Raw genomic sequence first — 55099 nt, 5'->3', positions numbered from 1 at the left:
AGCCTGCGTGGCAAACCGGTCGTGGTGGGTGGCCTGGGGCCGCGCGGGGTCGTCGCGACCGCGTCGTACGAGGCCCGGCGCTTCGGGGTGCACTCGGCGATGCCCATGGCGCAGGCGCGGCGCCTGGCGCCCAACGCGGCCTATCTGGTGCCCCGCTTCCATCTGTACCGAGCGGTCAGTGACCAGGTGATGGAGCTCCTGAGACGGCTCTCCCCGCTGGTGGAACCGCTCAGCCTGGACGAGGCGTTCGTCGACCTGGAAGCCGGCGGGGTGGCCGACGACACGGCCTGCGCGCTGGCGATCGGGAAGGAGCTGCGCGCGGTCATCGAGGCCGTCACCGGGCTCACCGGCTCGGTCGGACTCGCGGGGTCCAAGATGCTGGCCAAGATCGCGTCGGAGGAGGCGAAACCGAACGGTCTGCGGCTCATCGAACCGGGGACGGAGCGGGCCCTGCTCGCGCCCAAGCCCGTGCGGATCCTCCCCGGCGTCGGTCCCGCGACGGCCGACCATCTGCGCCGGGCCGGGATGACGACGGTCGACGACCTGGCCGAGGCGGGCGAGGCGGAGCTCGTACGGCTGCTCGGCAAGGCGCATGGCGAGTCGTTGTACCGCATGGCCCTCGGGCACGACGACCGGCCCGTGGTCGCCGAACGCGACGCGAAGTCGGTGTCGGTCGAGGACACCTTCGACACGGACCTGCACGATCGGGTACGGGTCAGGACGGAGGTGGAGCGGCTGGCCGACCGGTGCGTCCGGCGGCTGCGGGGAGCGGGACGGTCCGGGCGCACGGTGGTGCTGAAGGTGCGGCGCTACGACTTCTCCACGCTCACGAGGTCCGAGACGCTGCGCGGGCCCACGGACGACCCCGCGGTGGTCCGGGAGGCCGCCGCGAGGCTCCTGGAGGCCGTCGACACCACCGGGGGCGTGCGACTCCTGGGGGTGGGGGTCACGGGCCTCGCCGACTACACCCAGGAGGACCTGTTCGCCCAAGCCGCCGGTGAGCGGGCCGCCGCCGAGGACACGGCCGGTACGGACGCGGAAGAGGGGTACGAGCCGGACGGTGCGGTGGCCGGTGCGCCCGAGGAGACGCCGGAGACCGCCGAACGGCTCGCGGCCAGGGGCTGGCCCGCCGGCCACGACGTCCACCACGACACCTACGGCCATGGCTGGGTGCAGGGCAGCGGGCTCGGCCGGGTGACGGTCCGGTTCGAGGAACCGGGGTCGGCGCCCGGGCGGGTGCGGACGTTCCGGACCGACGACCCGGAGCTGCGGCCGGCCGAGCCGATGCCACTCGTGCGCGATCCGGCGGACTACTCCTCCTGGCCCGCCAGCTTCCCGAAGTCACTGTCCGCGGAGGTCTCCCCGGCCGAGGAGTCGAGGCCGTAGTGCCGGTAGAGCTGAAGCTCCTGGTCCGGTGAGAGGTGGCGGCCGACACCGAAGTCGGGCGCTTCCTTGATCAGTGCGCGGTCGAAGGGGACGCGGAGTGTGTCCTCCACGAATTCGCTGGGTTCCAGCGGGACGAACGCGTCCCGGCTGAAGAGTCCGGTGCGTACGGCCGCCCACTCGGGCACGCCGGTCGCGTCGTCGAGGTACACCTCGTCCACGGTTCCGATCTTGGTGCCCTTGCGGTCGAACGCCTTGCGGCCGATCAGGCTGCGCGGATCGATGTCGGTCTGCACGATCCCTCCCACTGGTCGCGGCTACTCCACAAGCACTGGCTACTCCACAAGCACTACGGAAAGGCACAATCGAGGGGTTGGCCACTCGAGAACTCCGTCACGAACCCCGCTGGTAGGCTGGTGACGGCCGCTGACCCCGTGCGGGAGAGCCTCCGGAACCGATCCGGAGGCGCCGAAGGAGCAAATCCTCCCCGGAATCTCTCAGGCCCCCGTACCGCACGGACGAGGTCACTCTGGAAAGCAGGGCGGGTCCCGTGCGGCCGAGTGCCGGTTCGGTTCCCTTCCTCACCGACGGTGAAAGCCGGTGTGCCCCAGGCACGCCGGTGAAGCTCTCAGGTCGCGATGACAGAGGGGGAGGCCGTTCGGGCACCCGCGCCGCGGTGCCCCTCGCAGGTCGTGACAGACCAGGAGGCCTCCACCATGACCCCCCGTCGCAGTCCGCTCTCCCAGCTGGAGCAGGGCATTCCGTTCGAACAGCGCCACATCGGTCCCGATGCCGAGGCACAGTCGAAGATGCTCGCCCAGGTCGGTTACGGATCGCTGGACGAGCTGACCGCGGCCGCGGTGCCCGACGTCATCAAGAGCGCCGAGGCGCTCGGCCTGCCGGACGCTCGCACCGAGGCCGAGGTCCTTGCCGAGCTGCGCGCCCTGGCCGACCGCAACCAGGTGCTGGCCCCGATGATCGGGCTCGGCTACTACGGCACCTTCACGCCGCCGGTGATCCTCCGCAACGTCATGGAGAACCCCGCCTGGTACACGGCCTACACGCCGTACCAGCCGGAGATCTCGCAGGGTCGGCTGGAGGCGCTGCTCAACTTCCAGACCATGGTCGCCGACCTCACCGGGCTGCCCACCTCCGGCGCATCCCTGCTCGACGAGGGCACCGCGGCCGCCGAGGCGATGGCGCTCTCGCGGCGGGTCGGCAAGGTCAAGGACGGCGTCTTCCTGGTCGACGCCGACGCCCTGCCGCAGACGATCGCCGTCATCGAAACCCGCGCCGAACCGACCGGTGTGGAGGTCGTCGTCGCCGACCTCACCGACGGCATCCCCGCCGAAGTCGCCGAGCGGGGCGTCTTCGGCGTCCTCCTGCAGTACCCGGGCGCGTCCGGCACGGTACGCGACCCCCGGCGCGTCATCGAGCAGGCCCACGGACTCGGCGCGGTCGTCACCGTCGCCGCCGACCTGCTGGCCCTCACGCTGCTCACCTCGCCGGGCGAGCTGGGCGCCGACATCGCCGTCGGCACCACGCAGCGCTTCGGCGTCCCCATGGGCTTCGGGGGACCGCACGCCGGCTACATGGCCGTACGCGAGAAGTTCGCCCGCAGCCTGCCGGGACGCCTCGTCGGCGTCTCCGTCGACGCGGACGGCAACAAGGCGTACCGGCTGGCCCTCCAGACCCGCGAGCAGCACATCCGCCGCGAGAAGGCCACCAGCAACATCTGCACCGCACAGGTGCTGCTCGCCGTGATGGCCGGGATGTACGCCGTCTACCACGGCCCCGACGGCCTGCGGCTGATCGCCCGGCGCACCCACCGCTACGCGACGGTCCTCGCCGCAGGGCTGCGCGCCTCCGGTGCCGACGTCGTGACCGACAGCTACTTCGACACCCTCACCGTGCGCGTCCCGGGCAGGGCCGCCGACGTCGTGGCCGGTGCCCGCGAGCGCGGGGTCAACCTGCGGCTCGTCGACGCGGACCTGGTGTCCGTCGCCTGCGACGAGACCACCACGCGTGCGCAGATCGCCGCCGTCTGGGCCGCCTTCGGCGCCGAGGGCGACATCGACGCGCTGGACGCCGAGGCCGCCGACGCGCTGCCCGAGGACCTGCTGCGAACCGGCGAGTTCCTCACGCACCCGGTCTTCCACCAGCACCGTTCCGAGACAGCCATGCTGCGCTACCTGCGCGGGCTCGCCGACCGGGACTACGCCCTGGACCGCGGCATGATCCCGCTCGGCTCCTGCACCATGAAGCTGAACGCGACGACCGAGATGGAGCCGATCACCTGGCCCGAGTTCGGTGCGCTGCACCCCTTCGCCCCGGTCGACCAGGCGCAGGGCTTCCTCACCCTCATCCGTGAGCTGGAGGAGCGCCTCGCCGAGGTCACCGGCTACGACACGGTGTCGATCCAGCCGAACGCCGGCTCGCAGGGAGAGTTCGCGGGCCTGCTGGCCGTGCGCGCCTACCACCGGGCCAACGGTGACGACCAGCGGACCGTCTGTCTCATTCCGTCCTCCGCGCACGGCACCAACGCCGCCAGCGCGGTGATGGCCGGCATGAAGGTCGTCGTGGTGAAGACCGCCGACGACGGCGAGGTCGACGTCGAGGACCTGCGCGCCAAGATCGAGAAGCACCGCGACGAGCTCGCCGTGCTCATGATCACCTACCCGTCGACGCACGGTGTGTTCGAGGAGCACGTCGCGGACATCTGCGCAGAGGTGCACGACGCCGGTGGTCAGGTCTACGTGGACGGCGCCAACCTCAACGCCCTGGTCGGCCTCGCGAAGCCGGGCCGGTTCGGCGGCGACGTCTCGCACCTGAACCTGCACAAGACCTTCTGCATCCCGCACGGCGGCGGCGGCCCCGGCGTGGGCCCGGTCGGTGTGCGCGCACACCTCGCGCCGTACCTGCCCAACCACCCGCTGCAGCCCGCCGCGGGCCCCGCGACCGGGGTCGGACCGATCTCGGCCGCTCCGTGGGGTTCGGCCGGCATCCTGCCCATCTCCTGGACGTACGTCCGCCTGATGGGCGGGGAGGGCCTCAAGCGCGCGACACAGGTCGCCGTGCTCGCCGCCAACTACATCGCCAAGCGGCTCGAACCGCACTTCCCGATCCTCTACAGCGGCCCGGCGGGCCTGGTCGCCCACGAGTGCATCGTGGACCTCCGGCCCCTCTCCAAGGCCACCGGCGTCAGCGTCGACGACGTCGCCAAGCGGCTGATCGACTACGGCTTCCACGCGCCGACCATGTCGTTCCCGGTCGCCGGGACGCTGATGATCGAGCCGACCGAGAGCGAGAACCTCGCGGAACTCGACCGCTTCTGCGACACGATGATCGCCATTCGCGGCGAGATCGAGAAGGTGGCCTCGGGGGAGTGGAGCGCGGACGACAACCCGCTGCGCAACGCACCGCACACCGCCGCGATGCTGGGCGGGGAGTGGGAGCACGGCTACAGCCGTGAGCAGGCCGTCTTCCCGGCCGGTGTCTCCGCCGCCGGCAAGTACTGGCCGCCGGTGCGCAGGATCGACGGCGCCTTCGGCGACCGCAACCTCGTCTGCTCCTGCCCGCCACTGGACGAGTACGACAACTGACACACGTGCGTCCGGGCATGACGCGGACGCGGGTCGGGGCCGGTGCGGAGAGATCTCCGGGCCGGCCCCCGTCGTATCGGCCGCGGTCAGGCGGCCCGCAGCACCCGGTCGGTCGCCGACGGCCGATGGGGGGCGATGATCTGCCCGTCCGGGAGCAGCTCACCGGTGTCCTCGAAGAGCAGGACACCGTTGCACAGCAGGCTCCATCCCTGTTCCGGGTGGTGCGCCACGAGGCGGGCGGCTTCCCGGTCGGGTGAGTCGGCGGTGGGGCAGGGTGGCTGATGCTGGCACATGGGTGGGTTCTTTCGTTGCGTCGTGGTGAATGTCCCGCGGCTCGTCGAGGTGTTCATGGCCGCTCCCCCGTATCGACAGGTCTGGTCCCAGTGTTGCCCCACGGGCGCCATTCCGCAGGGATTTCGCGGCAGTACGTCCGTCTCCTCCGATGACGCGTCACCCGGCCGGACGGTTCAGCGCAATTGCACTGTCCTTTCGGGTGGTTCGGGGTGGTCGGACCGGGCTAGTGCCCCTCGCGGCAAGGTTTGCCCGGTCGCGCCGTCCGGCACTTCCCCGAGCTCTCAGCTTCCTCCGACCAGGGGAGCCCCCATTGCTCGCGGCGTCGGCCACGAGCCCACGTAGCCCTTCCCCGAGCTCTCGGCGCCGTTCGAGCAGGGGAGACGCCATCCGAGGGCTTCCGGCCGCCTTGCGATCGGGCGCACCGGACGACGCTCCTTCCGGGCAAATCTTGCCGGTCCGGTCCGGACGGGCGGGAGTGTGCCCCCACCCGACGCGCCCGCGCATCCGAGGGCCGGTGCTTCCCGCATTCCTCCGCGTGCGCGACCTGCCGTCCGTGCGAGGTCCCGGGGGCTCGGAGTCTGTGCCGACGAAGCCCTTGTGCCCCGTCGCGGGGGACGTGGCGACGGGGCACAAGGGCTTCGTGGTGACGGCGGGTTCGTCGTCAGGCGGGCGATCCGAGCAGCGGGCCGGGACCCGGGGTGATCCGCCTGGTCATCAGTCGCAGGAGGTCGGCGACCCGGTGGGCGCGGTGTGCCGCGATGCCCGGCGGTGCGGGTGCCAGCGGCACCAGGAGGTCCGCGGGGGCGAGCGAGCCGCCGGAGGCGTCGGCCTCGGCGTCGGCGTGCAGCCACAGCGCCAGCATGTAGAGCGCCGGGACGGACAGCAGCCGCGGCTGGTAGGGGGGTGTCACTGTCTCGGCCTGGCGCAGGGCGAGTTCGGTCGCGGGGATGTACGGGCCCTCGAAGAAGTGGGAGAAGGCCCAGCCGTCCGGCGTGAGCACGGTGTCCGCCGCGGCGACGGCCCGTTCCGCGTCCCGGATCAGGAACCGCCATCCGGCGAGCCGGGTGGCGGGGGCGCGCCCGCCCGGTCCGATCCGGTCCAGCACATGGACGGGCAGCGGGAGTTCGGGGCTCAGCGGTCCCTGGGCGGACCGGAGAGCGGGCGTGCGGGCCTCACGGACTGCGGTGGGTGAACCGAGTGCCGCAAGAACGCTGCGCAGAGCGGGCGCGGGGGCCGGGGGTACATGCAGCGGCATGGTGGGTCGCCTCTCACTTCGGAGACACGTTGATGCGTGGGCGGGTGCAGACGTCGCTGTCGGCGTACGGGGCCAGAGGGGCCGGTGACCGGACCGGTGCGTCAACTCTCTGCCTCGTCAGCAAAGTTTATACGACAGGTGTTCACACAGCGTTTCCCCTAGCGGTCCCGGGTATTGCAGACAAGGCGGCATCAAGACTTTATTATGCGGTATTTCTGTTGATTTGCCGTCAACGGCACAGTCGCAGCCAGCAGTTTTTCTTAGAGTGCGGACGGCTGAAACGCACCGTTCTGTCAACGTGATTTCAGAACGCAAACCGCACGCAGCGTCATGCCGAGGGAATGTGCCTCCGGCCATAGGTTTCAGGTTACTGGGTGGCGGTGCTCGCGAGGGCGTTATGGATCACTGGCCTGGGCATTATCGACCGTGACGTGAGTGGCCTGGGCCGCGGGCTGCCCAATTGAGGGAGGGACACTTCGATGGGGGAGAAGGTCGTGGCGGGCACCTTTGACCTGTCCGATCGGCAGAGGTACCGGAGGAAGCTCCACCAGTGCCTGGAGGGCTTGGAGAGACTTCTGGCGGAGCGGAGGTTCGACCGCCCCCGCAATCTCATGGGTATGGAGATCGAGCTGAACCTGGCCGGCGCCGACGGCATGCCGAGGATGATGAATGGAGAGGTGCTCCAGCGCATCGCGAGCCAGGATTTCCAGACCGAACTCGGGCTGTTCAATTTGGAAGTGAACATAGTCCCGCATCCCTTGGCGGGCCGCGTTTTCGATCAGCTGGCCGAGGAGCTCAGGACTGGTCTCGGATATGCTCACCGGAAGGCGGGCGAGGTCGATGCCGGGATCATGATGATCGGAATTCTGCCCACGCTCGGGCGTGCGGATCTCGTGGCGGCGAACCTCTCGGAAGCGGATCGCTACACACTCCTCAACGATCAAATCGTGGCCGCGCGCGGAGAGGATTTCTCCCTCGATATCCAGGGCGTGGAGCATCTGGTCTCCACATCGTCCTCGATCACCCCGGAGGCGGCCTGCACCTCGGTCCAGTTGCATCTGCAGGTGACGCCGGCGCGCTTCGCCGCCGTGTGGAACGCGGCCCAGGTCGTCGCCGGTGTGCAGATCGCCGTCGGCGCCAACTCCCCCTTCCTGTTCGGCAAGGAGTTGTGGCGCGAGTCCCGGCCGCCGCTCTTCCAGCAGGCCACGGACACCAGGTCGCCCGAACTCCGGAACCAGGGGGTGCGGCCCCGGACCTGGTTCGGCGAACGGTGGGTGGGGTCGGCGTACGAACTCTTCCGGGAGAACCTGCGCTACTACCCCCCGCTGCTGCCGATCTGCGACGAGGAGGACCCGCTGGCGGTGCTCGACGCGGGCGGGGTGCCGGAGCTCCAGGAGCTCGTGCTGCACAACGGCACGGTCTACCGCTGGAACCGGCCCGTGTACGGGGTGGCCGACGGTGTGCCCCATCTGCGGGTGGAGAACCGGGTCCTGCCCGCGGGCCCCACGGTCACCGACGTGATCGCCAACGCCGCGCTGTACTACGGGCTCGTACGGGCCCTGGCCGAGGAATCCCGCCCGATATGGACCCGGATGCCGTTCGCGGCGGCGGAGGAGAACTTCGACACCGCTTGCCGCCACGGCATCGACGCCGAGCTGATCTGGCCCCGTCCCGGCAGGCCGGGCGGGCTGACCCGGATTCCGGCCGTCAAGCTCGTCCGGGACGAACTGCTGCCGCTGGCCGCCGCGGGCCTCGACGCCTGGAACATCGCGCCCGCCGACCGGAACCACTATCTCGGCGTCATCGAGGGGCGCTGCAGACGACGGGTGAACGGGGCGTCCTGGCAGACGGACACGTACCACCGGGCTCGGGAGGCGGGGTTCGGACGGCATGCGGCTCTGGCCGCTACCACCCGCAGGTACGCCGAACTGATGCGCGGCGGCGAGCCCGTGCACAGCTGGCCCACAGGCGTTCCCACGACGTGACCGGGCCCCTTCCGGGCACCGGTGTCCGCGATCACCGTGCGGGCGCGGGCCCTACTCCTGGGCGGCGTCGTTGCTCTGCCCGGCCATCATGACGGTCCTGGGGGACCACCGCCCCGACGCCGGACGGGTCGCTGCCCTGGTGGCCACCGCCGCCGGTCACCTCCGCCACCTGTTCGAGTTCCTCGTGGTCGGCCTCGGGGCCGACCGCGAGGGCGAGGAGCGGCACCGGGCGCTCGGGGTCGGCGAGTCGTTTCGGTGCGGCGATCAGACCAGTGCGTGAGAGCCGGTGTGACCGGGACGCCGTCGCCCGAACCCCTGGCCCGGCCCAGTCAGAGACCGGAGGCGGGCAGCCGGATCTGGTGGTCCGCAGCGCCGGAACCGGAGGCGAGGCGGCTGGCGACCGCGTACGACTCGCGGGCCACCGCGCACGTGCAGGCAGCGGCCGTCGGACGTCACACCGTCCTCACGCGCCCGATCGGCCACGGCGCGCACGGCGGGGCGATGTCCGGTGACGCCATCAGGGAGAGACGTACGGCGCAATCCCCTGCAGGAGTCCGACGACAGCAGCCCGCGGCCCCGCCCGCACCACGACCGCCGTGCCCGCGTCCAGGACGGGCACCGTCGCGATCGCGACGGTGGGCCGTCGGCGACGCGGCGGGGCCTCCCCGCGTCCGCCGACCGCGGAGTCGTCGGGCAAGCTGTGACGTCCCATGTCGGTGGTGCCCCTCCTCGAGGATGAAAAAGGGAAGAGGAGGACCACACCAGCGCCGACGATGGCCGTCCCCCGACCGTCGCGCGTCACTCTCGTACGCGCATTCGAGACCCTGGCGGGACGGGGAGGGGCAGGGGGCATGAACGCACAACTCGAGGCAGGTGTACAGGTGGAGGCGGGGCACATGGCCAGTTCTATTCCGCGAGCGGCGCTGCCACGGCGGAACGCGCAGACCGAGACGGTGCTGGTGCTGGCTCTCTCACTGGGCGCCAGCGGGGTGTCCGCCCTGATCAGCTTTGTCGGATCACTGACGAAGCCGGGGGGCTTGAAGGAGCAGGCGGCGACGCTCAACGGCTCGTACGCGCCGGGACGCCCCTGGCTGGATCTGGCCTGGCAGCTCTTCGGTATCGCCACGGCCCTGGTGCCCGTCGCGCTCGTCGCCCACCTGCTGGTCAGGGAGGGCGCCGGGCTGCGTGCCATCGGCTTCGACCGTACGCGGCCCTGGCAGGACCTGGGACGCGGTACGGCGGTCGCGGCGGGCATCGGAAGCGCCGGGCTCGCCTTCTATCTGGTCGTGCGCGCCGCCGGATTCAATCTCACCGTCGTTCCGGAGTCGTTGCCCGACGTGTGGTGGAAGTTCCCGGTCCTCATCCTGTCGGCACTTCAGAACGCCGTGCTGGAGGAAGTGATCGTCGTCGGCTATCTGCTGCGCAGACTCGACCGGTTGGGGTGGTCGCCGACGGCGGCGCTGATGGCGAGTTCGGTGCTGCGCGGCTCCTACCACCTGTACCAGGGGATCGGCGGGTTCATCGGCAATGTGGTGATGGGCGTGGTCTTCGTCCTTCTGTACCGGCGCTGGGGGCGGGTCGGTCCGCTGGTGGCGGCGCACGCGCTGCTCGACATCGGGGCGTTCGTGGGGTATGCGCTGCTGGCGGGCAAGGTGGGGTGGCTGCCTACGGCGTGAGCAGCTCGCCGTCGACGACGGTCACGGCGTTGCCGGTCAGCAGGGTGCGGTCGCCGCGCAGCGCGGTGCGGACCAGGCCGGCGCGGGCGGAAGCCTGCAGTCCGGTCAGCTCGTCACGGCCGAACCGGGCCGACCAGAAGGGGGCCAGCGCCGTGTGGGCGCTGCCGGTGACCGGGTCCTCGGCGATTCCGACGTTGGGGAAGAAACCGCGGGAGACGAAGTCGTAGCCGCGTGAGGGGTCCTCGGCGGCGGCCGTGGCGATGACGCCACGCCGGGAGACCCGGGCCAGCGCCACGAGGTCCGGGGTCAGTGCCCGCACCGTCGCCTCGTCGGTGAGCTCGACGAGCAGGTCGCCGACGGACGCGCCGGTGTCGTGGACGCAGAGCGGTTCCACGCCGAGCGCGGCGGCCAGCCCTGAGGGGGGCGTCGTGGGGGCGAGCGGGGCGGTGGGGAAGTCGAGCGTGATGGAGCCGTCCGGGTGGGCGGTCGTGGTGAGCATGCCGCATCGGGCGGCGAAGCGCACGGTTCCGCTCGCCGTTCCGGTGGTGTGCAGGACGTGGGCGGTGGCGAGGGTGGCGTGCCCGCACATGTCGACCTCGGTGGCCGGGGTGAACCAGCGCAGTTCCCAGTCGGCCGGTCCGCCCGGTGTCGCGGGGCGGGCGAACGCGGTCTCGGAGAGGTTCATCTCCATGGCGATCCGCTGGAACCAGCCGGTGTCGGGCGCGGCGTCGGCGTCCAGCAGCACGACTGCGGCGGGATTGCCGGTGAAGGGGCGGTCGGTGAACGCGTCGACGATTCGGATCCTCATGCCGTGAACGTACGCGAGACGGTAAGCCGTCGGCCAAGGCCAATCCGCGCCTGATGGACCGAAAGGTCTGGCCGAAGCGAGGGATCGATCCGGCCGCCCGTGGGAACGGGCCGTGAGGGCCTCGGGGGTGTCGCGAGGCCCCCTTTCGAGCGGCGTCCATGTGCGGGGCGCCGCCGTCAGGCGGTGACGAGTCCGCCCAGCCTGCGCAGCGACTCGACGAGCGCGGCGGTCGCCGAGTCCTTGAGCTTGCCCGCCATCAGGGAGACCGCGGCCCCGGTGAACTCCCCGTCGATTCGTACGGTGGTCGCCTCGCCGTCAGGTGTCAGGCAATAGCGCATGGCCAGGCTGACACCCATCGGCCCCTTGCCGCGTGTGGCCAGCAGTCGCGCGGCCTCCAGTTCCGTCACGGTCCAGGTCACCTCGGCCGGGAAGCCCATGAGCTTCATGTTCTCCTCGTACGTGGCCGCGAGTTCGAGCGCGGCCGGGCCGCCCTTCGGGAAGCTCGTGTGGGTGGCGTTCCACTCGCCGAACGCGGTGAAGTCCGTCAGCCGGGCCCAGACCTTCTCGGCCGGTGCCTCGATACGTGCCTCTGCGCTGACCTCGGCCATGCGACCACCCCTTCTCGGCGGGTTACGGTGTTGCGGAACGTAGCCGCAGCGGCGTGAACATTCAATACTGATGAACTGTCAGTTTTGGGTGTCCGTCCCTTCCTCACCCACGCGCCAGATCGACGCGGCGTCGAACCGGTCACAGGCGCGTGGGTGCGGGCCGTCGTCGTGGCAGTGGAACGCGGTCCAGAACAGGTCGGCGTGCAGGGCGTCCGTCGGTGCGTGGATCCGGTACACGTACTCCCGTCCGTCGAGCGCCGGCAGGGCGACCAGCCAGGACACGTGCGCAGACCCCTTCCGGCTGCCGTACGGGTGTTGTTGCCTGTGGGACGTGCCGGAGCGGTTCGCGGCTGTCCGGGCCGTGAGGCAAGGCGGCGTACGTCGTTTCCCCGGTCCGGGTTCCGAAGTGGCGAGATCTCATCCGTAAGGAGGAGGGATCGGTCTGCCGTGCCCACCCTGCGTGGGACCCTCACATGGGCCGCTCCGCCGATGATTTCCCGCCACGGGACTGATGGGGTAAGAGGTGTGCAAAACCGGACGCCGCGGATCCCTCAGCAGCCCGCATCGAACCGTGCTGATCTCGACGCCAGACTCACCGTGGAGCTGGCCGCCGTGGTGACGGGTGCCCGCAGACGCGCACTGCGCGACGGCGACCGGCACATCGACACGGCGCATCTGCTGCATTCCCTCATCGAATCCGACCCCGAGGTGCGAACGGCCTTCGACGGGGGCCCGCAATTGGCCAAGGTGCTCGGCTATCTCGTCCAGCGCAGCATCGGGTACGGGCTGCGCTGGCAGGGCTCGGTGGAGGACTCCGGAGCCGTTCCGGTCGTCACCGTCCGCAGGCCGGGCCGGCGCGACGCCGGTGTGGAGGGCTGGTCGCCCTCGGCCGCCTCGGCGATGGCCGAGGCCCGCGAGCGCGCGCGGCGGCGCGGGGACGAGCGCGCCGGTGGGCTCGACCTCCTGGCGGCTCTGGCCACGGACCACGAATGCCGGGCCGTCGAAGTGCTGGAGCGGGCGGGCGTGGACGCCGATCGGCTGGCCGCCCGCATCGTCCGGGCGACGGATCAGGGGTGACCGCCGCCGGCGCCCGTGCGCGGCGCGTGTCGATGCCGGCGCCCGGCGCATGGCCGGTGACGCCCGGGGACTGACATCCGGTGGGCGAAACGGGCCCGGTACGGGTGTCGGCGCGGCGTCGCGATGTGGGCGGTTCGGGTGGTTCGGCACGGCTCGCCGGGGGCGACCGGTCAGAGGCTGGAGGCGAGCGGCCGACGGAGGCGCCTGTCAGGGGTCACCGGGGTGATGCTCCTGACAGGCGCCTGTCATGATGTGCCGATGTACGCGTCGCGAGGAAGAAGCGGCCTGGGATTCGCCCTGGTCTCGGCATTCGCCTTCGGTGGTTCAGGGGTCGCGGCCAAGCCGCTCATCGAGGCGGGCGTCGATCCGCTCCACGTGGTCTGGCTGCGGGTGGCGGGCGCCGCTCTCGTCATGCTGCCCGTCGCCTGGCGCCACCGTGCACTGGTACGCAGCCGCCCAGTGCTCCTGCTCGGGTTCGGGCTGCTGGCCGTCGCGGGCGTGCAGGCGTGCTACTTCGCAGCGATCTCCCGCATCCCCGTCGGAGTGGCACTGCTGGTGGAGTACCTGGCGCCCGCGCTCGTCCTCGGATGGGTCCGGTTCGTCCAGCGCCGACCGGTCACCCGCCGCGCCGCGCTCGGCGTGGTGCTCGCCGTCGGCGGGCTCGCCTGCGTGGTCGAGGTCTGGTCGGGGCTGAGCTTCGACGCGATCGGGCTGCTGCTCGCGCTCGGCGCGGCGTGCTGCCAGGTCGGCTACTTCGTCCTGTCGGACCAGGGCAGCGCGGACGCGAGGAGGGGCGTCGAGCCGCCGAACCCGGTCGGCGTCATCTCGTACGGGCTGCTGATCGGCGCGCTCGTCCTCACCGTCGTCGCACGCCCCTGGACCATGCAATGGGCAACCCTCGGCGGCAGCGCCGACATGGACGGCACGGACGTGCCGGCCTGGCTGCTGCTCGCCTGGATCGTGCTCGTCGCGACCGTGCTCGCCTACGTCACCGGAGTGGTCTCGGTGCGGCTGCTCTCCCCGGCGGTGGCGGGTGTCGTCGCCTGCCTGGAGGCGGTCATCGCGACCGTACTGGCCTGGGTGATGCTCGGCGAGCACCTGTCGGCCCCGCAACTCGTCGGAGGCGCCGTGGTACTGGCCGGGTCCCTGATCGCCCAGTCCGCCACCCCCTCGACGCCCTCCGGACCGGTCGCGTCCGGTCCGGGCGAGGGGCGGGCCGCGGGTACGGGAACCGGCCCCGCCACCGCCACCGCCGAGGCTCCGTCGTCCGCCGGCCGCACCACCTCGTAGGGTGACGGCCCTGCATGCGACCGTGCTTTCTCCGCCCGCCGCCCGAGGGCTGTCCCGTCACCCCTGGCGTGCGCCCGACGACGGCTGCGCTACCCGCCGCGTTGTCGGAACATCCGCGTACGTCCGGTACGCCCGCTGCCGGGCCTGGCCGTTCCGGGCCGGTTCAGAGCGCGGTGATGTAGTCCGGCACCTCGATGGCGGGATCGAGGTCCTCGGAGGGGATCGGCGTGGTGAAACCGCGGGCGAGTGGCACGACGCCCGCCCAGTGGTGCAGCGCGAGGTCGCGCGGTTCGTCGTTGGGCCCGCCGGCACGGATCTTGGCCGAGACCTCCCGGAGGTCGAGCCGGATCACCGCCGTCGCGGCCAGCTCCTTCGCGTCGGCGCGCCGCGAGTCCGCGGACCGGCCCGGCACGACATGGTCCACGATGGCGTCCAGGGCGACGCGCCGCTCCTCCGGATCGGTCACCGCGCGGGCGATGCCATGCACCATCACGGAACGGTAGTTGATCGAATGGTGGAAGGCGGAGCGGGCCAGCACGAGGCCGTCGACATGCGTCACCGTCAGGCACACGGGAAGGCCGGGGTCGGTTCCGCCCGCCTCCCGCAGCGGCCGGGAACCGGTCGAGCCGTGCACGTAGAGCCGCTCGCCCAGCCGGCCGAAGAGCGTCGGCAGAACGACCGGGGCGCCGTCGCGGACGAATCCGAGATGGCAGAGGTACGCCTCGTCGAGTATCGAATGGACCGTCTTCCGGTCGTACGCCGCGCGCTCACGGGCACGGGCCGGGACCGTGCGCGCGGTCGGCCGGTATTCGCCCCCCGCCGAGGTGGCCGGGGCCGGGGACTGCGTTCCTGCGGTGTCCGCCATTGCCTGCTCCATTGTACTAGTGCATAATCCCGTTTGTGCTAGGAGAGTATCGGATCGAAGGGCGGCGCGCATCGGAAATCGCCGCGAGCGTGGAGCGGGGGGTCGGCTCGGGCGGTCTCGCGCCGGGGCAGGCGCTGCCGCCCATGCGGGAGCTGGCGAAGCTGCTGGGGGTGAATCCCAACACGGTGGCGGCGGCCTACCGCACGCTGCGCGAGCGCGGAGTGATCGAGACGGCCGGGCGCCGGGGCAGCAGGGTGCGCCCGCGCCCCGCGAGCACGCCGCGCGGGTCGCTCCGGGTGGAGGTGCCGCCCGGGGTGCGGGATCTCGGATCGGGAAACCCCGATCCGGCGCTGCTCCCCGCGTTGGACGAGGCGTTCGCGGCGGCGACGCGTGCGTACGCGCTGGAGCCCGGGATGTACGGGCAGTCGCCGTTGGAGCCGGAGTTCGCGGATCTGGCGCGCGCCGCGCTGGAGGCCGACGGCGTGCCGGCCGGGCCTCTCGCCGCCGCTTCCGGATCGCTGGACGCGATCGAACGCGTGCTGATGGCGCGTCTCAGGCCGGGGGACGCGGTGGCGGTCGAGGACCCCGGGTGGGGCAGCGTGCTGGATCTGGTACCGGCGCTGGGACTGCGCCCGGTGCCCGTGGCGCTCGACGACGACGGACCGCTGCCCGACGCCGTCGAGCGCGTGCTGGGCGCCGGTGCCCGGGCGCTCGTGGTCACGGGCCGTGCGCAGAATCCGACCGGCGCCGCCGTAGGCGCGCAGCGGGCGGCCGAACTGCGGGGGGTGCTCGCGCGGCACCGCGATGTGCTGCTGATCGAGGACGATCACGGCCACGGCATCGTCGACCTGCCGCTGCATCCGCTCGCGGGCGCCACGGACCGGTGGGCGTTCGTGCGGTCCGCCGCCAAGGCGTACGGGCCGGACCTGCGGGTCGCACTGCTCACCGGGGACCCGGTCACCGTCGACCGGGTGTCGGGCCGGCAGGGGCTCGGGCCCGGCTGGGTGAGCAGACTGCTGCAACGGGCCGTGGCGCACCTGTGGCGCACGGGCGCCGTCGACCCCGGCGAGGTGGCGCGGGCGTACGGGAGGCGGCGCGACGCGCTGGTGCGGGCGCTGGCCGAGCGGGGGGTGATGGCGCACGGGCGGAGCGGCATGAACGTGTGGGTGCCGGTGGACGACGAGACCGGGGCCGTGGCGCGGCTGCTGCACGCGGGCTGGGTGGTGGCGCCCGGCGCGCGGTTCCGGATGGCCTCGCCGCAGGGGATCCGCCTGACCGTCTCACCGCTCACGGACGCCGACATGGGCCCACTGGCCGACGCCGTGGCGGCCGCGGCGGGTCCGGTGGCCCCCCTGAACTACGGCTGACGCAGCGGCGGTCGGTCACCGCAGACCGGTCGGCCGCGGTTGGCCCCGGTCGGCCCCGGTGGCGGAGCGCGGGCGACGGACCACGGCCGGCGGCCCGTGGCCGGCCGGGGTCCGGTGCCGGGCGGTCGGGTGCGCCGCCCGCTCCGGGTGAGAACGGCACCCGCGAGGACCCCAGGGCGCCGACCAGCGTGTTCCAGCCCAGCCGTTCACCGAGTCGACGACCCCGGCCGCGGCGGCGACGGCCACGCCCGCCAGGGATTACGGGACAACCCCGAGGCTGGGACGCGGCCCGGTGCCGGACGGAGTGCGGCTCGTGCCCGTGCGGCGGCGGATGCGGCGGCGTGTTCGCGCCGTGCGGTGCGCGGAGCGGAACGGCGCCCATCGGGCAGGGCGGCGGTGGGCGCGCCGCGGATGGCCGCTCGGGAGGTGGGCGAGGTATCGGCGTAGGGCCTTCCCGGACACCGGGCCGGAGCTGTTCGGGCGCTCGGGCATGGCCGGGTCGGAGCCGTCAGGAGCGGGAGTGCTCAGGCCGAGGACGGCCCCGCGAGCTTCCGGAAGTCCCAGGAGGCGACGGTCTGCGGGGTGAGCCGCAGCCAGGCGTGCCGACCGTCGTGCGGCATCGCGTCCGTCCCGAAGTACTTCTGGGCGAACAGGCGCTCCGGGACGTCGAGTTCGGGGCAAGGCGCGCCGGTGCGGGGCGTCTCGCCGACGGGGACGACCCGGCCGGAGAGCTCTACGCCGCGCAGTTCCCCGTACTCCACCCCGTCGTCCACGACCACCGCGATCCTCGGGTCGGTGCGCAATTGCGACCAGCGCAGGCTGCGGGTGATCGAGTACAGCCAGAGCGAAGTGCCGTCCCAGGCGAACCACAGTGCGCCGACGTGCGGGCGACCGTCCGCCGACACCGTGGCGACCCGGCAGGTGCGCTGCTCGGCGAGGTAGGCGTCGCGCTCCGTCTCGGTCATCATGATCCGGCGGCCCCGTCGCTGTGTGACGGTCATGGGGACCCTCTCCCTTGTCTGACTGCGTGTCAGAAAGCATGGAGGCTCTTCCTTCGTAGCGCAATGGCGGCTAGCCTCCGCGCCCGGTCCGTCGGCGAGGGAACCGGTTCGCGTGCCGACGGCACCCGTCCCGTCACCGACAGACGCGATCCGTGACCGAAAGGGCCTGCCGTGCCGTCGAGGGAGCAACTCGCCGAAAAAATCGCCGGACAACTCGATCCGGTCACCTGTGCGCTCATGACGGTCGAATGCCAGCAGGGCGTCGTCGGCCCCGGCAGCGCACTGCCCGAACTGGCCGAGGAGGTCAGGTCGTCCGGGACGCTCGACCGCATCGCCCGGCTGGTCACGGCCGCCCATGGGGCCGGGGTCCAGGTGATGCACGCGGTGGCCGAGCGCCGCCCCGACGGGCGGGGCGCCAACACCAACGCCCGCCTGTTCCGGGCCGCCCGCCGATCGCCCGTGCGGCAGCACCCGGGCACCGCGGCGGTCCGGATCGCCGAGCCCGTCGAGGTCGCGGACGAGGACCTCGTCGTGCGCCGCCTGCACGGCCTCTCGCCCATCGCCGGGACGGACGTGGACGCCCTGCTCCGCAACCTCGGCTGCCGGACGCTCGTCGTCACCGGGGTCTCGGCCAATGTGGCCATCCCCAACGCCGTGTTCGACGCGGTGAACCTCGGATACACGGTGGTGGTGCCCGCCGATGCGATCGCGGGGGTGCCGGCCGACTACACACCCGCGGTGATCCGCCACACGCTCGCCCTCGTCGCCACCGTCACGACCACCGACGTCGTGCTCGCCTGCTGGCAGAGCCATGGGCGCACCGGCGCCGGGTCGGGTGCCGGGACGGGAGCGGGCCCGGCGGCCACGGGAGCGGACCCGGCCGCCGCCCGTTTCGCGCCCGCGTCCGCCCCCGGTACGCCTTCCGGTTCCGGGACCGACGCTCCTCGCGGTGTCAGGAACCCAGCGTGATCGAGCCGTTCACGACCCTGATCGGCCGCGTGGGCAGCGGTTGCGAGGCCGGACCCGACGTCGCGGCGCCCGTCGCGACATCGAACGTGCTGCCGTGGCAGGCGCAGTTGATGGCGCCGTCCGACACGCTCGAGAGGCCGCATCCCTGGTGGGTGCATTTCGATGAGAACGCCTTGAACTCGCCGGCCTTGGGCTGCGTCACGACCACGCCCCGGTCGGCGAAGACCTTGCCGCCGCCCTGCGGGATGTCGGCCGTCTTCGCCAGGACGTCCTTGCCGCCGTCCGCCGCGGGGGTGTTCTCCGCGGCCGTGCTCGGACCGGACGCCGCCTCCACCTCCGCCTGTGCCTCCTCCTTGCCGCCGCACGCGGCGAGCAGGGCGGCCACCGAGGCGGCTCCGACCGCTGTGACGACGGTCCGACGCCCGGGACCGACCTCGTGTTCCTGCGACGTGCTCACGCCGGTTCTCCTTCCGCGACAGTCGCGGCCGTCGGTGCTCGCGACTTCGGTCCTGATGACTGGTGTGCGTGCCCGGGCGTGCGGCGGAAGAGCCGCGCTTTCCACGGCCCGGGGACCTTGTCGTCATCGGCACATCCGGGCGTCGGCATGAGCGGGCGTCGCGCACCGGTGGCGTCCGAGGGTGGTGAACCGGCCTGCGGTCCACCGGAATTACTCCGGGTGGCCGAGGAATCGTTGGGTCCGACGGGTGACGCGGAGCGGCCGGTCGGCCGGGTCCGGGCGGCGGCTCGACGTCATGGCAGCCGGGGGCGTGTGCGAGGCTGGGGAGCATGACACTGAGCGGCTTCACCGCCATCGAGCGGGCCATTCGTGACGGCTGGGGCGCGGACACGGCGACGCCGGATCACCGCCCGGACTGGACCCCCGACAACCCCGCCCGTGACCAGTGCGGGGTCACTGCCCTGGTGCTGCACGACCTGCTGGGCGGCGACCTGATACGCGGAGAGGTCCACGTCGACGGCGAGCGGGTGGACTACCACTGGTGGAACCGGTTCGGCATGGGGATCGAAGTCGACCTCACGCGCGAGCAGTTCGGCCCCGCGGAACAGGTCGTCGGCGGAGAGGTGATCGAACGGCCCGCGGAGATCGTGCGACTTTGCGAGGAGTACGAACTTCTCCGCGGCCGGGTCCTCGCCGCGCTGCGCCCGTAGACACCGTCTCGTGCGCCGTCCCTCCGCAGCCTCCCGTGCGCCGACGGTGCGAGATCAGTCGGATGCCGCACCGTCCGCGCGGAAGACCTTCTCTCCCTCGCGCAGTCGGGCGAAGAGGAGCGTCCGGTCCAGCATTTCCTCGTCCTCCTCGTTGCTGAACACCTCGTCCACCAGCAGTTCGCGCAACCGCTCCTGGACGCCGTCGCCGTACCCCTGCTGGAAGTCGTCCAGGTCGAAGTGGGTCTCCGCCTCCACCTCGGCGACAGTGCAGTGCTCGTCTTCGATGACCAGGCGGGCGCGGATGGTCCGGGCCTGGAGCGTGTTGTCGTTGGAGCAGCCGTAGACGACCCTGGCCTCAATGTCGCCGCCGACGTACATCTCGCCGTCGGTGTGCACCGCACGGGCCGTCACATCCCCGTCCACGGCCACCACGGAGTCCGGGCCGCAGTCCTCCATACAGCCGTCGACGGTCAGTGAGCCCGTGACCACGAAGGGGGCCATCACGTCCAGATGCCCCTTCACGATCAGATCGCCGTGGTGGAAGAACGGCTCGCCCACCTCCTGGTCCCCGATCAGACTGCGGTTCGTCCGGGCGTCGTCCCCCAGGGCCTCGGCGCACAGCTTCGGTAGGAACGGGACGTGATCGGGATCGCAGTCGTGGCGCAACTCGGCGACGAATGCCTGGTAGCTCTCGTACTCCGGCCGGACCCGCTCCGCCAGCCAGGCGCTGTCGTCCGGAATGCCGGCGGCCCGGCACGCCTCGGACAGCCGGGCACGTGTCGCCTCTGCGACCCGTCGGACGGCGGCCATGTCGATGGGCAGCGGCCCGCCCTCCGTCACGGGGTGGCCGACATGGGCGGGCGCGCCCGCGTTCTCCAGCATGGTCGTGATCTCCTTTCGTGCGTTTCGCTGCGCCGTGCCGAACCCCGGCAGACGCAGCGCGGTTCCCGGGGGCGTCCGGCCCAGGTGGCCGACCGCTCGGGTGTCGGCTCCCCGTGCCGGGAGCAGGTCCACCGGTCGGGGACGAGCGCGGAGCACCGCGTCGTGCAGCGGGGTGCTGCCATGGATGTCGATGACGTCGACGGGCGCGCCGTGGTCGAGCAGGAAGGCGTACACCGACTGCGCCGTGGAGCTGTGGTGGGCGAACGGGTCACCGCGAGCGGGGTGGCGCGGCATGTCCAGGCGCGCACCGTGCCCGACGAGGAATCGCAGCACCTCCAGCGAGTGACCCACCGGGCCTGCGGATCGGAGTCGTCGACATCCGCGGCCCACGCGGAGGGTGTCGAGCCGTCCGCGTCGACCGCGTGCACGTCCGCGCCGCCCTCCCAGAGCGCTTCCACGGCGTCCGGGGACGGCAGCGGGCCGTCGCCGCTCCGGGAATCGCGACCGGCCGCTGCGGGGCCCCTCCTCGCGGGTTGACGGATCGGCGGCTCCGACGATCAACACACGGACCGCGGCGTCCCATTGGGTGTCGTCCCGTCAGGGGCGGGGGCGAGGGCAGCACAGAGGGGACGTGCATCAAATCGCTCATGGGCGGGACTTTACGAGCCCCCACTGACAGCCGATCCCGGGAGCGGACCCCGGGACGCGCGGACCCGCGACGTCCGCTTCCCGTGGTGCGGAGCACGTGCCGCGCAGCCCGTGCGGATCAGCCGGATCCTCGGGTCGGTCGTGGCCGGGGTCCTCGCGGTGGCCGGTGCCGGTCGCCGGAGCGCGGGAGGACGCGGTCGTGCGCCCGCTGGTCTTCACCGGGCGGCCCTCGTGTGCGCGGCCCTGTACGCCGATCACCGCCGGTTCGTCCTCCGGCCCCGCGCGGGGCCGGAGGAGGTCGGTGCGTCGTGCCCATGTCGGCCACCCGGGCCGCGCGTAGTGCGCGGACTCAAGGACGAGCTCGTGCGCCTCCAGAAAGCGCGAGAGCATGGCCGGGCCCTCCTCGGCACCGTCCGGCGGTCGCGGCACCGACGTGGTCCAGACGGCGTGCCATGGGTGTCGACCGGACCCGGCTGACGGTTCGCGTGCGTGTCGAGCAGAAGGTGCGACCGGCGGAAGGCCGCGCCCCGCACGAGCCCGTGGCGCTGCTCGTACAGCGGCCCCGTTCCCGTCGTGCGGGCCCTTCCTCGGGGCCGACGGCAGTACCTGCGTGCACGGGGCAGGGAGTTGTCCTACGTCCTGTTGACCTGGTTGCCGCACGTTTCGGCCGGGCCACCCGAGCCGACCGGAGCCGGATCTGCATCATGAGGAGCATGGACGAGACAGGCACGCTCACCGAGGACGAGATCAACGATCTCCTCAGCGACGAGGACCGGGACGCCGACGGGGAGGACGACGAGTACGAATGGGTCCGTTGAACGCGCCGGACATCCGGGCAGGGCCGATCGCACCCCGCGGAACGGCCCGGGCATACAGGGCAAGCACAGTCCGAAGCCGCCCAAGCCGTGCCGCGACAGGCTCTGCCCGAAGCCTCCGGAGCCGTGTCAGGACAAGGGCGCTCGCAACACCAAGTGACGTGCATTCACCTCCGCTTCCCGAGAGGCCGGTGTGCGGTGGGGGAGCGTCAGGAAGCCTCCGTACGTCCCCTCGATGTCGGTGGCGGCCGCTACGGTCGTCGTCATGGAACAGCACCGTGTTGAGCGCTTCGCCCCTCTGCCCGGCCGGGTCGGCCATGTCGGCGGCATCGAGTCGCTCACGCTCGACGGCCGCCGCCGCTACTTCGGTTTCGACTACGGCAGCGACATCATCGTCTCGCCACTGATCGACGACCCTGACGCGATGGCGGGCTTCGCGAGCGCGTACATGAGACAGACCACCGGTACCCACGACGCGGCGTACTGGGCGGGGCTGGTCGCTGCGGCTGCCGGGAACTCGGCCCTGGCGGAGGACACCGAGCGCGAGTTCACCACCGAAGGTCTGCGCGGTGACCTGCCGGTCCCCGGAAGCCACCTGCTCTACCTCCTGGGCGCGGCCACCGAATGGGAGGACTGGTTCGAGGAGTCACCGGAGGCGGAACGCGCGTTCGAGCGGCTGGGGTTGGACGAGGAGGACGCGGAGTTCCTCGACCAGTGCCTGCACGCGGTCCGGGAACACGGGACCCGGGCCCGGCCCGACGAATGGACGGTGATCCGCCTGCACCTCGGTGCCGCGGTACGGCATCTGCCGGGCAACTGGGACACGCTGTTCGCTCCGCTGGCGGAGGGCATCGCGCACCACGGCTGAGCCGCCCTTGCGGAGCGTGCCCGCTCCGGGCATCGGAAGTCCCGCCGAACCACGCGGCGTGGGGGCGCCGGGCCGTACGAACTCCCGGGCGGCTGGACCCGGCCAAGGCCCCGGAAACGTGAGACGGGCCCGCGCTGAGGCGCGGGCCGGCCTCTTGCTGGGGGTGAAGTCGAGGGGCCGTCAGTAACGTCCGCCACGCCCGTGGTGACGTCCGTCGTGGCGACCGTTGTTGCGTCCGTGGTCATGGTCGCCATAACGGTCGCGTCCGCCGTGGTCCCTGTCCCTGTCCCTGTGGTCGAAGATGCTCTGAATCTTCATCTTCGTCTCCTTCGTAGGATTTTAGGGGTGCCGCTCCTTGCTTCTGCAGCGGCACTACCGACACTACGACGACCCTCTACGGTCAACAACTTGTGGGAGTCGCAATCCTGGCCAGGATTTTTCTTGGCCCGTGATTGCATGGAGTCGCTTCCCGAATTCCTCCGCCGGAGAAGTCCGTGTCCTCCTGGCGTCCGGGGGAATCTTCACTTCTGACGGACAGGCCGAAAAAGCGGCGTCGCCGCCGTTCGGAGCTCCGGTGAACAGGCGGCCACGGCGCTGCCGTGGTCACATGTTTGTGACCGGTCCGAAGAGGTGGACACGATCCTTGTTCTCTCAAGGACACATGACCACTCGGCCCCGCGTTCCGTTCGCGAGCGCGGCATAGGCGTCCCTTCCGTTCTCCAAGCCGTATCGGCCGGTAATGGGCAGCGGCCGGAATCTCCCTTGATCGAAGAACGGCCTGAGCAGGTTGAGGCGCGCTCCGCTCTGGGTGACGTCGAGCCTGCGGCTGTCGCATCCCAGGATCTGTGTCTCGTTGTGGTAGAAGTCGATGAGGTCGATCTCCGCGGTCCGCGTGCCGACCGAGGAGATCACCACCAACCGGCCGCGGTGCGCCAGGGAGGCCAGTGCCGCCGGTGTGGTGACGCCTCCGACGGCGTCGTACACCACGTCTGCGCCCTTGCCCGTCGTGAGGCGTTTGATCTGCGCTCCGACATCCGGCGGATCGCCGCCGAGCGGGACGAACGCGTCGATGGCCGACGCGGCTGGCGTGTCGTCGGCGGGACGGACCCGGTCGACGCCGATGACACGGGCGCCGAGCGCGCGGCCGATCTGGGCCACGGCGCCCCCGACCCCGCCCGAGACGCCGAACACCGCGAGGGATTCCCACGCGGTCAGCCGGGCCGCCTCGACGGTCCCGAGCCAGCCGACGACGAAGTTGACCCCCACGACCGACGCCTCCTCGAAACTCAGCCGCTCGGGTTTACGGGCCAGGGCCGTTGCCGGGATCGCGAGAAACTCCGCGTGCGAACCGTCGCGCGAGAACCCGACGTCCCCTCCCGTCCCCCAGACCTCGGCGTTGACCCAATCGGGTGGTCCGTCGACCACGACCCCGGAGAAGTCGCGTCCAGGTGTGCGGGGAAGGGACGTGCCCTCCATCCGACCGGCGACGTTCTTCAGGTCCGAAGGATTCACCGAAGCGGATTTGACGGCGATGACCGCTTCGCAGTGATGCCGTGCCACGGGGTCGGGAAGGTCGGTGACATGCAGGACATCGGGACCTCCGAAACGACTGAAACGCAGAGCGCGCATCATGAGCCTTTCCGTGAATTTACTCAACTGACCGTCGGGGTGTGGTGCAATGCAAATCAGGAGCCGATGGCGCCGTCCAATTCCGTGCAGAATCCGGACAATGACGTTGAAGGTGTGATGACGTTGAGTCACTGGATTTCGTACGAGACTTTTTTTACGGGCGTCAAGTCCGGGCGGATCGGTTCTGCCGGGCTGGTCGCTTATTTAGCGATTATTTCGGGTCTGCGTCGACAGGAGGGTTGCTGCTTCGTCTTCGGCGGCCTTGGAAACGGAGAAATTCCGGCCAGGGGGGACGCGCATCATGGGCGGCTGTGACGGTGCTTCGGCGCCGCGTGGGAGCGGGCCGCCGGACCCCGGGCCGGCCACGGGACACGCCTTTCGGGCCCCTTCCGGGTCGCAGTCTGCTTTAGGTAGCCGGGCACACCGGGCCGCGACACGGGGCGCTGCGGCGGCGCCGCCCGCTCCGCACCGTATGCGCCGGGCCCCCACCGTCACCGCGGTGGCCGCACCGATCAGGAATCCGACGAGCCAGGGAACGGCGGGGGCCAGCCGGGGGGTCTGCAGGAAGTACCCGACGAGATACACGATGACGCCCATGCCGGCCGCCTCGGCCGCGAACAGCCAGCCGTCCGTCCAGCCGGGAGCGGGCTGCAGCGTGGCGTAGAGGACCGGGGGCCGCCCGACTACCGGGCCCCACACCGCCCGGGCCGCGAGCACGCCCAGGAACGAGCCGACGAGCTGCGCCAGGACGTAGGGGGCCACCGACACGCCGGGGAAGACACCGAAGCGCCACATGGCCAGGGAGATCGCGGGATTGAGGTGCCCGCCGGAGAGCCGCCCGGGCCGGCTGAGGATCAGTCCGGAGATGAGCAGACCGACCGCCGCTCCGACGATCAGCAACTTGAGATGGATTCCGGGAACCGCGTCGGAGAGGGCGGAGGGGCCCATGACCCAGCGCACGATCGTGGTCACGCCGAAGAGCAGGACGAAGGTCAGGAGGCATTCGAGAGCGCTGCGCCCCGCGATGGCCGACGGCGTCGCGGGACCGTTCTGCGGCGGGGCGGGCGGTGTCGATGAGCCGGACGATGCGGAGTCGGTGGTCATGGCCGCGAGCACCTCCCGACGCGGACTCGGCCGCGGCCTCGACCAGCGCCTGCGCCTGGCGCACCCCGGAGGGCGGGGTGGGGGCCGCCGTCCGGTGGTAGCCACCGAAGTAGGCGACCGGGCTCCAGGACGGCTCCACGCCGGGCAGCGGTGCGGCAAGCCCCTCGAACTCCCCGGCCGTGTAGACGGTGCGGCCACCGACGACGGTCAGCAGGGACTCGATGTGCGAGATGTCCTCCTCCGGCACCGAGAAGAAGTCCTCGGAGAGCACCGCCAGGTCGGCGTAGTAGCCCTCCTTGAGGATCCCCTTGACATCGCTCTCACCGCTGAGTTCGGCACCGGCCACGGTGTACATGTGAAGTGCGGTGGCGCGGTCGACGCGGTTCTCCGGGGACGCCAGCAGCCGCCCACCGATGCTGCGCCCGCGGACCAGCCACTCGAGGGACAGTCAGGGGTTGTAGCTGGAGACCCCGGTGGCGTCGGTGCCGGCGGCGACCGTCAGGCCGGAGTCGAGCATCCGGCGGATCGGGGGAGTGTTGGCGGTGCGCGCGGCCCGGTAGCGTTCGCTGAAAGCGCTTCCCTGGAACATCATGCGGTTCTGGATGGACAGGGCGCCGCCCAATGGCCGCGATCCGGTCGAGACTGGTCTCGGACACGGTCTCGGCGTGGTCGAAGAACCATGGCACACCGCGGGGGAACCCGCCGTCCGCCGCGACCTCGGCGAAGACGTCCAGGTCGGCGCGGATCGTTTCCTCGTAGGTGGCGTGCAGCCGGAAGCCCCAGTCGTTGTCGAGCAACAGGCGTACAGCCGCCTCAAGTTCGCCGTCCGCCTGCTCGGGGCGCGTCGGCCTGGGCTCGGTGAAGTTCTCGTAGTCCGCGGGCGACCAGGCGAGGTTCTCCCCCGCGCCGTTCAGCCGCAGCCACTCGTCGCCGTTTCCGGGCCGCACCATGCCGATCCACCGCCGCAGATCGTCGAGTTCCTGCCGGCCGGCTCCCGTGTGTCCGGGGCGGGGGAAACACCGTCCACTGGCATGACATTGATCACGAGAAAGCTCCAAGGATCCGGGGCCGGGAGGCTTGCTCCTGCCCGTCAGCCGGTCGGTACTCGGCCGGATCGGGTACGGCACGTGCCGGCCCCGCGGACCGGTCCTGCCGCAGGGCTGGTCGCCGCGGCTGTCGACTTCGGCGGTGGCCGCCCTCACGGCGAAGCCTGAGCGGGTAGTCCATGGGATCTCCGGCTGTGTCCGGGGGAGGCCGAAGCCGGGAAGCGGGACCTGATGCGTCCCGGTTTTGCCCTGCCGGGAAGCGAGGGCCGTGGCGAGCGACGCAATGCCGAAGCCGCTGCTGGGCGCGGGGGAGGGGAAATGCCGATGCCATACGCTGTGGTACTCGGCGCCGCGGAGCGCTCCGGTCTCGGCCGGACGCGCGGCGAGCGACGCCTGTGGTGGCAGTGGCGGGCCGCGGCTCGCCGGGGCGGGAGAGGCCCGGACTCCGCGGATTCCCCCAGGTCCGCGGGCCGCCGAGCCGGGGAGGAAAAGGGGAGCAGTAAACCCTTTTGATTACAAGGTATTGCGAATGGATAGCCTGGGAAAATGCTTACAGAAGTGACAGCGACCCGCTATGTCACCCCCTTGCGTGAGGGCGGCTCGCTCCCCGGGATCGTCGAGGCCGACGATCTCGGTACATACGTCATGAAGTTCACCGGCGCCGGACAGGGCCGCAAGACCCTCGTCGCGGAGGCCATCTGCGGCCGGCTCGGGCAGCGGCTCGGGCTGCGCGTCCCCGAACTCGTACGGATCCAGCTCGACCCCGTCATCGGGCTCGCGGAACCCGACCAGGAGGTGCAGGAGCTCCTGAAGGCCAGCGGCGGGCTCAACCTCGGGATGGACTTTCTGCCCGGATCGATCGGGTTCGACGCACTCGCCTACCGGGTGGACCCCCGGGAAGCCGGACGCGTCGTCTGGTTCGACGCGTTGATCAACAACGTCGACCGGTCCTGGCGCAACCCGAACATGCTGGTCTGGCACGGCGATCTGTGGCTCATCGACCACGGCGCCACGATGATCTGGCACCACAACTGGCCCGGCGCCCAGGCATCCGCCGCCAAGCCGTACAACGCCTCGGACCACGCGCTCGCCCCGTTCGCCCCCGATGTCGCGTCCGCGGCGGCCGAACTCGCCCCGCTGGTCACGGAGGAACTGCTCACCGAGGTCACGGCCGACGTGCCCGACGAGTGGCTGGTCGACGAGCCGGGCTTCGACTCCACGGACCAACTGCGCCGCGCCTACGTGGCGGCGCTGCTCCCGCGGGCCGCGACCATTCACGAGCGGATCACGATGGACGGGCCCACGCCGTCCAAGCGGTCGCAGGCGCCCGGCTGGTTGACCGGGGACAGCCCGTGGCCCCACCCCGCCGGAAGGAACGACGAGGGCGGCACCGAGACGAACGACGAGGACGACCACCGGTGAGCGAGCGCGATGTCTTCGAGTACGCCCTGCTGCGCGTGGTGCCGCGGGTGGAACGCGGCGAGTGCTTCAACGCGGGCGTCGTCGTCTACTGCCGTGCGCGGGGCTTCGTCGCCGCCCGCACGCATCTCGACGAGGCCAAGCTGATGATGCTGGATCCCGGCGCGGACGTGGTCGGTGTGCGCGCCGCCCTGCACGCCGTCGAGGGTGTCTGCCGGGGCGGCACGGACGCCGGCCAGGCCGCCGCTGACGACGCCGGACGCCGCTTCCGATGGCTGATCGCGCCGCGCTCCACCGTGATCCAGCCGGGGCCCGTGCACAGCGGTCTCACCGCCGACCCGGATGCCGAGGTCGAGCGACTGCTCGATCTGCTGGTGCGCTGAGTCACCCCTTCTCCTGCGAGTCCCCCACGGCGTCGCCCGGCACGGCGCACGTCGCCACTCGGAACACCGCACGCGCCGCCGCCCGCGGTGTTCCGGTGCGGCGTCGGGGCTTGCGACATGCGCCCCCGCGGCCGTGGGCCGTTGACACGGGGTGCCGGGGCTTCTAGCGTCTCGTCTGCTGAAGGTACTAAGCGGTCGCTCAGTCATGAGGGCCGGTGCGACGCGAGGTTCCGCGCCGGCCCCGACGTCCGCTGAGCGGCGATCCGAGGGCGAGGAGAACCAAGCATGTCCACCACCGAGCAGCGTGTCGCCATCGTGACCGGAGCGGCGCGGGGCATCGGCGCCGCCACCGCGGTGCGTCTGGCGGCCGAGGGCCGGGCCGTCGCCGTACTCGATCTGGACGAGGCGGCCTGCAAGGACACGGTCGAGAAGATCACCGCCGCCGGAGGCACCGCGCTCGCCGTCGGCTGCGATGTTTCGGACGCCGCCCAGGTGGAAGCCGCGGTCGCGCGCGTCGCCGCCGAACTCGGGGCCCCGACGATCCTCGTCAACAACGCGGGCGTGCTCCGCGACAACCTGCTGTTCAAGATGACCGAATCCGACTGGGACACCGTCATGAACGTGCACCTCAAGGGCGCGTTCCTGATGGCCAAGGCCGTTCAGAAGCACATGGTGGACGCCAAGTTCGGCCGGATCGTCTCGCTGTCCTCCTCCTCCGCGCTCGGCAACCGCGGCCAGGCCAACTACTCGGCCGTCAAGGCGGGCCTGCAGGGCTTCACCAAGACGCTCGCCAAGGAGCTCGGCAAGTTCGGCATCACCGCCAACGCCGTCGCCCCCGGTTTCATCGTCACCGAGATGACCGCGCAGACCGCCGCCCGGATCGGCATGGGATTCGAGGAGTTCCAGGCCGTCGCCGCCGGCCAGATCCCGGTCCAGCGGGTCGGCCGTCCCGAGGACGTCGCGGGAGCCATCGCCTTCTTCACGGGCGACGAGGCGGGCTTCATCTCCGGCCAGGTCCTGTACGTAGCCGGCGGGCCGCTCAACTGACGCGTGGGGACGAGGACATCATGACTGCGCAGGACAGCGGGAGGGTCGCGCTCGTCACGGGCGCGAGCCGCGGCATCGGCTACGGCATCGCCGAGGCGTTCGTGGCCCGCGGGGACCGGGTCTGCATCACCGGACGCGGCGAGGACGCGCTGAAGGAGGCCGTGGAGCGGCTCGGCTCCGACCGGGTGATCGCGGTGGCGGGCAAGGCGCACGACGAGGCCCACCGGGCCGCCGCCGTCGAGCGCACCATGGAGGCGTTCGGCCGGATCGACTTCCTGGTCAACAACGCCGGGACGAACCCGGTGTTCGGCCCCGTCGCGGACCTCGATCTCGATGTCGCCCGCAAGGTGTTCGAGACCAACGTGGTCTCGGCGCTCGGCTTCGCCCAGCGGACCTGGAAGGCGTGGCAGAAGGAGAACGGCGGGGCGATCGTGAACATCGCTTCGGTCGCCGGCTTGTCCGCGTCGCCGTTCGTCGGCGCGTACGGCGTGAGCAAGGCGGCCCTGGTCAATCTGACCCTCCAGCTGGCGCACGAGTTCGCGCCCGCCGTCCGGGTCAACGCGATCGCGCCCGCGGTGGTGAAGACGAGGTTCGCCCGGGCGCTGTACGAGGGCCGTGAGGCCGAGACGGCCGCCTCCTACCCGCTCGGCCGTCTCGGAGTCCCCGAGGACATCGGCGGTGCCGCCGCGTTCCTCACGTCGGACCAGGCCGGCTGGGTCACCGGACAGACCCTGGTGGTCGACGGCGGGTTGTTCCTGAATGCCGGAGTGGGCTGAGACGGCCTGAGAGGATTTCGTCGAGATTGACCCAAGTGCCCTGTCGGGGCTGTGAATTGACCCGGCAGGGCGCTGCGGTAGGGTCTGCCGTCCCATGGCTGATCGAGGAGCGTTCACGTGTTCTACCGGGCCAGTCTGCAGGTCGCTGCAGTCCTTGTCTCCCTTTTCCTGCTGGCAGGCTGCGGACTTCTTTCCGACAGCGGATCGAAAGTGGAACAGAAGCTGGTAGTCGGTACGACCAGTGAGCCCTCCACGCTCGATCCGGCGGCGGCGTGGGACAACTCGTGGGAACTGATGCGCAACGTCTTCCAGACGCTGGTGAGCTTTCCGACCGGCAGCACCCGCCCCGAGCCGGACGCCGCGCAGTCGTGCAGATTCACCGACAGCAGCAGCACGGCCTACCGCTGCAAACTGCGCAAGGGGCTGAAGTTCTCCAACGGCGACGACCTCGACGCCGAGGCCGTGAAGTACTCCATCGACCGGATATCGGCGATCAAGGTCAAGGGCGGCCCCGTCGGCATGCTCGGCTCCCTCGACCGGGTCGAGACGAAGGGGGACGACGTCGTCGTCTTCCACCTCACCAAGTCGGACGCGACCTTCCCGTTCATCCTCGCCACCCCCGCGATGTCGCTGGTCGCGCCGAGCGAGTACTCGAAGTACAAGATCCGGGACGACGGCAAGGTCACCGGCTCCGGCCCCTACCTCCTGGACTCCTACAAGCCCGGGGACCGTGCCGAACTGGTCAGGAACCCGGACTACAAGGGCTTCGCGGACCGCAAGAACGACGCGGTGACCATCCGGTACTACAAGGACTCCGCTCCCGTGGTCGCGGCGCTGAAGAACAAGAAGATCGACGCGATCTACCGCGGTCTCACCGCCGACGACGTCGTCGCCCTGGAGGCGGGCAGGGGGGACAAGCACGAGCTGAAGATCGTCGAGACGGTCGGCGCCGACATCCGGTTCCTGGTCTTCAACCCCGAGGACCCGGCTGCCGGGAAGGTGGCGGTGCGGCGGGCCATCGCCCAGCTCGTCGACCGCGACGCGCTCGTCGCCAAGGTCTACCAGGGCACCGCCGAGCCGCTGTACTCCCTCGTCCCCAAGGGCATCGCCGGGCACACCACCAGCTTCTTCGACGCCTACGGGGATCCGGACACGGCCAAGGCCAAGCGGATCCTGGAACGGGCGGGGATCGACGAGCCGGTCGCCCTGACGCTCTGGTACACCACCGACCGCTACGGCTCCTCCACCGCAGCGGAGTTCGACGAGCTGAAGCGCCAGCTGGAAGCCTCCGGACTGTTCCGGATCACGCTGAAGAGCAAGCCCTGGAAGGAGTTCCAGGAGGGCTTCACCAAGGGTGAGTACCCGGCCTTCGGGCGCGGCTGGTTCCCGGACTTCCCGGACCCGGACAACTTCATCGCCCCCTTCGTGGGCAAGGACAGCATCACCGGGATGCCCTACACGAAGAGCGAGATCACGGACCGGCTGCTGCCCCAGACCCGCAAGGAGAGCGACCGGGGCGCGGTCAGCAAGCAGTTCGAACGGGCCCAGCAGATCCTGGTCGAGGACGTCCGGCTGCTGCCTCTGTGGCAGGGCAAGCTGTACGTCGCGTCGGGCGAGGACATCGGCGGTGGCGAGCGCGTCATCGACCCGCAGGTCGTCATGCAGATGTGGGAGTTCTACCGCAAGGCCAGCTGGTAGCCCCGCCGGTGCCGTGACCGGAGCGGTTCGCCGGGCGTCGCCGGCCGGTGAACCTTCCGGTCGCGGCACCAGGGGCTTGCCCGGCCCGTTGTCAGTGGTCCCCGGTAGGTTCTCGGATGAAGAACGTATTACTTACCGGAGGTTGTCGACGTGACCTACACCGACCTGCTGCCCGAGTCCTGGCGCGGCGTCCTCGGCGAGGAGCTGGAGAAGCCGTACTTCAAGGAGCTCACCGAGTTCGTCGAGGAGGAGCGGGCCAAGGGGCCGGTCTACCCGCCGCGCGACCAGGTGTTCGCGGCCTTGGAGGCCACGCCGTACGAGAAGGTGAAGGTCCTCGTCCTCGGCCAGGACCCCTACCACGGGGAGGGGCAGGGGCACGGGCTGTGCTTCTCCGTGCGACCGGGCGTGAAGACACCGCCGTCCCTCCGGAACATCTACAAGGAGATGAAGGAGGAGCTCGGCCTGCCGGTCCCGGACAACGGCTATCTGATGCCGTGGGCCGAGCAGGGCGTGCTCCTGCTCAACGCGGTGCTCACGGTGCGCGCGGGCGAGGCCAACTCGCACAAGGGCAAGGGCTGGGAGAAGTTCACCGACGCGGTGATCCGCGCGGTCGCCTCCCGCCGCGACCCGGCCGTCTTCGTGCTCTGGGGCAACTACGCCCAGAAGAAGCTGCCGTTGATCGACGAGACGCGCCACGCGGTGGTGAAGGGCGCGCACCCGTCGCCGCTCTCCGCCAAGAAGTTCTTCGGCTCCCGTCCGTTCACGCAGATCAACGCGGCGATCGCGGCGCAGGGGCACGAGGCCGTCGACTGGCGCATCCCCGACCTGGGCTGACAGCGCGGCCCCGCCCGGGGCCGAAGGCCGCCGTCCGGCGGACCGGTCGGCCGCGCCCGCCCGGCCCCGGGAACGGCGGCCCCGCCGCCTCGGGGGGAGAGCCACCGTGCGCGGCCCCGGCAGGGGAACGCTCCTGCGCCGCGCGACGACCGGTGACGCCCGCACCGGGCGCCGCGCGCGTTGATCCACGAAGATCCGCGAAGATCCGTCGGGCAGGCCCTAGCGTTCGACGGGGAACGGGTGGACCGGACGAGGAGGCCGCGGTGACCGAGCAGCGGGAGGCGTCGCCGGACGCCGTCATGACCAGGATCGGCCAGGCGATCATGCTGCTGCACGGCGGCGACCGGGAAGAGGCCCGCAATCGTTTCGGGGTTCTCTGGTCGGAGATCGGCGAGGACGGCGACGCCCTGCACCGGTGCACCCTCGCCCACTACATGGCCGACACCCAGGACGACCCCGGCGACGAACTGGCCTGGGACCTCAGGGCCCTGACGGCGGCCGACAGCCTGACCGGCGAGCGCGTGGCGCAGCACTCCGACGCGCTCGCGGTGCGGGTCCTGTATCCGTCGCTCCACCTCAACCTCGCGGCGGACTACGTGAAGCTCCAGCGGCCCGACGAGGCCCGGACCCATCTGAACCAGGCGCGCGCCGCCTCCGGAGTGCTCGCGGAGGACGGGGCGGACGACGGGTACGGCGGAGGGGTCCGCGCCGCGATCGCGCGGCTGGAGCTGAGAGTGCGGGAGATGTGAGCGGGGCGTTCCTCCGGTGCCGACGGACCGCCCGCTCGTCGTGCGCGCCCGGGATCAGCGGCCGTAGGCCGCGTCGCAGATGCGGGACTGCGGGCTGTCGGCCGGCCAGTGACCGTACCCCCGTCCGAGCGCGCAGACGTCCCGCCCGGTGACCGGGGCGGGCAGCGCCGGTACGGGTGCGGACACGACGGGCGGGGTCTGGCGCGGGCGGTGGCGCACCGCGCCGGTGTGCTTCCGCTGCCGGGGAGGGTGCGGTGCGGCCCGGCGCGCGTCCGGCGGCGAGCCGTGCGAGGGGGAGGACGAGGCGGCGGACGGACCGGCGCCCGGCTCGACGGCCAGGCTGTCATGGACCGGTGGCCGCGCGATCCGGGGTGCCGGGTCCGGGGACGGCCTGCTGTTCCCCGGCCGGGGCGGAACGTCCGGCTGCGGCGTCACGGACACGCAGCCGGACAGCGTCGCGACCGCCACACCGGCCAGGAGCTTCACGATGGTTCTGGTTCGTTGCACCCGATCAACTCTGCTGTGCCGTCGCGGTGCCGGGTGAGCCGGGAAGCCGGGATTGGCCCGCACGAGTGACGCCGGTCGGCGCAACGTCCCCGCGGCCCGCTGCGTCACCCCTTCGGTTCCCGCGCCGGACGGATCGGTCGTCCCGCCGGCGCCGCGGCGCGGGCCCTCCGTGACGACGTGGACCACCTGATCGACGTCCTCCCGGCCCGACACCGCGGCGGCGCCCCGGTGCTCCTTCCGGAGACGTCGGCCCCGTGCCTCGCCCGTGGGACGGCGGGGCCTGCGTGCCGCCGCGCACGTATGCTGCCCCGACGAAGCCACGCGCGGGACCGGCCGGGGCGGGCACCGGGCCCCCGCGTGAACGCCGGGCAGGACGGCGCCGCACACTGAGAGGGAGTCCCCGTGAAGGTCGGATGCATCGGGCTCGGCGACATCGCGCAGAAGGCGTATCTGCCGGTTCTGGCCGCTCTTCCCGGGATCGAGCTGCACGTGCAGACCCGCACCCCGGCCACCCTGTCCGCGGTCGCCCAGGCCCACCGGATCCCCGCCGGGCAGTGTCACGCGGACCTCGATTCCCTGATCGCCCAGGGACTGGACGCGGCGTTCGTGCACGCACCCACCGCCGTACACCCGGAGATCGTGGGCCGACTGCTGGTGGCGGGGGTCGCGACGTACGTCGACAAGCCGCTGGCGTATGAACTGGCCGACTCCGAAAGGCTGGTGGACCTCGCCGAGGAGCGCGTCACGAGCCTCGCCGTCGGTTTCAACCGTCGGGTCGCGCCCTGCTACGCGCAGTGCGCCGAGCACCCGCGCGAACTGATCCTCATGCAGAAGAACCGGGTCGGCCTGCCCGAGGACCCGCGCACCATGGTGCTCGACGACTTCATCCACGTCGTCGACACCCTGCGCTTCCTGGCCCCGGGGACGATCGAGCACGTCGTCGCGCACGCCAGGATTGTCGACGGTCTGATGCACCACGTCGTGCTGCACCTGTCCGGCGAGGGCTTCACCGCCGTCGGCACGATGAACCGGCGCAGCGGGTCGACCGAGGAACGCCTGGAGGTCTCGGGCCAGGACACCAAGCGCGAGGTCCTCGACCTCGCGCAGGTGATCGACCACAAGGGGCAGCCGAGCGTGCGGCGGCGGGGCGACTGGGTGCCGGTGGCCCGTCAGCGCGGCATCGAGCAGTGCGTGCTGGCCTTCCTGGACGCCGTGCGGGCCGGAACGGTGCTCAGCGCCCGGGACGCCCTGCGGACGCACGAGCTGTGCGAGCGCGTCCTGCGCGATCTCGGCTGCGCCTGACCGGGCCGTACCCGGCACGCCCCTGCTCCCGTACGCCCTCTCGGCTATCGGTCGGTCTGCGGCGACGCCGCGCCGGACCCGTCGGAACGGGCGTCCCGGTCACGCCTCCTCATGGCCCGTACGCCGACGAACGCCGCGTACACGACCAGGACGGCCGCCGCACCCGCCACCGGCCAGTCGCCCCACCGGACGTACAGGGTGGTGCCCGACGCCAGCGGTACGTCGAACACCTCGGCCCCGCTGGTGCCCGTCCCGAGCGGCGTGCCGATCCGCTCGCCCCGGGGACCGTACGCCGCGCTGACGCCGGTGAGCGTGGCGTGCACCACCGGGCGGCCGTTCTCGGCGGCCCGCAGTGCCCCCAGCGCGGCGTGCTGCTCGGGTGCCCAGCTGTGCTGGAACGTCGAGGTCGACGACTGGACGACCAGCAGGTGCGCACCGTCCCGGGTCAGCCGTCGGCTCATGTCGGGGAAGGCGGACTCGAAGCAGATCAGCGGCCCGAATCGCAGCCCTCTGCCGTGCACCGCGTCGGGAAGGAACATCGTCACCGGACGGCTGCCCCGGAGCCGGTCCTCACCTGCCGCGCGGCCCACGGACGTGACCCAGCCGAGCAGTGAGCGGGCAGGGACGTACTCACCGAACGGCACCAGCCGCATCTTGTCGTAACGATCCCCGGTCAGCCCGTCCGGACCCACCAGCATCGCGGACTTGAAGATCCCCGTCCGGCCGGATCCGTCGTTCTGCCGGGCGTCCGCGTTGATCAGCACGTCCGCGCCCACCCGGCGCGAGAGCGCCGCGATCCGGGCGGTGACGTCCGGATGCCGGGCCGGATCCACACCGACGCTGCTCTCGCCCCACACGACCAGATCGAGGCCGCGCCCCGCCAGCGACGCGGTCAGTCGCTCACCGGCCGCGAGGCGCCGGTCGACGCTGTGCGGGCTCGTGATCACTCCGGGCTGCACCACGGCGATCCTCGCCACGCCCGACGGCTGGGGCTGCGGTGCCCACCTCGCCACCGCCCCCGTCGACAGGGCGCACAGCGCGATGCCGGCGACACCGACCGTCCGCACGGCACCGGAGACGAACAGCAGCACGACGGCGGTGTTCACCGCGACCACCAGGAGGCTCACCAGCCACACACCGCCGACCGAGGCCACGCGGAGTACCGGGGCCACCTCCCACTGGCTCGCTCCCAGCAGCCCCCAGGGGCCGCCGAGCCCCTGCCAGGAACGGACCGTCTCGATCAGCAGCCAGCCGCACGGCACCACGACGACGGCGGCCGCGGCCGCCGCGGCGGACACCGTGCCATGCAACAGCCGGAAGACCACCAGGCCCCACGGCGCCCACAGCAGCCCGAGAAGAGCCGCCAGGACCACGAGGAACACATGCAGGTTCGGCAGCAGCCAGTGGTGCAGGGCGAGCAGGAACCCCGCCCCGCCGAGCCAGCCGTCGAGCGCGGCCCGGCGCCCTGTACCGGCCGACCGGATCAGCAGCAACCACGGCACCAGGGCCACGTAGGCCGACCACCAGAGGGAAGGGGCCGGGAAGGCGAGCGCGGGCAGCGCACCGGCGAGCAGCGCGAGACACCCGCGCCACCGGGCGGACCGCAGCATGGGCTCCCACCGGCCGTGCCGCTCCTGCCCCTCGTCCGGGCCGTGCAACCGTCCGTACCGCTCGCGCCGACCGGTCGGAACCCGCATGCCGCGCCTCCTCGTCCCGCCTGGTCAGCAGTCTCGCCCCGGGACCGCCGTTTCCGCAGTTCTTCCCCGGTGCCGCGCGGCGGAAGCGCGACGGGCGGGCCCGCCCCGGCCCGGCAGTCGGCCGTGATCAGCAGGGCACGACGGCCACCGGACCGAGCGCGTGGCTGAGCGTGGTCTGGGCGACGGGGGAGAGGCCGAGCCCCAGCGACTCGCCGCCCCTGCGCCGCCCGATCACCGTCAGGGCGGCCGTGGCCGACGCCGTGACGAGCGCGCGCGAGGCCGATCCGCCGACGGCCTCCCTGATGACATCGACCTGCGGGTTCTGCTCCCGCCGGCCCGCGGTGAGTTCGGCGAGGGTCCGCTCGGCCGAGGCCGCCGCGGCGTCCCGGTCGAAGACGGGACCGCCGGACAGCATCGACGAGACCATCGTCCAGCCGTGCACGATCCGCAGCCGCGCACCGGGCCGGGCGGCGGCCGCCGCGAAGGCGAACTCCAGCACCGCCTCACTGCTCTCGTCGGCGGCCACGCCCGCGACGACGTCCCGAAGACCCTCCTCCCTGTCACCCTCCGGCGGCGCGCCGTGCACGACGACCACGGGACACTTGGCCATCGAGGCGATCGCCATGCTGTTGGACCCGAGCAGCAGCGCCCGGAAACCGCCCAGCCCGCGCGAGCCGACGACCACCAGCGAGGCGTCACGGCTGAGCGAGGTGAGCGCCGCCGCGGGGAAGTCCATCGGTGTGAGCGTCGTCGGATGCAGGTCCGGAGCGATCCGGGAAACCCTCCGCACACACTGGGCGAGCAGCTCCTCCGCCTCGCGCTGCTGCGTCGCCTCGGCGGAGTGCGGGGCCGGCGTCCGGGCATGCACGACGACGAGCGCGAGCCCCCGCCGGACGGCCTCACGGGCGGCCCAGTCGAGGGCTTCGAGGCTGTGCGACGAGCCGTCGACGGCTGCGATCACGGGAGGCTCGTTGGTCATGGTGTTTCCCTCCGACATCTGTGGTACTCGTCCCAGGCTGGTACGCACCCACACCGTACGGCAGGGACTTTCGGCCCCAACCGGCCCGCGAGGTCCGGATCCGCGCCCCCGGGAACGGCAAAATGTGAACTTTTGGTACCAAACGCCTGAATGGCTTGATACTGGGACCATGGCACAGAAAACGTCTCCGCCTCACACCCCGGCGACTCTTTCCGTGAAGGGCCGGGACATACGGATCCGTACGATCGGGATCGTGGTGCTGACGGTCGCCGCGATCTGGTTCATCGCCGCGAACACGGTGTCCGTGGCCGTCAGGCTGTGGATTCCCGTCGTCGTCCTGCCGCTCTGGACGGTGCTGACCGTGACCCTGCTGGCCGGAATGGTCCTGGGAGCGCTCATCGTCCGTCGCCGGGCCAGGCGCTGAATCCGCCGAGGGTGCGCCCGACCCGTGGTGGTCACTGTCGGTACGGCGATCTTCCCCAGGGCCCCGTCTTCGCGCTGCCGCCCGCCGTGCGACGCCCGGCCGCGTCCCCGAGCTCTCGGCCTTGATCGACGCGGCGCTCTCCGTCTTCTCGGAGTCGTCCGCGTCCGGCCCGCACGCAGACGATTCCGTCCCGCACGAGCGACGTCCTGCGCCCCGCGATCGCACGCTCCGGACGCCGTTCGGGCCCGCCAGGGGCCGGGTTGGGTGAAGGAGGTGTGGCCGTGCGCGGAAGGCTCGCGGCGGTCCGTGGAGCCTGGCTCGTCTTCGGGGACGAAGCCGGAATGGACGGCTGTCTCGCCGAAACCGGCCTGACCATCAGACCCACCTGAACAGCAGCACGACACCACGAGTTCAACCTCAGTAGTTGCCGGGGCAATGGTCGGCGTGCCGAGGTCAGAGCTTCTTGTTGCCGCCCTTGTTGACGATGCTCGCCTTCGTGCAGTGGCCCCAGGTGACCTCGCCTTTCTTGGTCCAGCCGCCCCACTTGATCAGCGAAATACCCTTGCCGTAATAGCCGATTCCGTACTTGTTGTTCTTGAAGACGTTGCCGCTCCCGCAGGCTTCGCCCTTTGCCGGGTCGCGCCACTCGCTGAACATGGCGTATGTGCCGGACTTGGTGAAGGTGTTCCCGCTGACGGTGTTGTTGCTGCTGCGGTCCCTGATCCTGACGGGGTCGCCGCTGATGGATGAGAACTTGTTGCTTGTGATGGTGCTGCCCGAGGTCCTGACCAGGTAGACCCCGTGCATCTTCCCCCTGTTCTTCAGGTTGGAGAAGTTGTTCTTCGTGATCACGATTTTGGAGGAGTTCAGCACATGGACCCCGCCGAAGCCGTCGGGGCCGCTGAGATTCTTGAACGTGTTCCCGGTGATCTTGACGTTCGAGACGTTCTTGAGTCGGATGGCGTTCTGGTGGCCGGAGAAGGTCTTACCGCTGATGGTGAAGCCGCCGGGGCCGCCATCGATGCATAGCTGGTAGTCGCCCTTGGGGCATGTGACCTGCCCCGGATACTTGGCAGTTGTCGTACCGGCTGCGGCTGGGGTGGTTCCTGCGATACCCAGAGCGGCCACTACGGTGACGGCGGCGAGAGTAGTGCGAATAGCCTTTGCGCGCATGCTCAACATCCCATCACTGTTTGTGATTCGGACAGATTCGTACGCCCGGTGGCTTCGCTGAGAAGCGGCCGACGTGTCTCCGCTGTCCGTGTTGCCGCCCAGATCCTTGCCGCAGGGCGTGAGGAAGTGCAATGCCTTTCGGTTGTCGCCGAAGTGGCTGGCGCGGGCCTTGGGATCGATGCAGTCGCTGTTTTGGGCTGGACTCGTCAATCCAGCCCCTTGGGAGGGACCGTGGCCGGCGTCTGTGCGTGCGGCGAGTACTTCGATGTCGACCACACCGGTGAACTCTGCCCGAATCCAGGCCCGATGGGACTCGGGCAGGTCCTGGTACACAAGACGCCGGGGACGATTCAATTCCGCAAGGCGGACTATCCGTGGTTGGCACGGGTCCGCGTCCGTGCTCAGGCGCGCGGTGGCGGGTCGGCCGGTGCCGCGGTCGCGGCCAACGAGCTGATTGCCAGGGCTGGTGCGAGCGGCGGTGGATACGCCGAATCGTTGATCGAAGTCAGGGCCCTCTTCGACGTCGAGACCATCGTGGTGGGGGCCGGCGGTACGGGCGGAGCCGGTAACAGCCCAGGGGCCACCGGTGGGGCGTCGAGCTTCGGTGGCGTGGTCACCGGGGCCGGCGGGAATCCCGGCTCCGACGGCATGGAACCCGGCACCTCGAACACCACCGTCGACGGCGTGGCCGCGCCAGGCGGCGGGGCCGGGCAGCTCCTGATCACCGCGAAACCTTCCCCGGTGGCCGTCACCAGCAGCACCTGCATCACCTTGTCCGGGGACGGTACGGAATGTGCTGGATCATGCTAGACGTGGAGACTTGGTCAGCCTGCGGATTCGCCCGCGTGCGGGCTCAGAACCCCCGCGCCGACCAGGACGAAGAGCAGGATGCCCAAAATGATCCGATAGATCACGAAGGGCATGAAGCTCTTGGTCGTGATGAACTTCATGAACCAGGCGATGACGGCGTACCCCACGCCGAACGCGATCACCGTGGCGAAGATCGTCGGTCCCCATGACACATGTCCCTCGCCCGCGTCCTTCAACTCGAAGACGCCGGAGGCCAGCACCGCCGGAATCGCCAGCAGGAACGAGTAGCGGGCGGCCGCCTCGCGGGTGTACCCCATCAGCAGACCGCCGCTGATGGTGGCGCCGGAGCGGGAGACGCCCGGGATCAGCGCCATCGCCTGGCAGAAACCGAAGATCAGGCCGTCCTTGACGCCGAGTTCCCGGAGCGTCTTGCGTTCCCTGCCGGCCCGGTGCCTCCCGCCCGCCTCGTCGCGGGCGGCGAGACGGTCCGCGAAGCCGAGGACGATGCCCATCACGATCAGCGTGGTGGCGATCAGCCGCAGGTCGCGGAAAGGCCCCTCGATCTGGTCCTTGAGCGTCACACCGAGCACACCGATGGGGATGGAGCCCACGATGACCAGCCAGCCCATCCGGGCGTCGTGATCGCCGCGCATCGACCGGTCGAACAGCGAACGGCACCAGGCCGAGACGATCCGGGCGATGTCCTTGCGGAAGTAGATGAGGACCGCCGCCTCCGTGCCGATCTGGGTGATGGCGGTGAACGCCGCGCCCGGATCGTGCCACCCGGCGAACGCCGCGGTGAGCCGCAGATGCGCGCTGGAGGAGATCGGCAGAAACTCGGTCAGTCCCTGAACGAGGCCCAGGACGAACGATTCGAACCAGCTCATGGGCTTTGGCCATCCCGGAGGTGATCATGCATCGGTCGACGGCCCTGAATGCCGTCGGAAACATGCGGATTTTTTGGTCGAATGAGGGCAGGGGTGTACCAGGCCCGGAAAACTTCGGTCGATCGCGGGCAGGGTATCGCTCCCAGATGAACGGGATGACCCGTACCCCGCCGTCGGGGGCGACCGGGCTCCGGCGCGCAGAGCCCCGGGCCACGCCGAGGGGCGCGCTCCGGGCCGCTCGGCGGGGGAGCGCCCCGCGTCACCGGGCGGAGAGGCGGTGCCGCCTGCGCCAGGCGACGACGGCCGCGCCGAGTCCCGTGAGCACGATGAAACCCGTCGCCGCCAGGAACGCGGGCGACGCCGGTGAGGCCGCCTCACTGCCCGCGACGACGTACGCGGCGGTGTTCGGCACCGAGCCCAGCCCGGTCGCCAGCAGGAACGCCGGGCAGCTCATGCGCGAGACCGCCGCGCAGTAGTTGGACGCCGCGAACGGCACACCGGGGAACAGCCGCAGCGCCAGCACCGAGCGGAATCCGTGCCGGCTCAGCTGACCGTCCGCCGCCCTCAGCCAGCGTCCCCGCAGCAGCGTGCGGAGCGCGTCCTGCCCGAGCACCCTGCCCAGCGCGAACGAGATGCCCGCGCCGAGGACCGTGCCCGCCAGCGCGGCGGCCAGCCCCGCCTGCGAACCGAAGAGCGCTCCGGCGGCGAGGTTGAGCAGCGGCCGTGGGACGAACGCCACCGTGCACGCCCCGTACGCCACGGCGAACAGCACCACCGCGGCGCCGCCCCCGCCGGCCCGGCCCGACCATCCGGTGGTGAGCAGCCGCTGGGGCTCGAAGAGCAGCATCGTCGCGGCGGCGGCCAGCAGCACCACCACGAGCAGTGAGAACCGGGACCAGGGCGAGAGCAGCGCCCTCGTGCAGCGCACGGCGAGGCCGTCGGCGGGCCGGGCGGCGGGGGCGGGGTCGAGCATGCGGGGAGACTAACCGACCCCGTGCGCGACGACGGTCCGAACTCCCGTGAACGGACCGCCCCGCGAAGAGGGGCCGGACCCCCGTCCACGGACCGCCGTCCCCACCGGAGGGTCCACGGCACGACCTGCGGAGAACCGGTGGGCAGGGCCACCAAGGCCGGCCGGAGAACTGCCGGAAAACCGGTCGACGCCGACGCGTGTCCCCGGACATCATCGGGCCCATGGTCCGGCACGCCTTCCTCGCAGCGCCGTCCGCAGTCGCGGACGCGCCGAAGGCTGCCGTGCACTCCCTCATCGCGACGGCAGCTGTCGCGGCGGCGCCCGCCGCGTCCGTGGCTCCCTTCGACGGCGCCCGAAGCTGACCCTCCCCCGACAGTCCGGCGGACCCCGCAAGGGGAGGGTCGGCAGGGCCCCGGGGTCTTCTTCTCGGCATCGAGATTCCAAGGAAAGAGCCATGTCCAAGACGGCATACGTCCGCACCAAGCCCCACCTCAACATCGGCACCATGGGCCACGTCGACCACGGCAAGACCACGTTGACCGCCGCCATCACCAAGGTCCTCAGTGAGCGCGGAACCGGCACGTTCGTCCCGTTCGACCGGATCGACCGGGCGCCGGAGGAGAGCCGCCGAGGCATCACGATCACCATCGCGCACGTCGAGTACGAGACCGACACCCGCCACTACGCCCATGTCGACATGCCCGGACACGCCGACTACATCAAGAACATGGTCACCGGAGCCGCCCAGCTCGACGGCGCGATCCTCGTCGTCTCCGCGCTCGACGGGATCATGCCGCAGACCGCCGAGCACGTCCTGCTGGCCCGTCAGGTCGGCGTCGACCACATCGTCGTCGCGCTCAACAAGGCGGACGCGGGCGACCCCGAACTGACCGACCTCGTCGAGCTGGAGGTCCGTGAACTGCTCACCGCGCACGGCTACGGAGGCGAATCCGTCCCCGTCGTACGGGTGTCCGGTCTGAAGGCCCTGGAGGGCGACCCGCGCTGGACCGCGGCCGTCGAGGCGCTCCTGGACGCGGTCGACACGTACGTGCCGGTGCCGGTGCGCTACACGGACGCGCCGTTCCTGCTGCCGGTCGAGAACGTCCTGACCATCACCGGCCGCGGCACCGTCGTCACCGGGGCCGTCGAGCGAGGCACGGTGCGGGTCGGCGACCGGGTGACGGTACTGGGGCCGGACGTCGGGACGGTCGTCACCGGCCTGGAGACCTTCGGCAAGCCGATGGAGTCCGCCGAGGCCGGGGACAACGTGGCCCTGCTGCTGCGCGGGATCGAGCGCGACCGGGTCCGCCGCGGTCATGTCGTCGCGGCCCCCGGCAGCGTGACGCCCCGTCGCCGCTTCACGGCCCACGTCTACGTCCTGACCGCCCGCGAGGGCGGCCGCAGCACCCCGGTCACCACCGGCTACCGGCCGCAGTTCTACATCCGCACCGCGGACGTCGTCGGCGACATCGACCTCGGCCCGGTGGCGGTGGCGCGCCCCGGCGACACGGTCGACGTGACCGTCGAACTGGGCCGTGACGTACCGCTGGAGACCGGACTCGGCTTCGCGATCCGCGAGGGCGGCCGCACCGTCGGCGCGGGCACCGTCACCGCGGTGCTCTGACGTCCGCGCCGGCCGGGGCCCGTCTGCCTCACCCCGGGGCAGACGGGCCACGTGCCGTGAGCAAGACTTGACGGCATGGCAGACACAGCACTGGTACTCGGTGCCGGGGGCGTCACCGGCAGCGCCTGGGAGACCGGCATTCTGCACGGGCTCGCGGAAGCGGGAGCGGACCTGAGCACCGCCGACCTGATCATCGGCAGTTCGGCGGGCGCGGTGGTCGGCGCGCAACTGGCCTCCGGGGCGCTCGGTCTCGCGGAACTCTACGAACTCCAGCTCACCGATCCGGAGGGCATGACCGGCGGACGGCTCGGCGTGGCGGCGCTCCTGCGCTACACGGGGGCCGTGCTGTCCGCACGCACGCCCGAGGCGTACGGCCGCAAGCTGGCGGGGATCGCCCGCCGGTCCAGGACCGGCGTCACGGCGGAGGAACGGCGCGCCGCGATCGCCGACCGCCTCCCCTCGTCCGACTGGCCCGAGCGCCCCCTCCTCGTGACCGCGGTCGACGCGGTCACGGGCGAGCTCCACACCTTCGACAGCGGCGGCGGGGTGCCGCTCGTGGACGCCGTCACCGCGAGCTGCGCCGTCCCGGCGGTCTGGCCCGTCGCCACCGCGGGCGGCCGGTCGTGGATCGACGGCGGCGTGCACTCCCCGGCCAACGCCCAGCTCGCCGAGGGCTACGGGCGCGTCGTCGTCATCGCCCCGACGGCGAGCGGAAACAAGGTGATCGCCTCGCCGCGCTCGCAGGCGGCCCGGCTCGCCTCACGGGGTGCCCGCGTCGAGGTCATCACCCCGGACCCGGCGGCGAAGCGCGCCTTCGGCCGCAACCCCCTGGACCCGAGCCGCAGGGCGGCGGCGGCCCGAGCCGGACTGGCCCAGGCGGCGGCGCACGCCGACGCCGTCGCCGCAGTCGTGAGCAGGTGACCCGGCACCCCACAATGGGAGGGTGAACGAGCCCATACCCGTCGTCCGGGACGTGGACCAGGGAACCGCCAGACTCCTCCCCGACGTGGACCGGGAGAGGGCCTGGCTGCTCACCGTCGACGGCGCACCCCAGTCCTACGTCGACCTCGACGCGCCCGAACATCTCGAATTCGAGTACGTGCGGCGGCTCGCCCACGTCGTGGACCTGGCCGCGGCGCCGGGCGCGCCGCTCGACGTGCTCCACCTCGGCGGCGGCGCCCTCACACTGCCCCGTTACGTCGCCGCGACCAGGCCCGGCTCACGGCAAGGGGTCGCCGAGGCGGACCTCGGCCTCCTCGCCCTGGTCGCCGAACACCTCCCGGTCCCCGACGGCGCAGGGATCACCGTGCACGGCACCGACGCCCGCGGCCTGCTGGAACGGACTCCGCCCGGCTCCGTCGACCTCCTCGTCGCGGACGTCTTCGGCGGCACCCGGGTGCCCGCCCACCTCACCACCATCGAGTACGCGTGGGCCGCCCGCCGGGCGCTGCGCGACGGCGGGACCTACGCCGCCAACCTCGCGGACGGCGCCCCCTTCGACTTCCTCCGCTCCCAACTGGCCACCTTCGGGGCCGTCTTCGAGGAGCTCGCACTGATCGCCGAGCCCGCCGTGCTGCGCGGCCGGCGCTTCGGCAACGCCGTACTCGTGGCCTCCCGGCACCCGGTCGACACCGAGGCACTGACGCGCCGCTGCGCCGCAGACGTGTTTCCCGCCCGGGTCGAGCACGGTCCGGCGCTCACCCGGTTCACCGGGGCCGCCCGGCCGGTCGGGGACGGCGAGGCGGTCGCCTCACCCGAGCCTCCCGACGGCGCCTTCGGGATCGGCTGAGACCGGCTCGTTGCGAGCCACCGCCCCTGCCGCCCCGGTGGCGGCACGGGTCATCCGGCGTACCTCGGGCACGCACAGCACGGCCCCGGTGACCAGCACGATCAGCGCCGCGCAGCCCCACAGCGCCTGGCTGCGCCCGACCAGGTTCTCCACCGGACCGGCGAGCGCGGTGGCGAGCGGCATCATCGCCACCGAACCGAACCAGTCGTATGCCGAGACCCGCGACAGCTTCTCCTCCGGGATCTCCTGATGCATGGTCGTCATCCACGCCACCCCGAACACCTCGATGCAGACGCCGCTGACGAACATCACCAGACAGAGGCCGGCCACGGGCAGCGGTACCGCGAGCGCCGCCGACGGCAGGGCCAGTGGGAATACGCAGAACGTGCCGATCAGCAGCATCCGACGGGGCTTCCAGCGCGTCATCAGGAACGCCCCGCCCAGCGTGCCGGCGCCGAACGCGGCGAGAGCGAACCCCCAGGGGCGGGCGCCGCCCAGCTCGTCCCGGGCCACCAGCGGCCCGTACACCGACTCGGCGGCCCCCACGGCGGCGACCACCACCGAAAACTGCGCGACGATGCTCCACAGCCACGGTCGGCCGATGAACTCCCGCCAGCCGTCCCGCAGATCGGAGAGGAGACCGCCACCCGGTTCGCGCGCCGGGATGTGGCTGACGTCCAGGAAGGCGCGCAGCGCCCCGGCCGCCGCGAAAGCCGCCGCGTCGACGGCCAGCACCCATCCAGGGTCCATGGCCGCGATCATGGCGCCGCCGAGCGCCGCACCGCCGATCGTCGCCCCCTGCATGGCCATCCGGAAGAGGGCGAAGGCCCGGCTGGCCTGCTCCCGGTCGACGCTCGACATCAGCATGCCTTCGGCAGCCGGGTTGAAGAACGCCTGCCCGGTCCCGCAGAGGGCGGTGAGCAGCATCATCTGCCACAGTTCGGGGTCGCCGGCCAGCACCAGCCAGGCGAAGGCGGCCTGCGAGACGCAGTTCAGGGCGTTCGCCGCCACCATCACCCGGTGGCGCGGCAACCGGTCCGCGACCGCCCCGCCGATCAGCAGGAAAAGCACCAGAGGTGCGACCCTTGCGGCGGCGACCAGGCCGACGTCCCCACCGTCCCCGCCGGCCTGGAGAACGGCGAACGCCGCCGCGATCAGCGCGCCATGGGTACCCAGGCCCGTGATGATCGCGGCGGCGGTCAGCAGACGGTAGTTGCGGCCGGAGCGGCGCGCGGGGAGTTCGGGGGCATCGGTGGAGGAGGTGGCGTTCACCACGGGACTATCGCCGCCGCCGCCCTGTCACGCCAACCGATTAACCGGTGAGCGCGGGGAGTGGACACCCGAAACGGCCGCGGGAGTCGTCAGGAGGACGGGACGACGTCCACCAGCCGCACGGTGCTCAGAATCTTGTCGATCGTGCTGTCCGGAAGCTCCCCGGGGACGTTGTCGGCCGCGTACAGCACCCAGGACGCGAATTCGTCCTTCTTGTTCTTGAAGGTGAAGGCGATCGTCTTCCCGTCGCTGTCGCACTTCTTGCGCTTGGTGACGTTGGGGGCGGTGGCGGTGACGACCTGGCCGGTGAGCCCCGACTTGGTGGTGTACTGCCTGGCCGGGGTGAACTTGATGGTGCTCTGCGGCATGTGCTGCGCGTATGCGCCCCACGCCCAGGTACCGGCCTCGCTGTGAGCGTTCTTGGCGGCGTCGGTGGCCCCCTGGGCGCCCCTGGTGCCGGCACTGGCCAGGCTGGATGTCTCCTCGACCCCGTCCTTGTCGGAGTCGTCCACGCACCACTTCTTCTGGAGGTACGACGGTGCGGTGAAACCGATCAGGGGCGAATGGTCGCCCTTCTTCTCGTCCTCGAAGTACGAGAACGTGCCGGGAGAGCCGACCTCCCAGTCCCCGGGCACGTCGAACTGCGTGCCCCACTTCGGGTTGGTGACGACCTTCCAGCCGGCGATGAGGGGCTTGGCGTCCTCGCCGCCGCGCGGGTTCGCCTCCGCAGAAGACGCGGACCCGGACGGCTCGGCGGGAGCCGAGGAGTTCTTGCCGTCGGCGACGTCCTTGCCCTTGTCGCCGTCCTTGTTCAGCACGACGACACCGGTGACCGCCGCCGCCGCCACGACGGCCGTGGCCGCGACGATCGCTACGACGGTGGTCTTCTTCTTGTCGTTGCCGGGCTGCGGAGCGCCGGGCGGACCGGGAACCGCGTACTGCGGAACGGTCGGCTGCTGGTACGGGTTCGGCTGCGGGTAGCCGGGCTGCTGCCCGTGTTGCTGATATCCCGGCTGCTGGTAGGGATTCGGCTGTTGGTACCCCGGCTGCTGGTACGGGTTCTGGTTCTGGTTCTGCGGGTTGTGCTCGCCCCCGGGCGGCTGCTGTCCTGGCCACATGGCTGGTAACGATAAGGGGGCCCGCCGGGTCGGCTACGCCCGCCCCCGTGAGCGGAGGGTGAAGGAAGCGGCGGGAGGGGACGGGGCACCGGGAGGGAAAGCGGAGGGAACGGGGGGAAGGGGACCGGGGGCTGGGGATGGCCAAGCGGATCTACCCGTAAGTAACATCGGACCATGAGCGCTGAACAGACGACCGTCGGCGAGATGCTCGCCGCGACGGTGCCCATGGCCCGCACCCTCCGCCTGGAGTTCCTGGAGACGACCGCCGAACGCGCGGTGGTCCGGCTGCCGGACCAGGCCGAGTACCACAACCACATCGGCGGCCCCCATGCCGGAGCGATGTTCACGCTCGCGGAATCGGCGAGCGGCGCGATCGTGCTGGCCGCCTTCGGTGACCAGTTGTCGCGTGCCGTGCCGCTGGCCGTGCGGGCGGAGATCGGTTACAAGAAGCTGGCCATGGGCGAGGTCACGGCGACGGCGACCCTGGGTCGGCCGGTGGCCGATGTCGTCGCGGAACTCGACCGCGGCGAGCGGCCCGAGTTCCCCGTGGCGATCGAGATCCGGCGGGCGGACGGCGCGGTGACCGGCGAGATGACAGTCGTCTGGACGCTGCGCCCCAACGCCTGAACCAGGGCCGCCCGTACGGGGCTGCCGCACCCTTGGTGAACGGGGGAGCGGCAGCCCCGTACGGCGTCCGCGCGGCGGGCGGATCACCGCGCCGCCGCCGGGGAATTCCCGCCCGTGGCCGGGTAGTCCGGCGGGGATTGCCGTCCGTGCCCGGGAAGTCCGGCCGGGATGGCCGCCCGCGCCCGGGAATCCGCGTCCCCGCCCCGGATCGACCCTCGGCTCACTGTGCGTCGCTGTCCTCGTGGGCCCGGCGGTGGGCCCTGGCCAGTTCGACGTAGCCCGCGGCGTTGAGCCTGATGCCCTCGTGTTCCTCCTCGGTCAACTGCCGCTTGACCTTGGCGGGGACCCCCGCGACCAGGGACCCCGGGGGCACCTCCATGCCCTGCGGCACCAGTGCCTGCGCCGCGATCAGTGAGCCCGCGCCGATCCGGGCGCCGTTGAGGACCGTGGCCCCCATGCCGACCAGGACGTCGTCCTCGACGGCGCAGCCGTGGAGCACCGCGTTGTGCCCGACCGAGACACGCTCGCCGATGGTGACGGCGAATCCGGGATCGGTGTGGACGCTGCAGTTGTCCTGGATGTTGCTGTCCGCCCCGACCACGATGGGGCCGCAGTCGGCGCGCAGCACGGCGTGGTACCAGACGCTGGAGCCCGCCGCCAGCGAGACCTCGCCGATCACGACGGACGTCGGCGCGGTGAAGGCGTCCGCGTCGACCTCCGGCCGCCTGCCGCCGATTCCCGTCACCAACGCCTGCTCTGCCATCGCCCGTTCCTCCGTGCTCGGCCGGTGCGCGCTCGCGGATGTCCGATCGCGTCGCAGGAACGGTATGCGACCGGCGACGGGCCGTCCCCGAGTGGGGTGAACATCACAGGTGGTCGCGGTGATCGGGTCGCGCGCCGCCGACTACCGTGTGCGGGTGCCGAACAACAGGAACGCGTTCTCCCCCCTCGTCGCCTGGCGGCGGCGCGTCCTTTCCCGCGCCGTCCACCACGGCTGGCGCCGGGTGCGGGAATGGGGCGCGGTCACCGCGGAGCACACCGGTGGTCTGCGGTTCGGCCGGATCGGCGCGGGCACCCGGCTGGCCTTCCCCCAGGGCACCGTCTTCGGGGAGCCGTGGATCGAACTCGGAGCCCACTGCGTGATAGGCGAGCAGGTCACGCTCACTGCGGGACTCATGCCCGATCTGGACCTGGGGCCCGAACCGATCCTGACCCTCGGCGACGGTGTGGTGCTCGGCAGGGGAAGCCACGTCGTTGCGGACACCAGCGTCACCATCGGCTCGGACACGTACTGCGGGCCGTACGTCTACATCACGTCCACCAACCACAGTTACGACGACCCGCACGAACCGATCGGCCGGCAGTGGCCACGCATGGAGCCGGTCGCCATAGGGCCCGGCTGCTGGATCGGCACCGGATCGGTGATCCTCCCGGGGGCCACCCTCGGACGCAATGTGGTTGTGGCCGCCGGCGCCGTCGTGCGCGGCCACGTGCCTGACCACGCGGTGGTGGCCGGTGCCCCGGCCCGCGTCGTGCGCAGCTGGGACCCGGAGAGGGGCTGGCAGCCGCCGCTGCGCACCCCCGCGCCCGTGCCGATCCCGGCGGACCTCACCCCCGATCAGCTGCTCGCGTTGGCGGAGCCCGCCGAGCCCCCCGGCCCGCCCGCCGACTGAGGACCCCGGACCGGGCGGCGCAGTACAGAGCTGTGAATCGCCGGTCGCACCACACCGCGGTGCGACGCCGTCGGCCCGCGTCCCCGGAGTCGTGGACGGAACGCGTCCGACCTCCATCAGCCCACCCGGTCGCCGGCACGGAGCGAGGGCAGTCGGCGGGCCGCGAAATCGGCGGCGGCGTCCAGGCGGAAGAGCCTGCTCGTCGACGAACCGACCGGGCCGCTCCGTACCCTCGCACCACCGTCCGTACGCGCGAACTCGGCTCCCAGCGCGGCGAAGTCGCCGTCGTCCAGCGCGACGTCCTCGTACTCCCACCACTGGCGCCGCCCTCCGGACTCCACCACGCACCGGTAGCGGCGACGGGGCGGGGACGGCATCCGGTACTCGCCAAGGTGGAACGCCGTGCAGGTGTCGAAGCCGGTGCCCAGCAGCAGCACGTGGGCCCGCACCTCGTGGAGACGGGCCAGCGGGGAGTCCTCGCCGAGGTGGCAGTCGGGGCGGTGACCCGCCATCAGGTCCCCGGCCAGGGGGCCGAGCGCGGTGAAGGACGTCTGGGGGTGGCCGCTGCGCACCGCCCCCTCGGTGAGCCGTACGGTCTCCGAGAGCAGCCCCATCGACGGCGCGGCCGTCGTCGCCGGGTCGAAGGAGGGCATCCGCGCGCGCAGGACCTCCCGCTCCCGGTCCGTCAGACCGCGCACCCGGTCGAGGTACTGCGGAGAGGTGTCCGAGTTCTCCGGGGTGAACGACGGGACGACGAGCGTGCCGCGCCCACCGAGGGCGTCCCGCAACGCCCCCACCACAGCTCGGACACCGCCGCCCACCGGGCCCACCGCACGCATCGAGGCATGGACCATGAGGACGCCGCCCCGCGCCACTCCCAGCTCGGACAGTTGCTCCGCGAGCCCCGCTCGGCTGTGGCGGACGGTCGGCGACGGCGTAGTAGTCACGGTCCGTCATTCTCCCAGCCGCCCGACGATGCGACACCACGCACATCCGGACGAAGGCGCGTCGCCGCGGCGGTGCGTGCCGAACGCCACCGGCCGGAAAGGGCGCGCTGATCCACCACGGATCACGGGACAGCCTTCAGCCGCTCTTCAGCCGCCCAGCGCGGAGATCTCGATCGCGGGGCAGCGATCCATGATCATGTCGAGTCCGGCCGCGCGGGTGCGCTCGTACGCCTCGGTGTCGACCACCCCGAGCTGGAACCAGACCGCCTTCGCGCCGATCGCCACCGCCTCGTCGGCCACGCCGCCCGCCAGGCCGCTGTTGACGAAGACATCCACCACGTCCACCGGGAACGGTATGTCCGCCAGGGAGGCGTACCCCTGCTCGCCGTGGACCGTTTCCGCCTTCGGGTGCACCGGGACCACCCGCTTGCCGAAGCGCTGGAGCACTTCGGCGACGCGATGGGCCGCGCGCGACGGGTTGTCGGACAGGCCGACCACGGCCCAGGTGTCACCCGTGTCCAGAAGAATCCTGCGGATCGTCTCCGAGTCTGCGTACATGACCGGGACAACGGACGGCGGTCTCCGGCTGTTCCCGGACGGGCATAGGCTGGCCGGATGCAGGAGCAGTACCGGACCGTCGCCCGAGCGGGCGTGCACGAGACCGAGATCAACCGATCGCGTTTCATCTGCGCGCTCGCCCCCGCCGCCACCGAACAGGAAGCGCAGGACTTCGTCGCACGCGTACGCGCCGAGCACCCCACCGCCACCCACAACTGCTTCGCCTACGTGATCGGCGCCGACGCCTCCGTGCAGAAGGCCAGTGACGACGGAGAACCGGGCGGCACCGCCGGTGTCCCGATGCTGCAGATGCTGACCCGCCGGGAGATGCGCTATGTCGTCGCCGTCGTCACCCGCTACTACGGAGGCGTGAAACTCGGAGCGGGGGGCCTGATCCGGGCGTACGGGGGAGTGGTCGGCGAAGCCCTCGACGCACTCGGCACCCTCACCAGGCAGCGCTTCCGCCTCGCCACGATCACCATCGGCCATCAGCGGGCCGGGAAGCTGGAGAACGACCTGCGGGCCACCGGCCGGTCCGTGCGCGAGGTCCGGTACGCGGAGTCCGTCGCCATCGAGGTCGGGCTGCCGGACGCCGACGTCGATGCGTTCCGCGGCTGGCTCGCCGACGCGACGGCGGGCGAGGCCCGGCTGGAACTCGGCGGCGAGGCTTACGGAGACGCCTGACGGGCGCGCCCCGACCGGGGCTCCTGACGGGCGCGCCCCGACCCGGACGCCCGACCGGACGCCTGACGAGGATGCCCGAACGGGACGACTCGCCGGGACGGCCCTCCGGGGCGCGGGCACGCACCGGGCTGCTGGGCCTCGCCGACAGCCCTCCTGGCCGGCACTTCACCACACTCGGCGCCGACGAGCCCGGCACGCAGGAACTCTCCGCCGACCTGCTCGGCTCCGCCCTCCACGTCGTCGACGACCGCGACCTGGCCGGGAGCACGACAGCCCCGGCCGGTGCGGGGCTGCCGCCCGAAGTCGCGGACACCACACTCGGCGAACCGCTCGACGACTCCCGTCCCGGCCGCCGCCCGGGCCGACTACCGGCGGGCGGAACGCCTCGGCGTCAAGACGCCGGTCGATCTTCTCGGCTGAAGGCGTCGTCGGCGGCCGGGGCCGGTGGGACACTGTGAGCGGTGAGAACGGTGTGCTCACCGATACGGCAGGGTCGCAGAAGGCGATCGGCGCGGAGCACGGAGCCGGGTCGGTCCGTCGGCCGGTCATGGTGCGAGACGGACGCGGGGGCGGAGGAAGAAGATGACGCAGGGCGGAGCCGGCACGTGAGAATTCTGCACACATCGGACTGGCACCTGGGCCGGTCCTTCCACCGGGTCTCCCTGCTCGAAGCCCAGACCGCCTACCTGGACCACCTGGTGGCCACGGTGTGCGATCACGAGGTGGACGCCGTCGTCGTGGCGGGCGACGTGTACGACCGGGCCGTGCCCCCGCTGTCCGCCGTCGAGCTCTTCGACGACGCACTGCACCGGCTCGCCGCCGCGGGGGTGCCCACCATGATGATCTCCGGGAACCACGACTCGGCGCGCAGGCTCGGCGTCGGCGCCGGGCTGATCGGACAGGCCGGAATCCACCTGCGCACCGATCCCGCCCACTGCGCCGCTCCCGTCGTCCTGCGCGACGCCCACGGCGACGTTGCGTTCTACGGGCTGCCCTATCTGGAACCCGCCCTGGTCAAGGACGTCCTCGGGGCGGAGCGCGCCGGCCACGAGGCGGTGCTGGGCGCCGCCATGGACCGGGTGCGCGCCGACCTCGCGGAGCGGCCCGCAGACACCAGGTCCGTCGTGCTCGCCCACGCCTTCGTCGCGGGCGGAGAACCCAGCGACAGCGAACGAGACATCACCGTCGGCGGCGTCGCCGCCGTACCCGCCGGGGTCTTCCACGGTGTCGACTACGTGGCGCTCGGGCACCTCCACGGCTGCCAGACCGTCACCGAGCGGATCCGCTACTCGGGCTCACCGCTCGCCTACTCCTTCTCCGAGACCACCCACCGCAAGACGATGTGGCTCATCGACCTCGGCGCCTCGGGCGGCATCACAGCCGAACGCGTCGACTGCCCGGTGCCCCGCCCGCTGGCCAGACTCCGCGGCCGCCTCGACTCCCTCCTCGACGACCCCGCGCTGGAACGCCACCGGGACTCCTGGGTGGAGGCCACGCTCACCGATCCGGTGCGCCCCACCGAGCCGATGGCCCGTCTCGCCGAACGCTTCCCGCACGTCCTCAGTCTCGTGTTCGACCCCGACCGGTCCCCCGACGACCCGCTCGCCTCGTACGCACAGCGCCTCCAGGGGCGCGACGACCAGCAGATCGCGGAGGACTTCGTGGCACACGTGCGCGGCGGCGCGGCGGCGGACGAGCGGGAACGCGCGGTGCTGCGCGGCGCCTTCGACCACGTCCGGGTGGACGAGACGGTGCGCGAGGTGAACCGGTGAGGCTGCACAGGCTCGCGCTCACGGCCTTCGGACCGTTCGGCGGCACCCAGGAAATCGACTTCGACACGCTTTCCTCGGCCGGGCTCTTCCTGCTCCACGGACCGACCGGCGCAGGGAAGACCTCGGTCCTCGACGCCGTGTGCTACGCCCTCTACGGCTCGGTGCCCGGCGCCCGCCAGACCCCCGGCGGCTCACTGCGCAGCGACCACGCCCCGGCGGACGTCCCCACCGAGGTCACCCTCGAGCTGACCGTCGGCGGCCGGCGCCTCGAGGTCACCCGGCGTCCGGCCCAGCCCCGCCCGAAGAAGAAGGGCGACGGCTTCACGACGGAGAAGGCCCAGAGCCGGCTGCGCGCGTACGAGCCGGACGGCGGCTGGCGGTCCCTGAGCCGCTCGCACCAGGAGATCGGGGAGGAGGTCACGCAGCTGATCGGCATGAGCCGCGACCAGTTCTGCCAGGTGGTGCTCCTGCCGCAGGGCGACTTCGCGCGCTTCCTGCGCGCCGACGCCGAGGCGCGGGGCAGACTGCTCGGCAGGCTCTTCGACACCCGCCGTTTCGCCGCTGTCGAGGACCGGCTCGCGGAACTCCGCCGCGCCGCCGAGGCCCAGGTCGGGGCCGGGGACGAACGCGTCCTCGCGACCGCCCAGCGGATCGCCCAGGCCGCAGGGCCGGCCGCACACGAAGCGGTACTCCCCGGCCTCCAGCCCGGTGACCCCGGGCTTGCCGCGAGCGTGCTGGAGTGGGCCGCGCAGGCCCGCAGCGCCGCCCGGGAAAGGCTGGACATCGCCGCGTCCGTCCTGGCCCTCGCCGAGGGCCGGCAGACGTCCGCCCGCCTGGCCCTCGACGCCGAACGCGAACGTGCCGCACTCCGGCAGCGGTACGACGAGACCCGGCGCCGCGCCGCCGCGCTCGAAACCGGCCGCCCCGACCACGACCGCCGCCGTGAACGGCTGGCCCGTGCCCGCAAGGCGGACCAGGTCGCCCCCGCCCTGGAGCTCCGCGAGGAGGCCGAACGCGCCTACCACGCGGCCCGGGAGA

General features: G+C 71.6%; 56 protein-coding genes, 2 pseudogenes and 1 riboswitch (2 of these 59 cut by a window edge). Of the genes and pseudogenes, 32 read left to right on the top strand and 26 right to left on the bottom strand.

All coding sequences use genetic code 11. The annotated features are described in order from the left end of the window. Positions 1–1386 carry the 3' portion of a DNA polymerase IV gene (locus ACGF2V_RS22635; RefSeq protein WP_362619967.1) on the top strand. It extends 75 nt beyond the left edge of the window, so 1386 of the gene's 1461 nt are visible here — the last part of the coding sequence; its start codon lies off the left edge, out of view; it ends in the stop codon at positions 1384–1386. On the opposite strand, the gene ACGF2V_RS22630 is transcribed toward ACGF2V_RS22635, so the two are convergent. After that, positions 1311–1679, bottom strand: a complete 369-nt coding sequence (locus ACGF2V_RS22630; protein ID WP_362619968.1) for a PRC-barrel domain-containing protein — start codon at positions 1677–1679, stop codon at positions 1311–1313. The two genes, ACGF2V_RS22635 and ACGF2V_RS22630, sit on opposite strands and share 76 nt — an antisense overlap. Positions 1680–1810: 131 nt before the next feature. Next, a riboswitch (glycine riboswitch) is annotated at positions 1811–1906 on the top strand. Positions 1907–2099: 193 nt separating this feature from the next. Between ACGF2V_RS22630 and gcvP the strand changes: the two genes are divergently transcribed. Beyond that, positions 2100–4985, top strand: coding sequence for an aminomethyl-transferring glycine dehydrogenase (gene gcvP, locus ACGF2V_RS22625; protein WP_362619969.1), 2886 nt, complete (start codon positions 2100–2102; stop codon positions 4983–4985). 86 nt (positions 4986–5071) lie between these two features. Here gcvP and ACGF2V_RS22620 read toward each other — a convergent pair whose 3' ends face one another. Both ACGF2V_RS22620 and ACGF2V_RS22615 read right to left on the bottom strand, forming a co-directional pair. After that, the gene (locus tag ACGF2V_RS22620; RefSeq protein ID WP_362619971.1) at positions 5072–5278 is read right to left on the bottom strand and encodes a DUF5999 family protein; all 207 of its coding nucleotides are present in this window, start codon (positions 5276–5278) and stop codon (positions 5072–5074) included. 662 nt (positions 5279–5940) lie between these two features. Further along, positions 5941–6534: a hypothetical protein gene (locus tag ACGF2V_RS22615; RefSeq protein WP_362619973.1), complete on the bottom strand. Its 594-nt coding sequence runs from the start codon at positions 6532–6534 to the stop codon at positions 5941–5943. A gap of 479 nt (positions 6535–7013) precedes the next feature. On the opposite strand from ACGF2V_RS22615, the gene ACGF2V_RS22610 reads away from it, so the two are divergent. Together ACGF2V_RS22610 and ACGF2V_RS22605 are read left to right on the top strand one after the other, a co-directional pair. Then, a complete protein-coding gene (locus tag ACGF2V_RS22610; protein WP_362619974.1) occupies positions 7014–8519 on the top strand; it encodes a glutamate--cysteine ligase in 1506 nt (501 codons plus the stop codon). Between the two features lie 88 nt (positions 8520–8607). After that, on the top strand, positions 8608–8799 hold the full coding sequence (locus ACGF2V_RS22605) for a hypothetical protein (RefSeq protein ID WP_362619976.1): 192 nt from the start codon (positions 8608–8610) through the stop codon (positions 8797–8799). 237 nt (positions 8800–9036) lie between these two features. Here ACGF2V_RS22605 and ACGF2V_RS22600 read toward each other — a convergent pair whose 3' ends face one another. After that, positions 9037–9231, bottom strand: coding sequence for a hypothetical protein (locus ACGF2V_RS22600; protein WP_362707706.1), 195 nt, complete (start codon positions 9229–9231; stop codon positions 9037–9039). Between the two features lie 184 nt (positions 9232–9415). Here ACGF2V_RS22600 and ACGF2V_RS22595 point away from each other — a divergent pair, with 184 nt between their 5' ends. Beyond that, positions 9416–10195, top strand: a complete 780-nt coding sequence (locus ACGF2V_RS22595) for a CPBP family intramembrane glutamic endopeptidase (protein WP_362620231.1) — start codon at positions 9416–9418, stop codon at positions 10193–10195. Here the strand turns inward: ACGF2V_RS22595 and ACGF2V_RS22590 are convergent. The 3 genes from ACGF2V_RS22590 to ACGF2V_RS22580 all read right to left on the bottom strand — a co-directional run bounded on the left by ACGF2V_RS22590 (position 10185) and on the right by ACGF2V_RS22580 (position 11893). Continuing rightward, positions 10185–11003: a PhzF family phenazine biosynthesis protein gene (locus tag ACGF2V_RS22590; protein ID WP_362619979.1), complete on the bottom strand. Its 819-nt coding sequence runs from the start codon at positions 11001–11003 to the stop codon at positions 10185–10187. The genes ACGF2V_RS22595 and ACGF2V_RS22590 overlap by 11 nt on opposite strands. Positions 11004–11179: 176 nt before the next feature. Then, the gene (locus tag ACGF2V_RS22585; protein WP_362619981.1) at positions 11180–11611 is read right to left on the bottom strand and encodes an SRPBCC family protein; all 432 of its coding nucleotides are present in this window, start codon (positions 11609–11611) and stop codon (positions 11180–11182) included. A gap of 78 nt (positions 11612–11689) precedes the next feature. Further along, complete coding sequence (locus ACGF2V_RS22580) at positions 11690–11893, bottom strand: hypothetical protein (RefSeq protein ID WP_362707709.1); 204 nt, start codon at positions 11891–11893, stop codon at positions 11690–11692. Positions 11894–12136: 243 nt separating this feature from the next. Here ACGF2V_RS22580 and ACGF2V_RS22575 point away from each other — a divergent pair, with 243 nt between their 5' ends. Then, the gene (locus tag ACGF2V_RS22575) at positions 12137–12688 is read left to right on the top strand and encodes a Clp protease N-terminal domain-containing protein (RefSeq protein ID WP_362707711.1); all 552 of its coding nucleotides are present in this window, start codon (positions 12137–12139) and stop codon (positions 12686–12688) included. A 258-nt stretch (positions 12689–12946) separates the two neighbouring features. Beyond that, positions 12947–13978 (top strand): EamA family transporter, encoded by a 1032-nt coding sequence (locus tag ACGF2V_RS22570; RefSeq protein ID WP_362707714.1) that lies wholly within the window; start codon positions 12947–12949, stop codon positions 13976–13978. Positions 13979–14141: 163 nt separating this feature from the next. Here ACGF2V_RS22570 and ACGF2V_RS22565 read toward each other — a convergent pair whose 3' ends face one another. Continuing rightward, entirely contained in the window at positions 14142–14843 is a 702-nt protein-coding gene (locus ACGF2V_RS22565; RefSeq protein ID WP_362619988.1) for a pyridoxamine 5'-phosphate oxidase family protein, read from the bottom strand. A 35-nt stretch (positions 14844–14878) separates the two neighbouring features. Here ACGF2V_RS22565 and ACGF2V_RS22560 point away from each other — a divergent pair, with 35 nt between their 5' ends. Beyond that, positions 14879–16210: an aminotransferase class I/II-fold pyridoxal phosphate-dependent enzyme gene (locus ACGF2V_RS22560; RefSeq protein ID WP_362619990.1), complete on the top strand. Its 1332-nt coding sequence runs from the start codon at positions 14879–14881 to the stop codon at positions 16208–16210. A 271-nt stretch (positions 16211–16481) separates the two neighbouring features. Further along, positions 16482–16657: pseudogene (locus ACGF2V_RS22555) on the top strand (LysR family transcriptional regulator); the annotation flags it as partial. A gap of 77 nt (positions 16658–16734) precedes the next feature. Here the strand turns inward: ACGF2V_RS22555 and ACGF2V_RS22550 are convergent. After that, entirely contained in the window at positions 16735–17211 is a 477-nt protein-coding gene (locus tag ACGF2V_RS22550) for a pyridoxamine 5'-phosphate oxidase family protein (RefSeq protein WP_362619992.1), read from the bottom strand. A gap of 171 nt (positions 17212–17382) precedes the next feature. On the opposite strand from ACGF2V_RS22550, the gene ACGF2V_RS22545 reads away from it, so the two are divergent. Continuing rightward, positions 17383–18180, top strand: a complete 798-nt coding sequence (locus ACGF2V_RS22545; protein WP_362707718.1) for an isochorismatase family cysteine hydrolase — start codon at positions 17383–17385, stop codon at positions 18178–18180. Here the strand turns inward: ACGF2V_RS22545 and ACGF2V_RS22540 are convergent. Then, positions 18164–18637: a Rieske (2Fe-2S) protein gene (locus tag ACGF2V_RS22540; RefSeq protein ID WP_362619996.1), complete on the bottom strand. Its 474-nt coding sequence runs from the start codon at positions 18635–18637 to the stop codon at positions 18164–18166. The genes ACGF2V_RS22545 and ACGF2V_RS22540 overlap by 17 nt on opposite strands. Before the next feature lie 329 nt (positions 18638–18966). Here ACGF2V_RS22540 and ACGF2V_RS22535 point away from each other — a divergent pair, with 329 nt between their 5' ends. After that, positions 18967–19347: a hypothetical protein gene (locus tag ACGF2V_RS22535; protein WP_362707721.1), complete on the top strand. Its 381-nt coding sequence runs from the start codon at positions 18967–18969 to the stop codon at positions 19345–19347. 54 nt (positions 19348–19401) lie between these two features. On the opposite strand, the gene ACGF2V_RS22530 is transcribed toward ACGF2V_RS22535, so the two are convergent. Continuing rightward, on the bottom strand, positions 19402–20580 hold the full coding sequence (locus tag ACGF2V_RS22530; protein ID WP_362707724.1) for a hypothetical protein: 1179 nt from the start codon (positions 20578–20580) through the stop codon (positions 19402–19404). Positions 20581–21957: 1377 nt separating this feature from the next. Between ACGF2V_RS22530 and ACGF2V_RS22525 the strand changes: the two genes are divergently transcribed. Beyond that, positions 21958–22560, top strand: a complete 603-nt coding sequence (locus ACGF2V_RS22525) for a hypothetical protein (protein WP_362620004.1) — start codon at positions 21958–21960, stop codon at positions 22558–22560. 180 nt (positions 22561–22740) lie between these two features. On the opposite strand, the gene ACGF2V_RS22520 is transcribed toward ACGF2V_RS22525, so the two are convergent. The 4 genes and pseudogenes from ACGF2V_RS22520 to ACGF2V_RS22505 all read right to left on the bottom strand — a co-directional run. Next, a complete protein-coding gene (locus ACGF2V_RS22520) occupies positions 22741–22878 on the bottom strand; it encodes a hypothetical protein (protein WP_362707727.1) in 138 nt (45 codons plus the stop codon). A gap of 333 nt (positions 22879–23211) precedes the next feature. Then, a complete protein-coding gene (locus ACGF2V_RS22515) occupies positions 23212–24192 on the bottom strand; it encodes a zinc-binding alcohol dehydrogenase family protein (protein ID WP_392912944.1) in 981 nt (326 codons plus the stop codon). Between the two features lie 201 nt (positions 24193–24393). Then, a complete protein-coding gene (locus ACGF2V_RS22510) occupies positions 24394–25293 on the bottom strand; it encodes an aquaporin (RefSeq protein ID WP_362620008.1) in 900 nt (299 codons plus the stop codon). A 22-nt stretch (positions 25294–25315) separates the two neighbouring features. Next, positions 25316–26276, bottom strand: a pseudogene (locus ACGF2V_RS22505) (amidohydrolase family protein); the annotation flags it as partial. A 609-nt stretch (positions 26277–26885) separates the two neighbouring features. Between ACGF2V_RS22505 and ACGF2V_RS22500 the strand changes: the two are divergent. The 7 genes from ACGF2V_RS22500 (at position 26886) to ACGF2V_RS22470 (ending at position 33245) form a co-directional block, all read left to right on the top strand. After that, the gene (locus ACGF2V_RS22500; protein ID WP_362620010.1) at positions 26886–27761 is read left to right on the top strand and encodes a HipA family kinase; all 876 of its coding nucleotides are present in this window, start codon (positions 26886–26888) and stop codon (positions 27759–27761) included. Beyond that, complete coding sequence (locus ACGF2V_RS22495) at positions 27758–28141, top strand: DUF3037 domain-containing protein (RefSeq protein ID WP_362620012.1); 384 nt, start codon at positions 27758–27760, stop codon at positions 28139–28141. Before ACGF2V_RS22500 ends, ACGF2V_RS22495 begins: the two co-directional genes overlap by 4 nt. Positions 28142–28426: 285 nt before the next feature. After that, a complete protein-coding gene (gene fabG / locus ACGF2V_RS22490) occupies positions 28427–29188 on the top strand; it encodes a 3-oxoacyl-ACP reductase FabG (protein ID WP_362620013.1) in 762 nt (253 codons plus the stop codon). A 20-nt stretch (positions 29189–29208) separates the two neighbouring features. After that, positions 29209–29964 (top strand): SDR family oxidoreductase, encoded by a 756-nt coding sequence (locus ACGF2V_RS22485; RefSeq protein WP_362620015.1) that lies wholly within the window; start codon positions 29209–29211, stop codon positions 29962–29964. Positions 29965–30081: 117 nt separating this feature from the next. Then, positions 30082–31662, top strand: coding sequence for an ABC transporter substrate-binding protein (locus ACGF2V_RS22480; RefSeq protein ID WP_362707729.1), 1581 nt, complete (start codon positions 30082–30084; stop codon positions 31660–31662). 150 nt (positions 31663–31812) lie between these two features. After that, positions 31813–32496 carry a uracil-DNA glycosylase gene (gene ung, locus ACGF2V_RS22475; RefSeq protein WP_362620019.1) on the top strand — a complete coding sequence of 228 codons (684 nt, stop codon included), beginning with the start codon at positions 31813–31815 and terminating at the stop codon, positions 32494–32496. A gap of 263 nt (positions 32497–32759) precedes the next feature. Beyond that, complete coding sequence (locus tag ACGF2V_RS22470; RefSeq protein ID WP_362620021.1) at positions 32760–33245, top strand: hypothetical protein; 486 nt, start codon at positions 32760–32762, stop codon at positions 33243–33245. 54 nt (positions 33246–33299) lie between these two features. Here ACGF2V_RS22470 and ACGF2V_RS22465 read toward each other — a convergent pair whose 3' ends face one another. Continuing rightward, positions 33300–33752 carry a hypothetical protein gene (locus tag ACGF2V_RS22465; protein WP_362707732.1) on the bottom strand — a complete coding sequence of 151 codons (453 nt, stop codon included), beginning with the start codon at positions 33750–33752 and terminating at the stop codon, positions 33300–33302. 402 nt (positions 33753–34154) lie between these two features. Here ACGF2V_RS22465 and ACGF2V_RS22460 point away from each other — a divergent pair, with 402 nt between their 5' ends. Further along, positions 34155–35054, top strand: a complete 900-nt coding sequence (locus ACGF2V_RS22460) for a Gfo/Idh/MocA family oxidoreductase (protein ID WP_362620025.1) — start codon at positions 34155–34157, stop codon at positions 35052–35054. Between the two features lie 44 nt (positions 35055–35098). On the opposite strand, the gene lnt is transcribed toward ACGF2V_RS22460, so the two are convergent. Together lnt and ACGF2V_RS22450 are read right to left on the bottom strand one after the other, a co-directional pair. Further along, positions 35099–36751, bottom strand: coding sequence for an apolipoprotein N-acyltransferase (gene lnt, locus ACGF2V_RS22455; RefSeq protein WP_392912939.1), 1653 nt, complete (start codon positions 36749–36751; stop codon positions 35099–35101). Positions 36752–36878: 127 nt separating this feature from the next. After that, positions 36879–37730 carry a universal stress protein gene (locus tag ACGF2V_RS22450; RefSeq protein WP_362620027.1) on the bottom strand — a complete coding sequence of 284 codons (852 nt, stop codon included), beginning with the start codon at positions 37728–37730 and terminating at the stop codon, positions 36879–36881. Between the two features lie 169 nt (positions 37731–37899). On the opposite strand from ACGF2V_RS22450, the gene ACGF2V_RS22445 reads away from it, so the two are divergent. Then, positions 37900–38154, top strand: coding sequence for a LapA family protein (locus ACGF2V_RS22445; protein WP_362620029.1), 255 nt, complete (start codon positions 37900–37902; stop codon positions 38152–38154). Between the two features lie 453 nt (positions 38155–38607). On the opposite strand, the gene ACGF2V_RS22440 is transcribed toward ACGF2V_RS22445, so the two are convergent. Next, on the bottom strand, positions 38608–39282 hold the full coding sequence (locus tag ACGF2V_RS22440) for a right-handed parallel beta-helix repeat-containing protein (protein ID WP_362707735.1): 675 nt from the start codon (positions 39280–39282) through the stop codon (positions 38608–38610). 93 nt (positions 39283–39375) lie between these two features. Between ACGF2V_RS22440 and ACGF2V_RS22435 the strand changes: the two genes are divergently transcribed. Then, positions 39376–40137, top strand: a complete 762-nt coding sequence (locus ACGF2V_RS22435; RefSeq protein WP_362707737.1) for a hypothetical protein — start codon at positions 39376–39378, stop codon at positions 40135–40137. Between the two features lie 14 nt (positions 40138–40151). Here the strand turns inward: ACGF2V_RS22435 and ACGF2V_RS22430 are convergent, their stop codons facing one another. Both ACGF2V_RS22430 and ACGF2V_RS22425 read right to left on the bottom strand, forming a co-directional pair. Next, a complete protein-coding gene (locus tag ACGF2V_RS22430) occupies positions 40152–41024 on the bottom strand; it encodes an undecaprenyl-diphosphate phosphatase (RefSeq protein ID WP_362620035.1) in 873 nt (290 codons plus the stop codon). A 259-nt stretch (positions 41025–41283) separates the two neighbouring features. Beyond that, positions 41284–41997, bottom strand: a complete 714-nt coding sequence (locus ACGF2V_RS22425; protein WP_362707739.1) for a VTT domain-containing protein — start codon at positions 41995–41997, stop codon at positions 41284–41286. A gap of 221 nt (positions 41998–42218) precedes the next feature. Between ACGF2V_RS22425 and ACGF2V_RS22420 the strand changes: the two genes are divergently transcribed. From ACGF2V_RS22420 to ACGF2V_RS22405, 4 genes are all read left to right on the top strand, one after another. Beyond that, the gene (locus ACGF2V_RS22420) at positions 42219–42359 is read left to right on the top strand and encodes a hypothetical protein (protein WP_362707742.1); all 141 of its coding nucleotides are present in this window, start codon (positions 42219–42221) and stop codon (positions 42357–42359) included. 92 nt (positions 42360–42451) lie between these two features. Beyond that, positions 42452–43621: an elongation factor Tu gene (tuf, locus tag ACGF2V_RS22415; RefSeq protein ID WP_362707745.1), complete on the top strand. Its 1170-nt coding sequence runs from the start codon at positions 42452–42454 to the stop codon at positions 43619–43621. A gap of 75 nt (positions 43622–43696) precedes the next feature. After that, on the top strand, positions 43697–44542 hold the full coding sequence (locus ACGF2V_RS22410; RefSeq protein WP_362620041.1) for a patatin-like phospholipase family protein: 846 nt from the start codon (positions 43697–43699) through the stop codon (positions 44540–44542). Positions 44543–44564: 22 nt separating this feature from the next. Then, positions 44565–45410 carry a fused MFS/spermidine synthase gene (locus ACGF2V_RS22405; RefSeq protein WP_362620043.1) on the top strand — a complete coding sequence of 282 codons (846 nt, stop codon included), beginning with the start codon at positions 44565–44567 and terminating at the stop codon, positions 45408–45410. On the opposite strand, the gene ACGF2V_RS22400 is transcribed toward ACGF2V_RS22405, so the two are convergent. Next, positions 45372–46682, bottom strand: coding sequence for an MFS transporter (locus ACGF2V_RS22400; RefSeq protein ID WP_362620044.1), 1311 nt, complete (start codon positions 46680–46682; stop codon positions 45372–45374). The genes ACGF2V_RS22405 and ACGF2V_RS22400 overlap by 39 nt on opposite strands. An 89-nt stretch (positions 46683–46771) precedes the next feature. Then, the gene (locus ACGF2V_RS22395) at positions 46772–47800 is read right to left on the bottom strand and encodes a hypothetical protein (RefSeq protein ID WP_362620045.1); all 1029 of its coding nucleotides are present in this window, start codon (positions 47798–47800) and stop codon (positions 46772–46774) included. A 174-nt stretch (positions 47801–47974) separates the two neighbouring features. On the opposite strand from ACGF2V_RS22395, the gene ACGF2V_RS22390 reads away from it, so the two are divergent. Next, the gene (locus tag ACGF2V_RS22390) at positions 47975–48427 is read left to right on the top strand and encodes a DUF4442 domain-containing protein (protein WP_362620046.1); all 453 of its coding nucleotides are present in this window, start codon (positions 47975–47977) and stop codon (positions 48425–48427) included. Between the two features lie 220 nt (positions 48428–48647). On the opposite strand, the gene ACGF2V_RS22385 is transcribed toward ACGF2V_RS22390, so the two are convergent. Then, entirely contained in the window at positions 48648–49190 is a 543-nt protein-coding gene (locus tag ACGF2V_RS22385) for a gamma carbonic anhydrase family protein (protein ID WP_362707748.1), read from the bottom strand. Positions 49191–49344: 154 nt separating this feature from the next. Here ACGF2V_RS22385 and ACGF2V_RS22380 point away from each other — a divergent pair, with 154 nt between their 5' ends. Further along, the gene (locus ACGF2V_RS22380; RefSeq protein ID WP_362620050.1) at positions 49345–50100 is read left to right on the top strand and encodes an acyltransferase; all 756 of its coding nucleotides are present in this window, start codon (positions 49345–49347) and stop codon (positions 50098–50100) included. Positions 50101–50216: 116 nt separating this feature from the next. On the opposite strand, the gene ACGF2V_RS22375 is transcribed toward ACGF2V_RS22380, so the two are convergent. Both ACGF2V_RS22375 and ACGF2V_RS22370 read right to left on the bottom strand, forming a co-directional pair. Continuing rightward, positions 50217–51047 (bottom strand): AAC(3) family N-acetyltransferase, encoded by an 831-nt coding sequence (locus ACGF2V_RS22375; protein WP_362707750.1) that lies wholly within the window; start codon positions 51045–51047, stop codon positions 50217–50219. A gap of 147 nt (positions 51048–51194) precedes the next feature. After that, positions 51195–51605, bottom strand: coding sequence for a CoA-binding protein (locus tag ACGF2V_RS22370; protein ID WP_362707754.1), 411 nt, complete (start codon positions 51603–51605; stop codon positions 51195–51197). Positions 51606–51662: 57 nt separating this feature from the next. Between ACGF2V_RS22370 and ACGF2V_RS22365 the strand changes: the two genes are divergently transcribed. The 4 genes from ACGF2V_RS22365 to ACGF2V_RS22350 form a co-directional block, all read left to right on the top strand. Further along, positions 51663–52289 carry a YigZ family protein gene (locus ACGF2V_RS22365; protein WP_362620055.1) on the top strand — a complete coding sequence of 209 codons (627 nt, stop codon included), beginning with the start codon at positions 51663–51665 and terminating at the stop codon, positions 52287–52289. 71 nt (positions 52290–52360) lie between these two features. Beyond that, a complete protein-coding gene (locus ACGF2V_RS22360; protein ID WP_362707757.1) occupies positions 52361–52747 on the top strand; it encodes a hypothetical protein in 387 nt (128 codons plus the stop codon). Between the two features lie 147 nt (positions 52748–52894). Beyond that, complete coding sequence (locus ACGF2V_RS22355) at positions 52895–54061, top strand: exonuclease SbcCD subunit D (protein ID WP_362707759.1); 1167 nt, start codon at positions 52895–52897, stop codon at positions 54059–54061. Beyond that, on the top strand, positions 54058–55099 hold the beginning of the coding sequence (locus ACGF2V_RS22350) for an SMC family ATPase (RefSeq protein WP_362620061.1). The gene runs 2147 nt beyond the window's last position; 1042 of the gene's 3189 nt are visible here — the first part of the coding sequence; it begins with the start codon at positions 54058–54060; its stop codon lies off the right edge, out of view. Before ACGF2V_RS22355 ends, ACGF2V_RS22350 begins: the two co-directional genes overlap by 4 nt.

This window comes from Streptomyces sp. NPDC047982 (assembly GCF_043204165.1).
Taxonomy (GTDB): domain Bacteria; phylum Actinomycetota; class Actinomycetes; order Streptomycetales; family Streptomycetaceae; genus Streptomyces.
The sequence above is the reverse complement of the archived record's forward strand: the minus strand, read 5'-3'. Positions and strand labels throughout refer to the sequence as shown.

Bases quoted from the DNA above. Each gene is read 5' to 3' on its own strand.
- ACGF2V_RS22410 (WP_362620041.1), top strand. From the start codon at position 43,697: ATGGCAGACACAGCACTGGTACTCGGTGCCGGGGGCGTCACCGGCAGC.
- ACGF2V_RS22565 (WP_362619988.1), bottom strand. From the start codon at position 14,843: ATGGCGGACACCGCAGGAACGCAGTCCCCGGCCCCGGCCACCTCGGCG.
- ACGF2V_RS22620 (WP_362619971.1), bottom strand. From the start codon at position 5,278: ATGTGCCAGCATCAGCCACCCTGCCCCACCGCCGACTCACCCGACCGG.
- ACGF2V_RS22570 (WP_362707714.1), top strand. From the start codon at position 12,947: ATGTACGCGTCGCGAGGAAGAAGCGGCCTGGGATTCGCCCTGGTCTCG.
- ACGF2V_RS22595 (WP_362620231.1), top strand. From the start codon at position 9,416: ATGGCCAGTTCTATTCCGCGAGCGGCGCTGCCACGGCGGAACGCGCAG.
- ACGF2V_RS22605 (WP_362619976.1), top strand. From the start codon at position 8,608: ATGACGGTCCTGGGGGACCACCGCCCCGACGCCGGACGGGTCGCTGCC.
- ACGF2V_RS22610 (WP_362619974.1), top strand. From the start codon at position 7,014: ATGGGGGAGAAGGTCGTGGCGGGCACCTTTGACCTGTCCGATCGGCAG.
- ACGF2V_RS22370 (WP_362707754.1), bottom strand. From the start codon at position 51,605: ATGTACGCAGACTCGGAGACGATCCGCAGGATTCTTCTGGACACGGGT.
- ACGF2V_RS22590 (WP_362619979.1), bottom strand. From the start codon at position 11,003: ATGAGGATCCGAATCGTCGACGCGTTCACCGACCGCCCCTTCACCGGC.
- fabG (WP_362620013.1), top strand. From the start codon at position 28,427: ATGTCCACCACCGAGCAGCGTGTCGCCATCGTGACCGGAGCGGCGCGG.
- gcvP (WP_362619969.1), top strand. From the start codon at position 2,100: ATGACCCCCCGTCGCAGTCCGCTCTCCCAGCTGGAGCAGGGCATTCCG.
- ACGF2V_RS22510 (WP_362620008.1), bottom strand. From the start codon at position 25,293: ATGACCACCGACTCCGCATCGTCCGGCTCATCGACACCGCCCGCCCCG.
- ACGF2V_RS22425 (WP_362707739.1), bottom strand. From the start codon at position 41,997: ATGCTCGACCCCGCCCCCGCCGCCCGGCCCGCCGACGGCCTCGCCGTG.
- ACGF2V_RS22430 (WP_362620035.1), bottom strand. From the start codon at position 41,024: ATGAGCTGGTTCGAATCGTTCGTCCTGGGCCTCGTTCAGGGACTGACC.
- ACGF2V_RS22515 (WP_392912944.1), bottom strand. From the start codon at position 24,192: ATGATGCGCGCTCTGCGTTTCAGTCGTTTCGGAGGTCCCGATGTCCTG.
- ACGF2V_RS22360 (WP_362707757.1), top strand. From the start codon at position 52,361: ATGCCCGAACGGGACGACTCGCCGGGACGGCCCTCCGGGGCGCGGGCA.
- lnt (WP_392912939.1), bottom strand. From the start codon at position 36,751: ATGCGGGTTCCGACCGGTCGGCGCGAGCGGTACGGACGGTTGCACGGC.
- ACGF2V_RS22395 (WP_362620045.1), bottom strand. From the start codon at position 47,800: ATGTGGCCAGGACAGCAGCCGCCCGGGGGCGAGCACAACCCGCAGAAC.
- ACGF2V_RS22500 (WP_362620010.1), top strand. From the start codon at position 26,886: ATGCTTACAGAAGTGACAGCGACCCGCTATGTCACCCCCTTGCGTGAG.
- ACGF2V_RS22445 (WP_362620029.1), top strand. From the start codon at position 37,900: ATGGCACAGAAAACGTCTCCGCCTCACACCCCGGCGACTCTTTCCGTG.
- ACGF2V_RS22520 (WP_362707727.1), bottom strand. From the start codon at position 22,878: ATGAAGATTCAGAGCATCTTCGACCACAGGGACAGGGACAGGGACCAC.
- ACGF2V_RS22525 (WP_362620004.1), top strand. From the start codon at position 21,958: ATGGAACAGCACCGTGTTGAGCGCTTCGCCCCTCTGCCCGGCCGGGTC.
- ACGF2V_RS22485 (WP_362620015.1), top strand. From the start codon at position 29,209: ATGACTGCGCAGGACAGCGGGAGGGTCGCGCTCGTCACGGGCGCGAGC.
- tuf (WP_362707745.1), top strand. From the start codon at position 42,452: ATGTCCAAGACGGCATACGTCCGCACCAAGCCCCACCTCAACATCGGC.
- ACGF2V_RS22615 (WP_362619973.1), bottom strand. From the start codon at position 6,534: ATGCCGCTGCATGTACCCCCGGCCCCCGCGCCCGCTCTGCGCAGCGTT.
- ACGF2V_RS22550 (WP_362619992.1), bottom strand. From the start codon at position 17,211: ATGACCGTCACACAGCGACGGGGCCGCCGGATCATGATGACCGAGACG.
- ACGF2V_RS22535 (WP_362707721.1), top strand. From the start codon at position 18,967: ATGACACTGAGCGGCTTCACCGCCATCGAGCGGGCCATTCGTGACGGC.
- ACGF2V_RS22365 (WP_362620055.1), top strand. From the start codon at position 51,663: ATGCAGGAGCAGTACCGGACCGTCGCCCGAGCGGGCGTGCACGAGACC.
- ACGF2V_RS22450 (WP_362620027.1), bottom strand. From the start codon at position 37,730: ATGACCAACGAGCCTCCCGTGATCGCAGCCGTCGACGGCTCGTCGCAC.
- ACGF2V_RS22420 (WP_362707742.1), top strand. From the start codon at position 42,219: ATGGTCCGGCACGCCTTCCTCGCAGCGCCGTCCGCAGTCGCGGACGCG.
- ACGF2V_RS22585 (WP_362619981.1), bottom strand. From the start codon at position 11,611: ATGGCCGAGGTCAGCGCAGAGGCACGTATCGAGGCACCGGCCGAGAAG.
- ACGF2V_RS22600 (WP_362707706.1), bottom strand. From the start codon at position 9,231: ATGGGACGTCACAGCTTGCCCGACGACTCCGCGGTCGGCGGACGCGGG.
- ACGF2V_RS22385 (WP_362707748.1), bottom strand. From the start codon at position 49,190: ATGGCAGAGCAGGCGTTGGTGACGGGAATCGGCGGCAGGCGGCCGGAG.
- ACGF2V_RS22390 (WP_362620046.1), top strand. From the start codon at position 47,975: ATGAGCGCTGAACAGACGACCGTCGGCGAGATGCTCGCCGCGACGGTG.